Source organism: Modestobacter sp. VKM Ac-2979, assembly GCF_026967995.1.
GTDB lineage: Bacteria > Actinomycetota > Actinomycetes > Mycobacteriales > Geodermatophilaceae > Modestobacter.
This window is the reverse complement of record NZ_JAPVBO010000005.1, coordinates 480769-527740: the sequence shown is the minus strand read 5'-3', so window position 1 is coordinate 527740 and position 46972 is coordinate 480769. Positions and strand designations below refer to the sequence as shown.

Annotated in this window: 39 protein-coding genes and 1 tRNA gene (1 of these 40 cut by a window edge); 27 read left to right on the top strand and 13 right to left on the bottom strand. The window is 69.9% G+C overall.

Annotated elements, in window-relative coordinates; genetic code table 11:
- From O2W15_RS17305 to O2W15_RS17285, 5 genes are all read left to right on the top strand, one after another.
- On the top strand, positions 1 to 703 hold a 703-nt coding region (locus O2W15_RS17305), incomplete at its 5' end, for a hemolysin family protein (RefSeq protein ID WP_269180268.1).
- Between the two features lie 86 nt (positions 704 to 789).
- Positions 790 to 1122, top strand: a complete 333-nt coding sequence (locus O2W15_RS17300; RefSeq protein WP_036333679.1) for a hypothetical protein — start codon at positions 790 to 792, stop codon at positions 1120 to 1122.
- A gap of 103 nt (positions 1123 to 1225) precedes the next feature.
- Positions 1226 to 2107 carry a UbiA family prenyltransferase gene (locus O2W15_RS17295; protein WP_269180267.1) on the top strand — a complete coding sequence of 294 codons (882 nt, stop codon included), beginning with the start codon at positions 1226 to 1228 and terminating at the stop codon, positions 2105 to 2107.
- Positions 2104 to 3183 (top strand): sensor histidine kinase, encoded by a 1080-nt coding sequence (locus O2W15_RS17290; protein ID WP_269161978.1) that lies wholly within the window; start codon positions 2104 to 2106, stop codon positions 3181 to 3183. The genes O2W15_RS17295 and O2W15_RS17290 overlap by 4 nt, the downstream gene beginning before the upstream one ends.
- Positions 3180 to 3839: a response regulator transcription factor gene (locus tag O2W15_RS17285; protein WP_269161979.1), complete on the top strand. Its 660-nt coding sequence runs from the start codon at positions 3180 to 3182 to the stop codon at positions 3837 to 3839. Before O2W15_RS17290 ends, O2W15_RS17285 begins: the two co-directional genes overlap by 4 nt.
- A 60-nt stretch (positions 3840 to 3899) precedes the next feature.
- Here the strand turns inward: O2W15_RS17285 and O2W15_RS17280 are convergent, their stop codons facing one another.
- Complete coding sequence (locus tag O2W15_RS17280) at positions 3900 to 4496, bottom strand: hypothetical protein (RefSeq protein WP_269180266.1); 597 nt, start codon at positions 4494 to 4496, stop codon at positions 3900 to 3902.
- Between the two features lie 76 nt (positions 4497 to 4572).
- Between O2W15_RS17280 and era the strand changes: the two genes are divergently transcribed.
- From era to O2W15_RS17265, 3 genes are read left to right on the top strand one after another with little or no spacing between them, the layout of a single operon-like run.
- Positions 4573 to 5490, top strand: a complete 918-nt coding sequence (era, locus tag O2W15_RS17275; RefSeq protein WP_269161981.1) for a GTPase Era — start codon at positions 4573 to 4575, stop codon at positions 5488 to 5490.
- A gap of 7 nt (positions 5491 to 5497) precedes the next feature.
- Positions 5498 to 6244 (top strand): DNA repair protein RecO, encoded by a 747-nt coding sequence (gene recO, locus O2W15_RS17270; RefSeq protein WP_036333685.1) that lies wholly within the window; start codon positions 5498 to 5500, stop codon positions 6242 to 6244.
- Complete coding sequence (locus O2W15_RS17265) at positions 6241 to 7005, top strand: isoprenyl transferase (RefSeq protein WP_269161982.1); 765 nt, start codon at positions 6241 to 6243, stop codon at positions 7003 to 7005. Before recO ends, O2W15_RS17265 begins: the two co-directional genes overlap by 4 nt.
- Positions 7006 to 7066: 61 nt before the next feature.
- On the opposite strand, the gene O2W15_RS17260 is transcribed toward O2W15_RS17265, so the two are convergent.
- Positions 7067 to 7417: an ArsR/SmtB family transcription factor gene (locus tag O2W15_RS17260; protein ID WP_269180265.1), complete on the bottom strand. Its 351-nt coding sequence runs from the start codon at positions 7415 to 7417 to the stop codon at positions 7067 to 7069.
- A 66-nt stretch (positions 7418 to 7483) separates the two neighbouring features.
- Between O2W15_RS17260 and O2W15_RS17255 the strand changes: the two genes are divergently transcribed.
- The 10 genes from O2W15_RS17255 (at position 7484) to O2W15_RS17210 (ending at position 15915) form a co-directional block, all read left to right on the top strand.
- Entirely contained in the window at positions 7484 to 7756 is a 273-nt protein-coding gene (locus O2W15_RS17255; protein ID WP_269161984.1) for an antibiotic biosynthesis monooxygenase, read from the top strand.
- 70 nt (positions 7757 to 7826) lie between these two features.
- Positions 7827 to 8255, top strand: a complete 429-nt coding sequence (locus O2W15_RS17250; protein WP_269180264.1) for a DUF1622 domain-containing protein — start codon at positions 7827 to 7829, stop codon at positions 8253 to 8255.
- A gap of 16 nt (positions 8256 to 8271) precedes the next feature.
- Complete coding sequence (locus O2W15_RS17245; RefSeq protein ID WP_269180263.1) at positions 8272 to 8535, top strand: hypothetical protein; 264 nt, start codon at positions 8272 to 8274, stop codon at positions 8533 to 8535.
- A 79-nt stretch (positions 8536 to 8614) separates the two neighbouring features.
- The gene (locus O2W15_RS17240; protein WP_269161987.1) at positions 8615 to 10027 is read left to right on the top strand and encodes a glycine--tRNA ligase; all 1413 of its coding nucleotides are present in this window, start codon (positions 8615 to 8617) and stop codon (positions 10025 to 10027) included.
- A 126-nt stretch (positions 10028 to 10153) separates the two neighbouring features.
- Positions 10154 to 11302 (top strand): tRNA dihydrouridine synthase DusB, encoded by a 1149-nt coding sequence (gene dusB, locus O2W15_RS17235; RefSeq protein ID WP_269180262.1) that lies wholly within the window; start codon positions 10154 to 10156, stop codon positions 11300 to 11302.
- A gap of 22 nt (positions 11303 to 11324) precedes the next feature.
- Positions 11325 to 11783, top strand: coding sequence for a hypothetical protein (locus tag O2W15_RS17230; protein WP_269180261.1), 459 nt, complete (start codon positions 11325 to 11327; stop codon positions 11781 to 11783).
- Between the two features lie 70 nt (positions 11784 to 11853).
- A complete protein-coding gene (locus tag O2W15_RS17225; RefSeq protein ID WP_269161990.1) occupies positions 11854 to 12483 on the top strand; it encodes a YdcF family protein in 630 nt (209 codons plus the stop codon).
- 8 nt (positions 12484 to 12491) lie between these two features.
- On the top strand, positions 12492 to 12974 hold the full coding sequence (locus O2W15_RS17220) for a hypothetical protein (RefSeq protein ID WP_269180260.1): 483 nt from the start codon (positions 12492 to 12494) through the stop codon (positions 12972 to 12974).
- Complete coding sequence (dnaG, locus tag O2W15_RS17215; protein ID WP_269180259.1) at positions 12974 to 15358, top strand: DNA primase; 2385 nt, start codon at positions 12974 to 12976, stop codon at positions 15356 to 15358. The genes O2W15_RS17220 and dnaG overlap by 1 nt, the downstream gene beginning before the upstream one ends.
- Positions 15355 to 15915, top strand: coding sequence for a hypothetical protein (locus O2W15_RS17210; protein ID WP_269180258.1), 561 nt, complete (start codon positions 15355 to 15357; stop codon positions 15913 to 15915). The genes dnaG and O2W15_RS17210 overlap by 4 nt, the downstream gene beginning before the upstream one ends.
- A 7-nt stretch (positions 15916 to 15922) precedes the next feature.
- Here the strand turns inward: O2W15_RS17210 and O2W15_RS17205 are convergent, their stop codons facing one another.
- Both O2W15_RS17205 and O2W15_RS17200 read right to left on the bottom strand, forming a co-directional pair.
- Complete coding sequence (locus tag O2W15_RS17205; RefSeq protein WP_036333700.1) at positions 15923 to 16135, bottom strand: hypothetical protein; 213 nt, start codon at positions 16133 to 16135, stop codon at positions 15923 to 15925.
- A gap of 68 nt (positions 16136 to 16203) precedes the next feature.
- Positions 16204 to 17253, bottom strand: a complete 1050-nt coding sequence (locus tag O2W15_RS17200) for a GGDEF domain-containing protein (protein ID WP_269180257.1) — start codon at positions 17251 to 17253, stop codon at positions 16204 to 16206.
- Between the two features lie 181 nt (positions 17254 to 17434).
- Between O2W15_RS17200 and O2W15_RS17195 the strand changes: the two genes are divergently transcribed.
- From O2W15_RS17195 to O2W15_RS17185, 3 genes are all read left to right on the top strand, one after another.
- Positions 17435 to 17507 (top strand) — tRNA-Asn (locus tag O2W15_RS17195).
- A 79-nt stretch (positions 17508 to 17586) separates the two neighbouring features.
- Entirely contained in the window at positions 17587 to 18822 is a 1236-nt protein-coding gene (locus tag O2W15_RS17190; RefSeq protein WP_269180256.1) for a site-specific integrase, read from the top strand.
- A 221-nt stretch (positions 18823 to 19043) separates the two neighbouring features.
- Positions 19044 to 19589 (top strand): hypothetical protein, encoded by a 546-nt coding sequence (locus O2W15_RS17185; RefSeq protein ID WP_269180255.1) that lies wholly within the window; start codon positions 19044 to 19046, stop codon positions 19587 to 19589.
- Between the two features lie 256 nt (positions 19590 to 19845).
- Here the strand turns inward: O2W15_RS17185 and O2W15_RS17180 are convergent, their stop codons facing one another.
- Entirely contained in the window at positions 19846 to 20586 is a 741-nt protein-coding gene (locus O2W15_RS17180; RefSeq protein WP_269180254.1) for a hypothetical protein, read from the bottom strand.
- Between the two features lie 267 nt (positions 20587 to 20853).
- Here O2W15_RS17180 and O2W15_RS17175 point away from each other — a divergent pair, with 267 nt between their 5' ends.
- Positions 20854 to 21774, top strand: a complete 921-nt coding sequence (locus O2W15_RS17175; RefSeq protein ID WP_269180253.1) for a hypothetical protein — start codon at positions 20854 to 20856, stop codon at positions 21772 to 21774.
- 1184 nt (positions 21775 to 22958) lie between these two features.
- Here the strand turns inward: O2W15_RS17175 and O2W15_RS17170 are convergent.
- The 5 genes from O2W15_RS17170 to O2W15_RS17150 all read right to left on the bottom strand — a co-directional run bounded on the left by O2W15_RS17170 (position 22959) and on the right by O2W15_RS17150 (position 30429).
- Positions 22959 to 23153 (bottom strand): helix-turn-helix transcriptional regulator, encoded by a 195-nt coding sequence (locus O2W15_RS17170; protein ID WP_269180252.1) that lies wholly within the window; start codon positions 23151 to 23153, stop codon positions 22959 to 22961.
- A 144-nt stretch (positions 23154 to 23297) separates the two neighbouring features.
- Positions 23298 to 23480, bottom strand: coding sequence for a hypothetical protein (locus O2W15_RS17165; protein WP_269180251.1), 183 nt, complete (start codon positions 23478 to 23480; stop codon positions 23298 to 23300).
- Positions 23481 to 24273: 793 nt separating this feature from the next.
- Positions 24274 to 27600 (bottom strand): type I restriction endonuclease subunit R, encoded by a 3327-nt coding sequence (locus O2W15_RS17160; RefSeq protein ID WP_269180250.1) that lies wholly within the window; start codon positions 27598 to 27600, stop codon positions 24274 to 24276.
- Positions 27601 to 27604: 4 nt separating this feature from the next.
- Positions 27605 to 28876 carry a restriction endonuclease subunit S gene (locus tag O2W15_RS17155; protein ID WP_269180249.1) on the bottom strand — a complete coding sequence of 424 codons (1272 nt, stop codon included), beginning with the start codon at positions 28874 to 28876 and terminating at the stop codon, positions 27605 to 27607.
- Positions 28873 to 30429: a type I restriction-modification system subunit M gene (locus tag O2W15_RS17150; protein ID WP_269180248.1), complete on the bottom strand. Its 1557-nt coding sequence runs from the start codon at positions 30427 to 30429 to the stop codon at positions 28873 to 28875. The genes O2W15_RS17155 and O2W15_RS17150 overlap by 4 nt, the downstream gene beginning before the upstream one ends.
- Before the next feature lie 259 nt (positions 30430 to 30688).
- On the opposite strand from O2W15_RS17150, the gene recC reads away from it, so the two are divergent.
- Genes recC through recD form a run of 3 tightly spaced genes read left to right on the top strand, consistent with a single transcriptional unit; the run spans position 30689 to position 38927 of the window.
- The gene (recC, locus tag O2W15_RS17145; protein ID WP_269180247.1) at positions 30689 to 33910 is read left to right on the top strand and encodes an exodeoxyribonuclease V subunit gamma; all 3222 of its coding nucleotides are present in this window, start codon (positions 30689 to 30691) and stop codon (positions 33908 to 33910) included.
- Positions 33907 to 37152, top strand: coding sequence for a UvrD-helicase domain-containing protein (locus tag O2W15_RS17140; RefSeq protein WP_269180246.1), 3246 nt, complete (start codon positions 33907 to 33909; stop codon positions 37150 to 37152). Before recC ends, O2W15_RS17140 begins: the two co-directional genes overlap by 4 nt.
- Positions 37149 to 38927: an exodeoxyribonuclease V subunit alpha gene (gene recD, locus O2W15_RS17135; protein WP_269180245.1), complete on the top strand. Its 1779-nt coding sequence runs from the start codon at positions 37149 to 37151 to the stop codon at positions 38925 to 38927. Before O2W15_RS17140 ends, recD begins: the two co-directional genes overlap by 4 nt.
- 345 nt (positions 38928 to 39272) lie before the next feature.
- Here the strand turns inward: recD and O2W15_RS17130 are convergent, their stop codons facing one another.
- From O2W15_RS17130 to O2W15_RS17120, 3 genes are all read right to left on the bottom strand, one after another.
- On the bottom strand, positions 39273 to 40388 hold the full coding sequence (locus tag O2W15_RS17130) for a hypothetical protein (protein ID WP_269180244.1): 1116 nt from the start codon (positions 40386 to 40388) through the stop codon (positions 39273 to 39275).
- 358 nt (positions 40389 to 40746) lie between these two features.
- A complete protein-coding gene (locus O2W15_RS17125; protein ID WP_269180243.1) occupies positions 40747 to 42618 on the bottom strand; it encodes a DUF262 domain-containing protein in 1872 nt (623 codons plus the stop codon).
- A gap of 646 nt (positions 42619 to 43264) precedes the next feature.
- Positions 43265 to 44014, bottom strand: a complete 750-nt coding sequence (locus O2W15_RS17120) for a hypothetical protein (protein WP_269180242.1) — start codon at positions 44012 to 44014, stop codon at positions 43265 to 43267.
- A 224-nt stretch (positions 44015 to 44238) separates the two neighbouring features.
- Between O2W15_RS17120 and O2W15_RS17115 the strand changes: the two genes are divergently transcribed.
- A complete protein-coding gene (locus O2W15_RS17115) occupies positions 44239 to 46041 on the top strand; it encodes an ATP-dependent nuclease (RefSeq protein WP_269180241.1) in 1803 nt (600 codons plus the stop codon).
- Positions 46038 to 46972: the 5' portion of an ATP-dependent helicase gene (locus tag O2W15_RS17110; protein ID WP_331253878.1), read on the top strand. Its footprint extends 802 nt past the window's final position; 935 of the gene's 1737 nt are visible here — the first part of the coding sequence; the start codon lies at positions 46038 to 46040; its stop codon lies beyond the right edge, outside the window. Before O2W15_RS17115 ends, O2W15_RS17110 begins: the two co-directional genes overlap by 4 nt.

Here is a 46972-nt window from a genome sequence, read left to right as displayed (position 1 = left end):
GGTCTGGATCGAGCGCGGCAAGACCCTCCGGCAGGCGCTGGCGCTGTGCCTGCGCAGCGGCTTCAGCCGGCTCCCGGTCATCGGCGAGAACGTCGACGACATCATCGGCGTGATCTTCCTCAAGGACCTGGTGCGTCGCACCCAGGGCTCCTCCGAGTCCCGGGCCAGCGAGCCGAAGGTCGAGGACCTGCTGCGCCCGGCCACCTTCGTGCCGGAGTCCAAGCCGGTGGACGAGCTGCTCCGCGAGATGCAGGCCTCCCGGGCCCACATGGCCGTGGTCGTCGACGAGTACGGCGGCTTCGCCGGGCTGGTCACGATCGAGGACATCCTCGAGGAGATCGTCGGCGAGATCGACGACGAGCACGACACCGTCCAGCGCCCGCCGATCGAGGAGCTGGAGGACGGCTCGGTGCGGATCACCGCCCGGCTCCCCGTGGAGGACCTCGCCGACCTGTTCCGCGTCGAGCTCCCCGACGACGACGGGGTCGAGACCGTCGGCGGCCTGCTGGCCCGGGAGATCGGCATGGTCCCGATCGAGGGCTCGGCCGCCGAGGTCGGTGGCCTGCACCTGCTCGCCGAGAGCACCGGCGGGCGGCGCAACCAGATCGACACGATCCTGGTCAACCGGGTGCCCGAGCCGAGCGCGGAGGACGCGGACGACGAGCCCGCCCGGGAACCCGAACCGGCGGCCGTGGAAAGCTGAGGAAGGACCCTCCCGCCCCCCACCGCTCGCAAGCTCGCGTCGGGCCCCTGCGGAAGGGCCAGGGTGATGGACAGGAGATCGATCCGGTGGCTGAGCTGGACCCCGAGGACGCCAAGCTGATCACGCTGGCCCGCTCCGCCCGGAGCCGCACCGGCGCGGCCGAGGGCGCCGCGGTGCGCGACACGGACGGGCGCACGTACCTCGCAGCCACCGTGGCGCTGCCCTCGCTGCAGCTGTCCGCGCTGCAGGCCGCCGTCGCCGCCGCGGTCTCCAGCGGTGTCGATGGGCTCGAGGCCGCAGCCGTCGTCAGCGCTGCCGAGGCCGTCGAGGAGGCCGGGCTGGCCGCCGTCCACGACCTGACGGCCGCGGCGCCGGTCCTGCTCGCCGGGCCCGACGGGGTGCTCCGCACCACCACCTGACCCCCGGCATCCTGGCCGGGCGGATGTGTCGAAGGGTGTAGCCGAGCTACACCTTTCGGGGCGCGGAGATCGGCCCGGTCTGGACCAGGGTGGGGCTGTGTCCGTGACACAGCGATCGGCCCTGCTCCGCGCCGTCCCCCTGCTCTGGGCGGAGACCCGGCCGGTGGTGCAGGCGGTCTTCGCGCTGCGGTACACCGTCGGGGCCGTCGTCGGGGTGGCCGGTGCCGGCGCGCTGCGGCCGGCGGTCGTGATCGGTGCGCTGGCCTGGTCGCTGCTGGTGATGAGCATCTACCTGGTCAACGGGGTCTCCGACCTGCTCGGCGACCGGGCCAACGGCAGCACCCGGCCGCTGGCCTCCGGCCGGGTCGAGGCGCGGGTCGCGGTGCGGACGGCGTGGGCGCTGGCCGGTGCCGGACTGCTGCTGGCGGCCTGCTCGGGGGTGCTCGCACTGCTGGCCTGCGCGGTGGCGATGACCGTGCTCGGCTGGGCGTACAGCGTCGGACCGCGGCCGCTCAAGCACAGCGTGGCCGGCACCACGGTGGCCGCGATCGGAGGCGGCCTGCTCAGCTACGGCGCCGGCGTGGCCGCGGCCGGTGGCGGCCTGTCGGCCCCGTACGCAACGGTCTTCCTGCTCCTGTCGGCGTGGATGGCCGTCGCCGGTGCGTCCAAGGACCTCGGTGACCGGGAGGGGGACCGGGTGGCCGGGCGACGTACCTTGCCCGTCGTGGCCGGACACCGCACCGCCGTCCGGGTGATCGCCGGCGGTTCGCTGCTGCTGGGGCTCACCGCCCTCGCGCTCGCCGGGGTCTGGCCGCAGCTCCTCGCGCCCGCCGCCGCGCTGTGCCTCGGGGGCGAGGTCGTCGCCGTGCTCGCGCTGCTGACGCCGGAGGGCGGCCCACGGCAGCGCCGGCGTCGGCCCTACCGTGCCTTCATGGTCACCCAGTACCTGGCGAATCCGCTCGTCGTCGTCAGCGTGCTGCTGTGACCGCACCGGAGGACGCCGACCGGATCACCGATGCCGACGACGAGCTCGACGCCGCGATCGCCGACACGGTCCTGGCCGATGCCGCCGTCGTCGCACCCCGGCTGTCGGCGGACCCCGCCCGGGCCGCCCAGCTGCACGGTCGCCTCCTCGCCGTGCTGCGGGCGACCCACGCCCGGGTCCGCGGGCTGCCGCCGGCTGCGGCCCCGGCCGCCCAGCCCGACGTCGGCGCGGCCCGGGCCCGCACCGGGCTGCACCCGGCGGAGTCGCTGCGGGTGGCCAGCCTGCTGTTCCAGCGGGCGCTGCCCGCGCTCGTCGCGCACCACCGGGACGACGCCCTCCTCGGTGCCCGCTCTCCTGCCGAGCAGGTCGCGCTGGTCCTGCACCAGGTGATCGACGAGCTGGTCATCCCCGCGTCGGTCTCCTACGTCGACGTGCTGCTCGCCCGGATCAGCGACGCCAACCGGGACGAGCGCCGCCGGGTCGCCCGCGACCTGCACGACCACACCAGCCACGGGATCGGTGCAGCGATGCAGGGCATCGACCTGGCCCTGCACCTGCACGCCACCGGCCAGCCGCTGGACGTCGACCGGCTGCGCACCACCCGGCAGCTGCTGCTGGACACGCTCAACGACGTGCGTGGCCTGGCCACCCGGCTGCGCGACGTGGTCGGGGACCGCTCCCTGGCCCAAGCGCTGCAGGAGTACCTGGACTTCACCGCCCCGGTCGGGCTGGAGGTGACGCTCACCGAGGACGGCGAGGAGGCGGCACCGCTGCCCGGCCACGTCAAGGAGGAGAGCTACCTCATCGTGCGCGAGGCGATCCGCAACTCGTTCCTGCACGGCCGCCGGGCCACCCGGCTGGACGTCGTCGTCCGGGTCGCCGACGGGCAGCTGCAGGCCAGCGTGGCCGACGACGGCACCGGCTTCGACCCCGCGGCGGTCGACGCCACCCGCAGCGTCGGGCTCGCGTCGGTGCGGGAGCGCGCCGAGGGCCTCGGTGGCGACGTGGCCCTGGAGACGGGGCCGGACGGCGTCTGCCTCGTGCTGACCGTGCCGCTGCCCCGGGCGAGCGCATGACCGGCGTCGAGCGCGGGCTCCGGGTGGTCCTGGTCGACGACCACCGGCTGTTCCGCGAGAGCCTGGGCGCGCTGCTGGCCGTGCACGAGGGCATCGAGGTGGTCGCGGAGGGGGCGAACGGGGAGGAGGCGGTGCGGCTGGCCCGCCAGCACCGGCCCGACGTGGTGCTGCTGGACGTCGAGATGCCCGGCCAGTCGGTGCTGACCTCCCTGGTCGAGATCCGCAGCGCCTCGCCGTCCACCCGCATCGTCGTCCTGACCATGCACGAGAACACCCCGCTGGCCCGCCAGCTGCTGCTCCGCGGCGCCTCCGCCTACCTGATCAAGACGATCGGGCACCACGAGCTGGTGGCGGCGATCCGGGCCGCCACCGACCGTGAGCAGGACCTGATCACCCTGTCGGTGTCCCGCGGTGGGCTGGCCGGCCTCACCTCGCAGGGTGGGCCGATGCTGTCCGAACGCGAGGTGGAGGTGCTCGCCCTCGTCGGCAAGGCGCGCTCCAACGCGGCGATCGCCGCCGAGCTGCGGATCAGCGAGGGCACGGTGAAGCGGCACCTGAGCAACATCAACGCCAAGCTCGGTTCGACCTCCCGGCTGGACGCCGTGCGGCGGGCGACCCGGGCGCGGCTGCTCGCCCCCGGCCTCGGGGACGACTGAGGAAGGACCCCGTCCTCCCCACCCTTCGCGAGCTCGCCGGCGGTGCCCTGGACGGGGCCGTCAGGGCAGTCGATGGCCCAGGGCGTCGGCGACCGCGGCGGGATCGCGCACCCAGCCGGTGAACGCCTTCGGGGTCTCGCCGTCGGGGTCCAGGTGCCGGACGCTGATCCGCTGCCGGCCCGGCCACCAGCCACCGCGCCGCTTGGCCCTCGGCCAGTCGGCCGGCGGCGCGCCCGGCACCACCTCACGGACCAGCACCAGCGGGACCACCCCGAAGGACGACGTCTGCCGCAGCCCGGCGATGTCGGTGGAGACGGCGAAGTCGGAGACGGTGAAGCGGCCGGTCGACACCACCAGCACCAGCAGGCCGAGCCCCAGGGCGATCGGCGCCTCCGCGGCGGCCGCGGCGCCGCCCTCCCGCCAGCCCAGGAACCCCAGCCAGGCCGCGACGGCGAGCACGGTCAGCGTGATGACCAGCGGCGAGGCCGGGTCGTACTGCCAGTACCGCAACGGCCGCGGGGTCACCGTGACGTGCCGCTTGGGCCCGCGGCGGGCCAGGTAGCCGTAGCTGGTGACCTGGCTGATGTGCCGCTCACGGTCCCGGGCGGCCTGCACGACCAGGGGCTCGCCGTTGTCGCGTCGGGACCGGGATGGCATGCCCGCCATGATCGCAGGACGGCCACCCGTGCCGGTCGCAGCAGTGCTGTCGGTGCGCAGTGGGAGACTGGACGGCGTGACCTCCTCCGATCAGCCGCCGTACCGCAGCGGCTTCGCCTGCCTGGTCGGCCGGCCCAACGCGGGCAAGACCACGCTGACGAACGCCCTGGTCGGCGAGAAGGTCGGCATCGTCAGCAACCGGCCGCAGACCACCCGGCACGCCATCCGTGGGGTGGTGCACCGGCCGGCCGGCCAGCTGGTGCTCGTCGACACCCCGGGGCTGCACAAGCCCAAGAGCCTGCTCGGCCAGCGGCTCAACGACGTCGTCCGCGACACGTTGTCCGAGGTCGACGTCATCGTCTTCTGCATCCCCGCCGACCAGCCCGTCGGTACCGGCGACGCCTTCATCGCCCGGCAGCTCAAGGAGGTCTCCACCCCGATCGTGCTGGTGGTGACCAAGACCGACGCAGCCAGCAAGAAGGCCATCACCCAGCAGCTCGTGGCGGCCAGCAAGCTGGTCGAGGCGCGCGAGATCGTGCCGGTCAGCGCGGTGGCCGGTGACCAGGTCTCGCTGCTGGAGGACCTGCTGATCGGCATGCTGCCCGAGGGGCCGCCGATGTACCCCGACGAGCAGACCACCGACGAGGACGTCGAGCGGCAGATCACCGAGCTGGTGCGCGAGGCCGCCTTGGAGAAGGTGCGCCAGGAGGTGCCGCACTCCCTCGCCGTCACCGTGGAGGAGATGCACCGCAAGCCCGACCCGCGCGACCCCGACGCGGTGTTCACCGAGATCCACGCGCTGCTGCACGTCGAGCGCCCCAGCCAGAAGCCGATGCTGCTGGGCAAGGGCGGGCAGACGATCAAGGCGATCGGCAGCGAGGCCCGGGTCGGGCTGGAGACGCTGCTCGGCGGCCGGGTGCACCTGGCCCTGCACGTCACCGTGCTGGGGGAGTGGCAGGACGACCCGAAGAAGCTCAACCGGCTGGGCTATTGAGGTCCTCGTGAGCACCACCCCGCAGGCGCTGTACCGGGACGAGGGCATCGTGCTGCGCACCCAGAAGCTGGGTGAGGCCGACCGGATCGTCACCGTGCTCACCCGGCGCACCGGCAAGGTGCGCGCGGTCGCCAAGGGCGTGCGGCGCACCAAGAGCAAGTTCGGTGCGCGGCTGGAGCCGTTCAGCCACGTCGACCTGCAGCTCTACACCGGCCGCAACCTCGACATCGTCAGCCAGGCCGAGTCGATCCGGTCCTACGGCACCGAGATCGTCGGCGACTACCGCGCCTACACCGCCGGCACCGCGGTGCTGGAGACGGCCGACCGGCTGACGGTGGAGGAGAAGGAGCCGTCGCTGCGGATGTTCCTGCTGGTCGTCGGGGCGCTGCGCACGCTGGCCGAGGGGGTCAAGCCGGCCCCGCTCGTGCTGGACGCGTTCCTGCTCCGGGCGATGTCGGTCGCCGGCTGGGAGCCCGCGCTGGGCGACTGCGCCCGCTGCGGCGAGGCCGGCCCGCACCGGCACTTCTCCGTCCCGGCCGGGGGCACGGTCTGCCCGTCCTGCCGGCCCACCGGCTCGGCGATGCCCAGCCCGGTCACCATCGAACTGCTGGAGGCGCTGTTGTCCGGGGACTGGGGGCGGGCCGAGGCCAGCCTGGGCACCAACCGGCGGGAGGGCAGCGGCCTGGTCGCGGCCCTGCTGCAGTGGCACCTGGAGCGCGGCCTGCGCTCGCTGCCGCTGGTGGACCGCACGTGAAGCGCGAGGTGAAGGCCCCCAACCCGCACCCCTCGGGCGCCACCCCGCCGGACATCCCGGCCGACAAGGTGCCGCAGCACGTGGCGATCGTGATGGACGGCAACGGCCGCTGGGCGAAGCAGCGCGGGCTGCCGCGCACCGCCGGGCACGAGGCGGGGGAGTCCTCGCTGTTCGACTGCGTCGAGGGCGCCATCGAGCTGGGCATCGGGGCGATCAGCGCCTACGCGTTCTCCACCGAGAACTGGCGGCGCAGCCCGGACGAGGTCCGCTTCCTGATGGGCTTCAACCGCGACGTGATCCGCCGCCGCCGCGACGAGATGCACGAGCTCGGGGTGCGGGTCCGCTGGGCCGGGCGCCGTCCCAAGCTCTGGCGCAGCGTCATCAAGGAGCTCGAGGTCGCCGAGGAGCTGACGAAGGACAACGACGTCCTCACGTTGACCATGTGCGTCAACTACGGCGGCCGGGCCGAGATCGCCGACGCCGCCGCCGCGATCGCCCGCGAGGTCGCCGCCGGCCGGATCAAGCCGGACAAGGTCACCGAGGAGACGGTCGCCCGGTTCCTCGACGAGCCGGACATGCCCGACGTCGACCTGTTCGTGCGCAGCTCGGGGGAGAACCGCACCAGCAACTTCCTGCTGTGGCAGGCCGCCTACGCCGAACTGGTCTTCCTGGACACGCTGTGGCCGGACTTCGACCGCCGGCACCTGTGGCAGGCCTGCGAGGAGTACGCCAGCCGGCAGCGCCGCTTCGGCAGCGCCTGAAGAAGGACCCCCTCGCCCCCCACTGCTCGCAGGCTCGCAGCGGGTCCCTGCGAGGGGGCCGTCAAGCGGTGTCGGGGGACTCGGTGGCGTGGCCGGCGTGCGCGAGGGCGTCCCGGACGATGTGCGCCACGTGCCCGTCGACCAGGCGGTAGTCGACCTCGCGGTGCCGGCGGACGCCGGTCACCAGGCCGGCGCCGCGCAGCACCCGCAGGTGCTGGGAGACCAGCGGCTGCGGCACCCCCAGCGCGTCGACCAGCTGGTGCACGCAGCGGGAACCGTGCTCGTCCAGCAGGGTCACGATCGACATCCGCAACGGCGAGGCGAGCGCGGCCAGCAGCTCGCTGGCGGCCTGGACGTCGGCGGGGACGCTCCGGGACCCGGGCCGGGAGGACGGGGTCACGGACGTGGACATGGCACCATGGTCCGAGCGCCTGAGAACGGTTGTCAACTCTTGTCGCGTCGAGGAGGGAGGTGCCCGGTGTTCGCCGTGACCCGCCTGCGCGTCGCCGACGACGTCCCCGCCTTCCTGGCCGCCGCCGACGAACTGCTCGCCGCCCTGCGGGCCCGCCCCGGCTTCCTCGATGGCGAGCTGGGCCGGGCCGCCGACGACCCGCAGCTGTTCGCCCTCTGCACCCGCTGGGACGGCGTCGGTGCCTACCGTCGGGGCCTGTCCGCGGCCGAGGTGAAGATCGCCGGCGCCCCGGTGTGGGTGCACGCCCTCGACGAGCCGGGCGTCTACCTCACCGACTGACCTCAGGGCAGCGCGGCCTCGCGCAGGCCCCCGGGGAGTAGCCCGGCTGTGGTCGGGGCAGGACTGCCCGGTGGACGTGCTGGCGGCAGAAGAAGCGACCGGGTTCCCGCACTCCTTCCTCTCGGAGGAGCTGCTGCGGAGCTACGTGAACCTGTTCATCCGGTTGGTCGAGGCCGCCGGGGCGGTCGTGATCTTCGTCGGTGCGGTGATCGCCGCCGTGCAGTTCGTCCGCGCGGCCGTGCGGGGCCGGCACCGCGACGAGTTCGTCCGGGTCCGGCTGGGGCTGGCCCGCTACCTGCTGCTCGGCCTGGAGTTCCAGCTGGCCAGCGACGTCCTGCGCACCGCCATCGCGCCGTCCTTCGCCGAGATCGGCAAACTCGCCGCGATCGCGGCCATCCGGACCGCGCTGAACTACTTCCTGGGCAAGGAGATCGCCGAGGAACGCGAAGAGGTCGAGAAGAACGAGGAGAGGGAACGCGACGGCGGTGACCGGACGTGACCCGGGGCGAGCCGGCATGAGCCCGTTGCTGGAGGACGCCGCACTGCTGGTGGCCGTGCTGGGCCTGGTCTCCGGCCTGATCACGCTGGTGCGGCTGCGCGACGTCCTGCTGGCGTTCGGCGTGCTGCTGGACTTCCTGATCGCCGCCGGCCTGATCCGGCTCGCCGGCGAGCTCACGTTCCGCGGCCTGCTGGGCGTCGCTCTGGTGATCGCCGTCCGGAAGCTGGTGATGCACGCGCTGGGGGCGGACCGGCGGGTGCCGACCGCCGCCGGGAGGTGACGCCCGTGGCCGGGCGGCGGCGCACCGGCGGCTAACGTCTGGGGGTCACTCGCCGACACCCCAGCCGGATGGAGCCCCCGTGCCCAGCGACACCGCCCCCGCCCGTACCGCCGACCCCGCTCGCCTGGAGAAGGTGGTCAACCTCTGCAAGCGTCGGGGGTTCGTCTTCCCGTCCGGTGAGATCTACGGCGGCACCCGCTCGGCCTGGGACTACGGGCCGCTGGGCGTGGAGCTGAAGGAGAACATCAAGAAGCAGTGGTGGCGCACCGTCGTGCAGAGCCGGGACGACGTCGTCGGCCTGGACTCCTCGGTGATCCTGCCCCGCCAGACCTGGGTCGCCTCCGGTCACGTCGGTGTCTTCACCGACCCGCTGACCGAGTGCCAGAACTGCCACAAGCGGTTCCGCGCCGACCACCTCGAGGAGGCGTTCGAGGAGAAGAAGGGGCGGCTGCCGGAGAACGGGCTGGCCGACATCAGCTGCCCGAACTGCGGCGTGACGGGCTCCTGGACCGAGCCGCGCGACTTCAACATGATGCTGAAGACCCACCTCGGCCCGGTCGAGGACGAGTCGGGGCTGCACTACCTGCGCCCGGAGACCGCCCAGGGCATCTTCGTGAACTTCGCCAACGTCATGGGCGCCGCGCGCAAGAAGCCGCCGTTCGGCATCGGCCAGATCGGCAAGTCCTTCCGCAACGAGATCACCCCGGGCAACTTCATCTTCCGCACCCGCGAGTTCGAGCAGATGGAGATGGAGTTCTTCGTCGAGCCCGGCACCGACGAGGAGTGGCACCAGTACTGGATCGACGCCCGCACCGCCTGGTACACCGACCTGGGCATCGCGGCGGACAACCTGCGGCACTACGAGCACCCGAAGGAGAAGCTGAGCCACTACTCGACGCGCACCGTCGACATCGAGTACCGGTTCGGCTTCACCGGTTCGGAGTGGGGCGAGCTCGAGGGCATCGCCAACCGCACCGACTTCGACCTGAAGACCCACTCGGAGCACTCCGGCACCGACCTCTCCTACTTCGACCAGGCCTCCGGTGCGCGCTGGACGCCGTACGTCATCGAGCCGGCGGCCGGGCTGACCCGCTCGCTGATGGCCTTCCTGGTCGAGGCGTACACCGAGGACGAGGCGCCCAACGCCAAGGGCGGCGTCGACACCCGCACGGTGCTCAAGCTCGACCCGCGGCTGGCGCCGGTGAAGGCCGCCGTCCTGCCGCTGTCCCGCAACGCCGACCTCTCGCCCAAGGCCCGTGACCTGGCGGCGACGCTGCGGCGCAACTGGAACGTCGACTTCGACGACGCCGGCGCGATCGGCCGCCGCTACCGCCGGCAGGACGAGATCGGCACACCGTTCTGCCTGACCGTCGACTTCGACACCCTCGAGGACGACGCGGTGACCATCCGGGAGCGGGACTCGATGGCCCAGGAGCGCATCGGCCTGGACGCCGTCCCCGGCTACCTCGCCGCCCGCCTGCCCGGCTGCTGACACCGCGCCCCTCGGGTCGAGACCGGGCCGGTGGCTGTCTCCTCCGCGAGGAGGCAGCCACCGGCCCGATCTGGCGGACCCGGCCGTGAGCCCGGGCACACAGCCGAGCCACCTACCCTGGACGTCGTGACCAGCACCCTCGAGCGCGCGCCGGCGCTGCAGCTGGGGTCGCTGACGGTCGACCCGGCGGTGGTGCTGGCGCCGATGGCCGGGATCACCAACCCGGCCTTCCGCACGCTGTGCCGGGAGTTCGGTGCGGGCCTCTACGTCTGCGAGATGATCACCACGCGGGCGCTGGTCGAGCGCAACGCCAAGACGCTGAAGATGGTGCAGGCCGCCCCGGGGGAGGCCGACGCGTTCAGCGTGCAGCTGTACGGCGTCGACCCGGCCACCGTCGGGCGGGCGGTGGAGATGCTCGTCGACGAGCAGGTCGCCGGCACCCGCCCGGCGCACATCGACCTCAACTTCGGCTGCCCGGTGCCCAAGGTGACCCGCAAGGGCGGCGGTTCGGCGTTGCCGTGGCGCCGCCGGCTGTTCGGCAACATCGTGCGGGCCGCGGTGCAGGCCGCCGGCGACGTCCCGGTGACGGTGAAGACGCGGGTGGGCATCGACGCCGAGCACGTCACCTACCTGGACGCCGGCCGGATCGCGCAGGACGAGGGCGCCGCGGCGATCACCTTGCACGGGCGCACCGCCGACCAGCTCTACAGCGGCACCGCCGACTGGTCGCACATCGCCCGGCTGGTGGAGGAGGTCGCCATCCCGGTGCTGGGCAACGGCGACCTCTGGGAGGCCGACGACGCGCTGCGGATGGTGGCCGAGACGGGCTGCGCCGGCGTCGTGGTGGGCCGGGGCTGCCTGGGTCGCCCGTGGCTGTTCGGCGACCTGGCCGCTGCGTTCGCCGGTTCGCCGCACCGCACGCTGCCCACCTTCCGGCAGGTGGCCGAGGTCATGCACCGGCACGCCACCCTGCTCGCGGCCGACCAGGGCGAGGTGCACGGCTGCAGCGACTTCCGCAAGCACGTCGCCTGGTACCTGAAGGGCTTCTCGGTCCCCTCCGACGTGCGGCGCGCACTGGCCATGGTCTCCGGGCTCGACGAGCTGGCCGGTCTGCTCGACGGGATCCCCGACCAGCCCTACCCCGAGGGCGTGCTCGGTGCCCCGCGGGGGCGCACCACGCCGCCGCGGCCGGTCGCCCTCCCCGAGGGCTGGCTCGCCGACCGGGACGACCCCCGGCCCCCGGCCGGCGCCGAGCTGCTGGTCAGCGGCGGATGAGCCCCACGACAGGAGCACAGCGGTGACCCAGGGTCCCTTCCTCTACGACGACGACCCGGCGCCGCTGCACACGGGTACCCCCAGGAACCACAACAAGCTGCTGGTGGTCATCTTCGGCGGCACGGTGCTGCTGGGGGTGCTCATGGTCGCGCTGATGCCGGTCTTCAAGGGGTCCGGTGAAGACCAGGCTCGCCAGGTGGCCGGGGTGTTCGCCGCCGCGCTGAGCCAGGGCGACCTGGAGACGTCCCACGGCCTCCTGTGCGACGCGGAGCGCGCCCGGGTGGCCCCCGTCGACCTGGCCGCCGAGTACCTGCAGCCGGGCGACCCGCAGGTGGTCGGTTCCCGTGGCAGCGAGGTCGACGGGGAGCCGGTGCAGCTGGTCGACGTCCGCTGGGACGACGACGGCGCGGTCACCACCACGACGCTGACGGTCGTGCCTGAGAGCGGGACGAGGGTCTGCGGGACCAGCACCGCGGGATGAGCCCGGCAGTGGTCGGCACACCGTCCCCAGGGGTGTCACCGGTGTCGGCCGACCGTGGTACCCATGACGGGTGGCAGCGGTGGCGGGGCGACTGGGCGTCCGGGTGCTCGGGGCAGCGGTGACGGCGGCCCTGCTGCTGGCCGCGTCCACGGCCACGGCCATCTGGTGGATCGCCCGGCAGGACGCGCGGCCCACGTCCGACGCGATCGTGGTGCTCGGCTCGGCGCAGTACAACGGCGTCCCGTCCTCGATCTTCGAGGCCCGGCTGGAGCACGCGCGGGAGCTGTACGAGGAGGGGGTGGCCCCGGTGGTCGTGACCGTGGGCGGCAAGGCGACCGGCGACACGACCACCGAGGCCGAGGCGGGCCGCGACTACCTGGCGCAGAACGGCGTGCCGGAAGACGCACTGCTGGCCGTGCCCGAGGGCGTCGACACCCTGGAGAGCGTGCGCGCGGTGGCTGCGGAGTTCGCCGATCGGGACTGGAACAGCGCCGTCCTGGTCAGCGACCCGTGGCACGCGATGCGCGCCGAGCGGATGGCCGAGGACGCCGGGCTGGACGCCGCGAGCTCGCCCACCCGGCAGGGGCCGGCCGTGCAGACCCGGGCCACCCAGTTCCGCTACATCCTGCGGGAGACCGCCGCCTACCTGCTCTACCGCGCGACCGGCGAGAGCGTCGCCGGAGCGCCCGGGATCGGCTGAGGAGCACCGTGCTGGAGCTGGGCAAGAGCGGGTCGCACGGAACCGAGCGGGGCACCGTCCCGGTGCTGGCCGACGGTGCCGTGGTCGCGACGTTGCGCGCGGCCAACTGGAAGGAGGCCGCCACCGCGGAGGTGGGGGACCGGCACTGGGCCTTCCGGCGGCAGGGCAACCGTGAGCTGGTCGGTCGCTGGGCCCAGGAGCCGGCGGAGAGCGTGCGGCTGCGCGCCCGCCAGGTCTCGATCTGGAAGAACACCTGGGCGGCGGAGCTGGAGGGCACCCCGGTCGAGGTGACGGCGGCGTCGTGGTGGAAGCCGCCCCGCTGCTACCGCACCGGCGGCCGGCCGCTGGCCGAGAGCGGCACCACCGGCCGCTGGTCGCCGCGCCCCACGCTGACCGTCGAACCGGGTCTGGCTCTCGACCACGCAGTCTTCCTGCTGTGGTTCGAGTTCGTGCTGGGCCGGCGCACGATGACGGCCGGAGCGGCGAGCTGATGGCCGGGCGGGGGCGCATCCGCGCTGCGGACATCGCGCTGGTCCGTGAGCGCACCAAGATCGACGACATCATCGGCGAGCACCTGCAGCTCAAGCGCGCCGGCGGCGGCAGCCTCAAGGGCCTCTGCCCGTTCCACGACGAGAAGTCGCCGTCCTTCCAGGTCACGCCCTCAAGGGGCCTGTACCACTGCCTGGCCGGGGAGACGGGGGTGCTCACCGAGGACGGCACCGTCCCCATCCGGGAGCTGGCAGGCAAGACCGTCCGCGTGCTGAACGGCGACGGCGGTTGGGTCGAGGCGCCCTTCCGCAGCTACGGCATCCAGCGACTCATGCGCCTCACCCTCAGCCGCAACGGGCGCACCAAGATCGTGCACGCCACCGACGAGCACCGCTGGTTCGTGCCGTCGGGCGCTCTTCGCCAGGAGCGCCGCGAGAAGCTCACCAAGGACCTCAAGCCCGGTGACCGGCTCTCGAACTCGTTCGCGGAGGCGTCGGAGCTGGCTGCTGTTGGCGCGGTCGCCAGTGGCAGTCAGGCCACCGGTTCACCTAGAACATCTGGCGGGCCGGGTCAGCCGAACTGGGTGGTCCAGTCGGTCGAGTGGAGCGACCGGGTGGAGGAGGTGTTCTGCGCGGAGGTGCCAGGCACGCACGCCTTCACGCTCGAGGACAACCTGCTCACCGGGAACTGCTTCGGGTGTGGGGTCGGTGGCGACGTCATCCGGTTCGTGCAGGAGATCGACCACCTCTCCTTCTCCGAGGCGGTGGAGCTGCTCGCCGGCCGCGCCGGGGTGCAGCTGCAGTACGAGGACGACGGCGGCCGGGCCACCGCCGGCCCGGACCGCGCGCACGCCGGCCAGCGAGCCCGGCTGGTCGCGGCCAACGCCGCCGCCGCGGAGTTCTACGCCAGCCAGCTGATGACGCCGGAGGCCGCACCGGCCCGGTCGTTCCTCGCCGACCGCGGCTTCGACCGGCAAGTGGCCCTGGACTTCAACTGCGGCTACGCCCCCGGCGGCTGGGACACCCTGACCCGGCACCTGCGCGGCCTCGGCTACACCCAGAGCGAGTTGGTCACCGGCGGGCTGGCCAAGGAGTCCTCCCGCGGCACGCTGATCGACCGGTTCCACCGCCGGCTGCTCTGGCCGATCCGCGACCTGACCGGCGACGTCATCGGCTTCGGCGCCCGCAAGCTGATGGACGACGACCCCGGCCCCAAGTACCTGAACACCCCGGAGACCCCGCTCTACAAGAAGAGCTCGGTGCTCTACGGCGTGGAGCGGGCCAAGCGGGACATCGCCCGCAACCACCAGGCCGTCGTCGTCGAGGGCTACACCGACGTGATGGCCTGCCATGTCGCCGGGGTGACCACGGCGGTGGCCTCGTGCGGCACCGCCTTCGGGCCCGAGCACATCAACGTGCTGCGCCGGCTGCTGATGGACCAGGACGAGTTCCGCGGGGAGGTGGTCTACACCTTCGACGGCGACGCGGCCGGTCAGGCGGCGGCGATGAAGTCGTTCAAGGAGGACCAGCGCTTCGTCGCGCAGACCTTTGTCGCCGTCGAGCAGGAGGGCCGCGACCCGTGTGAACTGCGCCAGGCGCACGGGGACGCCGCCGTCCGTGACCTGATCGGCCGGCGCACGCCGCTGATCGAGTTCGTGCTGCGGACGCATCTGGCCGAGTACGACCTGGACACCGTGGAGGGCCGGGTCGCTGCCCTGGACAAGACGGCGCCGCTGCTCGCCCAGATCAAGGACCACGCGCTGCGCCCGGCGTACGCCCGCCGGCTGGCCGGCCTGCTCGGCCTGCCCGACGAGACCGAGGTCGTGGCCCGGGTGCGGCAGCTGGCCGGGGAGAACGGCGGCGAGCGCCCGAGGTCCCGCCCGCGCACGCCGCAGCGGACGCCGGACGACGCCGCGATCGAGGTGGAGCGAGAGGCGGTGAAGGCCGCCCTGCAGTGCCCGGAGATCGCCGGGCCGCAGTTCGACGCGGTGGAGCCGAGCTCCTACACGCACCCCGACTACGCCGCGGTCGCCGCGGCGGTGTCGGCCGCCGGGGGAGCGGCCGGGGCGACGACGACCGGGGCGGCGTGGCTGGAGGAGGTGACGGCGCACTGCGACCGGGACACCGCGAAGGCGATGCTGACCGCGCTGGCCGTCGAGCCGCTGCACGCGGTGGGGGAGAACGACCCGACGTACGTGAACGCGCTGATGGCCCGGCTGCACGAGATGGCCACCGTCCGGGAGATCGCCGCGCTCAAGGGCAAGCTGCAGCGGACCAACCCGATCGAGGCTCAGGACGAGTACATGCGGGCGTTCAAGAAGCTGATGGACCTCGAGCAGCTGGCCATCTCGCTGCGCAAGCGCGCGTCCGGCGGGCTGACCCCGTGAGCCTGATCGAGCGGGTGCGCGGGAGGTTCGCCCGCCCGCCGGAGCCGGTGCGCGCGGCGCTGGACGCGGAGGCCGAGGAGCGTGCCCTGGCGTGGGGGGAGCGGGTCGACGGCGGCTGGACCGTGGCCACCTCGCGCGGCCTGCGCGTCGTCCCGGCCGGCTCGGGCGAGGGCGCGACCCTGCTGGCGTGGCACGAGATCGGCACCGCACGGTGGAGTGCGGCCGGTGCGGGCGGCACCTTCGTGGTGACGCCGCTGGTCGAGGTGGAGCCCGGGGTGCAGGCCCGCCAGGCTCCGCAGCGGCACGTGCTGCGCGAGGCCGGGGGGCTGCCCGGCGTGCTGCGCTCCCGGGTCGACCGCACCGTGGTGACCAGCCAGCGGCATCCGCTGCCCACGGGGGGAGGGGTGCTGCTGGTGGCCCGCCGGGTGCCCGGCCAGGCGGCGCGGGAGTGGACCGTGGTCTTCGACGACGACGCCGACCGGGATGATCCGGTGGCCCGCCAGGTCGCCCGCGACCGCCTGGCCGCCGCGGTGGACGCCGACGACCCGAGCCGCTGACCGGCGGTCAGTTGCTGCCGGTCTCGTTCCCCAGCCGGTGCTTCACCGAGTCGACGGCGGCGTCGGCGCGTGCCTGGGCCACGCCGGCGGCGGTCTGCAGGCGCGGGTCGTCCTTGGCGTGGTTGTAGACGCGGCGGATCTGCTCGTAGCGTTCACGGCCGGCCTTGGCACCGAGGACGTAACCGGCACCGAAGCCGGCGAGGAAGGACAGCTTGGCCACGGGGGACCTCCTGGGTTGGGGCGGAAGTGATCACGCTACCGGCCCAGCGGGGTTCCGACCCGTCGAGCTCAGGAGGTCGGGCTCAGCTCGCGCGGCCGGTCGGCGGCGTAGGCGATCCGGTCGCGACCGGCCCGCTTGGCCTGGTACAGCGCCCGGTCGGCGGTGCTGAGCAGGGAGAGGACCGCGTCGACCGGGCTGTGGCCAGGCGGCGGCTCCGAGGTGACCACCCCGATGCTGACGGTGACCGGAGGGACGTCGGGCACCGACAGGTCGCGCACGGCGGCGAGCAGGCGTTCCGCGGCCCGCGCGACCTCCTCCGGGCCGGGGAAGTGGGCGACCCAGCCCAACTCCTCCCCGCCGAGGCGGACGAGCAGGTCGTCGGCGCGGGCGCCCCGGGTCATCGCGCCGGCGACCTCGGTCAGCACCCGGTCGCCGACGGCGTGCCCATGGGTGTCGTTCACCGTCTTGAAGTGGTCGAGGTCCAGCACCATCACGGTCACCGGTTCACCGGCTGCGCCGGCGGCGGCCAGGACGGAGCCGGCGCGGGCCTCGATGCCGCGGCGGTTGGACAGCCCGGTCAGCGGGTCGGTCACCGCCAGGGTGCGGGCCAGGTCGCGGGCGGCCTGCATGCGGCGCACCAGGATCGTGACGACGGTGATCGGGGCCAGCACCATGACGGACATCGTCAGCGCGGAGTAGACCCGTAGCAGCGGTGGGGTGGGCAGCGTCAGGCTGATCGCGACCACGCCCGTCACCGCGACGGCCGTGGTGACGACCACGGCCCAGCTCCGGAGCAGCATCGCGGCGGCCACGGGCACCACCACCAGCGCCGCAGCACACAGCCAGCGGACGGTGAGCTCCTCCTGGCAGAGGCCCTCGACGATCATGACCGTGCTGGCCGCGCCGATGATGACGGCGCCGTCCCGGGGCCCCAGTCGACGGCGGATGGCGACGTAGCCGGCCATGCACCCCCAGATCGAGGCGCCCAGGGCGGCGAGCCGGGCGTCGGCGTGCGCGCCGATCGACCGCTGGAAGCCGCTGACCACGAACAGCGGGATGCTGCCGGTCAGGCAGATGGCGAGGAGCGTGACGGCGCGCCACTCGATGTGGCGGCCCACGCACGCCACTGCTCGCTCACCCAGCTCCCGCATACACAGAGCGTCGGCAGCGGTCACGCCCGGCTTGACCGTCCTCACCCGGGCGGGTGCCGGGGATGCGACCCGCCGGGTGCCACCCCCCGGCCCGAGACCGGCCCGGGGGTGGGGTAATCTCTGAGGGCGCGCGGGCACCACCCGCCGATCCCCCGTAGCTCAATTGGCAGAGCATGCGACTGTTAATCGCAGGGTTATAGGTTCAAGTCCTATCGGGGGAGCTCTGACCAGGGCTTATGGCTCTGGAGCTTCGGATCAGGCATCATCAACTCATCGGAAACCGGTGAGGGGCGGTGCCGCATGGGACGACCACCGCTGCCGGTGGGCACGTTCGGCAAGGTCGGCTTCCTGCTCCTGTCCAGCGGCGAGGTGCAGGCCCGCGCCCGGTTCCGGGACTTCGACGGGCGCACCCGGCTGGTCTCCAAGACCGGTGCTTCGCGTGCCGCCGCTGAGCGGGCGCTGAAGACCGAGCTGGCCGCCCGCCGCGGGCCCGGGGGAGCCGGGGTCATCACCGCCGGCTCCCGGGTGTCCGTACTCGTCGAGGCGTGGCTGGCTGCTGACCACGGCTGGTCGACCGGCACCGAACGCACCTACCGCTCGGTGATCCGCACCTCGGTTCTCCCCGCCTTCGGCCAGCTGACGCTGCAGGAGGTCACCCCCGGTCGGGTGGGCCGGGCGCTCACCGCGATCGCCAAGAGCAGCGGGCCCGGTGCCGCCAAGACCGCCCGCGCCTGCCTGTCCGGCATGTTCTCCCTCGCCATCGACGACGGCGCCATCGGTGCCAACCCCGTGCGCGACGCGACCGTCCGGATCGACACCACCGCCAAGAAGGCACCTCGGGCGCTGACTGCCGAGCAGACCGCCCGGCTGGTCGAGCTGCTCTACTCCAGCCCGCGCGCGGCCGAACTGGATCTCCCCGACATCGTCGACTGGATGCTGGCCACCGGCGCTCGGATCGGGGAAGCGGTGGCGCTGCGGACGGGGGAGACCGCCGGCCGGCCGCTGCTGGACCTGAACGCCGGCACGTGGGAGGTCAACGCCACCGCGGTGCGGGTGCCCAACCAGGGCATGGTCGTGCAGTCGCGGACCAAGACCGCCGCCGGTTGGCGGATCATCGCGGTGCCCGAGTTCGCGGTGGACATGGTGCGCCGCCGGCTTGCGTCACCCCACCGGCCGGACACCGAGCTGGTCTTCCCCGCGCCGTTCGCCGGGACGCTACGCGACCCGAACAGCGTGTCGGGTGACCTGCGCCAGCTGCTGGACTCCTTCGAGTGCGAGGTCTGCGACGGGACCGGCTTCCAGCCGGCGGCGAGCCGGACCGCGGCCGGTCGCCCGGTCCGCTGCGCCGAGGGGCCTTGGTCGTGGGTCACCTCGCACACCTTCCGCAAGACCGTCGCGACGCGGCTGGATGAGGCCGGGTTCACCCCGCGTCAGGTGGCCGACCAGCTCGGCCACGCGAACCCGTCGATGACCCTGGACGTCTACTTCGGCCGCCAAGTAGTCAGCGCCGAGGCGGCCCGCGTGCTCGGCCGTTGATCGGGTCGCCTGCTCCGTCGGGCACGCGACCGAATCGACGCCCACTACTGGCGTGACCGCCACCGTTCGTCGGCTGCGGCAGGACGGGCGGAGACGCCGGGTGTCCCAAAGCGGCTCACTATGGGACAGGGTCGAGGGTGGCTGGTGTGACCTCCTGCCGTAGCTGCGACGGTCCGCCGATGCGGGGGCGGTGCGATGGCATCGCGGCGCAGACTGGGCCGGTGAAGCTTGAGGAGCTGCGGCGGATCGCGGACCTGCTCAGGGAGCGCAACCGCATTGACGGGGAGATTGCGGCGCACATCGGGCGACCGATGACGTCAGGCCACCTCGGGGAGTGGATAGCTGCCGAGATCTTCGATGTGGAGCTCGAGCAGTCAGCCTCCGCGGCCGCTTGGGACGGCCACTTCCGCTTCGGTCCGCTTGAGGGGCGTTCGGTCAACGTGAAGTGGTATCTGCGGCGAGAGGGCATCCTCGACCTGACGTCGCCGCTGATGCCGGACGAGTATTTGGTGATGACCGGCCCGGTTGGTGCGGCGACGAGTTCGCTTGGCGGAACGCGGGCATGGCGCATCGACAGCGTCTACCTTTTCGATGCCGTGGGATTGCGGGATCACCTGCTCGCAGGCGGCAGAAAGGTCGGCACGGCCTCGAGCGTTCGGACCGCACTGTGGGCGCAGGCTGAGATCTATCCGAAGCCGGTCAATCCTCGGTTGGTCCTGGAGCAGGACCAGGTCGAAGCGCTGAGGTTGTTCGCGCCGGCCGAGTGACCACCGCCCGTCCCGTAGCGGCGCACTCGGGCTGGCGCCTCCTGCGCCACGGCGGGGACTGTGTCGGTGACTTGGGGGGGAGGGGGGAGGGGGGCGGGGGGATCCCGATGCCCGACCTGACCACTGCCGAGGTCGATTTCGTCACCCGCAAGGTCGCCTGCCTTTCCGTCGTCACTTCCGAGCTGTCCGAGGACTCCTCGCCGGAGGCCACCGGCTCGGGCAAGCCGCTGCTCCAGCCGGACCCGATTCAACCGACCTACCGCATGATCTTCGGGGTCCCGGGGCTGACTTCACCGGAGGCCACGGTCGGAACGATTTGGGGACTGCCGGCCAGCGAGTGGTCACCGCCGTCCGGCGGGACGCCGACGTCACCGCCGACCGCTCGGTGTTCTTCACCAGCGACCGGGTCGCCGTGCGCGCCACCTGTCGGGTCGGCTTTGGCTTCCGGCACACCGCTGCGCTGGTCCGCATCCGGCTCGCTGTTAGTTGTTTTTGCGTCACCCTCGCTCTTGGCGAAGTGCCACCACAGGAGCGCGTTCGCGGCGAGAACAGATGCAATCAAGTAGAAGCCATGGACAGTGGCTCCGCCCTTCAAGTAGACCCACACGTAGATCGCCGTCCAGAGGGATGCCGCAGAGATGAGCGTGGCGCTCTTGCGAACAACTGATGCAGCCTCGGACCATTCCCTCTGGATGAAGCCAGCAAGAATGCAGACCAGCATGCCCGCAATGAAGAAGAGGAGGGCGATGGCTAGAGCCAGGTAGGCGACATCTGAGACGCCCGAGTTGCCGTAGCCGCCTAACAGTAGGGCAAAGAGGGCGACCATCTCTGCGATGATGGCGAAAGTAAGCGTCAGTATGCGCAAGACCAAGCCCCCGCCCCCTTGCGGAGGGTCACTCCAGGAGCGCCGAGCGTCCACCGCAAGCAAGACCAGAAACACTGGTATGACCTGAGCTGCGGTCGAGAAGAAGTCGGTCGGGACTTGAGATTCGGTCATGCCATGATTCCGATCATGCGGGCTTCGCGGAGGCGGGGGAAAGGAAGTAAGGACCGTGTCGCGCTGAAGACGCTAACCGCAAGGAGCGACAAGACGAGACCTCCTCGCAGGTGATCACCCGCTCCTGCGCCGAGATCGCGGCGCACAGGCCGTTCAGCAGCGTCGTCTTCCCCGCCTGCGTACAAGCGGGTAGCTAGCGGGTACGTTGCTGAACCAGGTGTCATGGAGCGCTCGCTCGTTGTCAGGGGTCTACGACACACTCGACCCATGAGCGGTTGGCCATGGTCGATCAACATCGTCCAGCAGGACAACGTGCCTCTCGTTGTCTCCGAGCGGACGGTCAGGGCGGCCCTGGAGGACGCGCTGATGACCTACACGAAGACCGACCTGCGGATCGTGCTCTCTGAGGAGTTGCGCCTCGTCTCCCGCGACGAGCTCCCGCCGGAAGACTGGTACAAGCGGGATCACGTCAGGGACGTCACTCGGGACTGGTCGCTGGCGCAGCTGATCGATCTGTCGCAGCGCGTTGTTGACCGCCCGGACGTGCAGGTCGGTCAGCTGCCGGACCTCATCGCGGTGTACCGCCGGTCGTCCGGCGGCGTTCAGGGCGGGGTCAAGAACCTCATCTTTGCGGCCAACGGGCCGAAGCCCGAATTGGTGCTGCGCGACGCCGTCAGCAACAACGTGGAGATCACCCGCAATGCCCAGTTCTGCCTGATCTACGACCGGCCCATCGGGGCCGAGGGACTGACCTTCCAGGCATTGATCGACTGGTGGCGGGACCGCGAGTCGATCGCCGCCGGGGTCGACGACCGCGAGGTGGGCCACCGCCTGTGCGCTCGCCTGCAAGCCAGCCTCGACAACCCGGCCGAACAACTTGTCTTCCGCACCTACTTGAAGCGCTACGCCGGTGGCCGGTTCGACATCCCGGCGCTGATCCCGCAGGTGTATCTGCACTACGACCCCTTGACCCGCCGGGCACGCGGCGCAAGCGGCTCGCCTTTGGCCCGCCAGCGGATGGACTTCCTGCTCCGACCGCAGCCGCGTCGTGATCGAGGTCGACGGCCGGCAGCACTATGTGGACGAGCAGACGGGCCAGGCCAGCCCCCGGCTGTACGGCGAGATGGTCGCCGAGGACCGTCGGCTCCCGCTTGCCGGGTACGACGTCTACCGGTTCGGCGGGTATGAACTCGTAGCGCCCGACGCTGAGCGGACGGTCGCCAGCTTCTTCGACCACCTGCACGAGCGGATGGCCTAGAACCACGTCCACCAACGTTCGCCCTGCCGATGCAGCGCGGGCGTCGGGCTACGTGTCCCTAGGCGGCCCACTATGGGACGCCGCCTCGCCCTTGACGAGCAGCACGGTTGGGTGATGGGAGTTGTCGCTGAATGAGGCAACGACCACGATGCGGATGTGACAGTCGAGGGCGATCGAGCGGACCAGGGCCTGAGGCAAGTAGAGCGACGCGGCAAGCGCCCGTGGTGGCTCATCGGCACACGAGCGTCAGGCTCCACCCGCTTCGGGGCATGGTTGTGGCTGCTGTTGGCTGTTCTCGCGATCGTCCAGTTGGTCACCACGGAGGACCACGTGGTGCGTTGGATCGCTGCTGGCCAAGTCGTTCTCGGCCTGAGCCTCAGCGCGTCCTACTTCGGTTCGCTCAGGTACAGCCAGCGCGATGAGGGGCCTCAGCCGAACTAACATTGAGGAGCCACCACGACGTGTCCGTAGGCGGCCCATCAAGGGACAGCGGTCCGCGTTCGACTCCTAGGGCTGGCGTGGAGGCTCCGTGTGCCCACTGACGTACTTCCGTCTGAACCACCAGCGGACCGGCAGAGCTGCTAGACCCCAGCCGAGGAACATGACCAGCGCCCAGACCCAGCCGCCCAGCAGGTAACCGAGAACGCCACCGACAAGCGCCCAGAGCAGTTGTCGCAGCAAGAAGGGACCCAACGGCGCGGTCGCGAAAGCCCTGGCCCCGGCGCGGTCCTGCTCACGCATCCGCTCCGATGACGCCGCATGGGGGTTCTGCGGCCTCTCTGCTGGTTCCTCCATGGCCACACCTTGGGTGGACCGAGCCTGAAGGGGCAACTCCCAGTGAGGTGCGTCGAGCAAGGTCCGCCGAACGGGTGACCGATCGGGGCCACCAGGTCGCTGGAGGACGACGATCCATCAATCGGACCGCATGTCCCATAGGCCGCCTTCGGGGACGGACGTTGCTGGCGTTGCAAAGGTGGTCGAGAGCCCCGGGACGGGAGCGTGTCGGTCGATTCGTCCCAGGTCGTCGATCCGGAGGACATCCGGGTCGAGCTATGGCGGCCCACCTGGCAGTGCCTTCCGCGGGCAGTCACGCTCCGCTGGCGGCTCGATCGGCTCAGCGGCTGCCGTGCAGCGACGCCGCGACCTTGGTCTCCCACCACCGGTCGCACTCCGCCTCGTCGTAGAGCACCCGACGACCAACCTTGATGCCGGAAGGACCGATGCCGACGTGACGCCAGTAGCGGACCGTGGCCGGGCTGGTGCGGAATCGGGCGGCGACTTCCTCGGTGGTCAACAGGCGAATGGTCATGGCATCTCCTCGGACGAAGACGAGTGCAGCTGGTCGCTTGGATGAGGCGCTGCCCGTCGTGCGGTTGCTGCCAGCAGCGTTGGGGTGACATCGGACTGAGTGGTGTCACCCTCGGCTGACTGGCACGTCACCCCGACGTCGTGCTCAGTGCGGGCGGGGCGCTGTCCGGTTGCGGATATAGAGGCGGCGGGTCATCGAAACGCTGATCGTGGTCAGGGCACGGGACAGCTCGTCCAGGTCCCGGTTGTAGATGCGGCCGGCGTCGAGCTGGGTGACGAGCTCATCGAGCAGGCGGGGCCAGTCGTGGCGGGTCGGCGGGATGGGCACCGGGGTCTCCACGCGTCGTTCGACAACCTGGATCGCCGAGCGTCCCGAGGTGGCGGCGCGAGTCTGCTCCCAGGCTCGCTGCCGGCAGGACGCCGAGCACCACTTCGGGAGCCGTCCCGTCGCCTTGACGGTGATTGGGCCTCCGCACCACCCGCACGTCGACGCGGCGCGCCGCCGGGCCTGGGCAGCGGACTCGACCGCTTGAGTCGCATCTGCTGCCGGATCACCGGACTGTGAGGCGCTTGGCTGCCCCGCCTGCAGCAGCGCCACTCGGCGCTGCGCCTCGAACCCCATCGATGCGTTCCGCCGCCTGCTCATGCTGGCCACTGTCAGGACCGATGTCCCAGTCGACGTCACCCCGATACGTCACGACGCAACGACAAGCCTGGGTGCAGGAGGTGTGTCGGACGGGGATTTTGTTCGGGGTGACGCTGTGAGGGGGCTCAGAGCGCCTGGCTTGCGCTCCCGGCGGCTGCGTTGTCTGGAGTCCGTGCCCGCACAGGACGGCAGTCATCGATGGCAGCGTCGTCGTCAGCCTCAGCTGAATGGCCCATCGGCTTCTACGCCGCTTTGGCTGCCGAGTTCACTTCGGACTACTCGCCTTCGCCCGCAGCTCGAAGACCACCCAAATCGAGAAGCCCCTCCGGCGGCCGACGCGAGTGAACCAACTTCGCCCGCACTCCTTGCACTTCCTCCTCGCCGCCACCGCAAAACGGTGTACCGAGTTTCTTAGACGCGCAAGCCGTCTCTCGTGTCTATAAAATCCTCGAGGAGGTCATGGAGAAGCGAGTGCTCAGGTGCGGCTACCCGAGGCGTCGAGTTCGACGGCCACCCGCGCTGCGAACTCCGGATCGACACGGATTCGCTCCACGACGGCATCGGAGATGCGGTCGACATCCAGCGCGACAGTGGCCACGTCAGCCGCCCGGGCTTCACCGGCCGGCAGCGCGCGCAAGGTGTAGACGCTAGAGCCGTCGTCACCGTAGGCGCTCTGCACATGGTCGTACACGGCCTGCACCTTCGTGTCGAACACCTCGGGCGGATACGGATCGACGGGCAGATCTGCGTCCAGTGACCGCCTGATCGTGGTGAGCACGTCAGCAGCGGTGGCGACTTTGCGGCGCCAGTCGAAGACGAGCTTCTCATGCAGATGGGACAACAGCTTCTTCGCGCTGGCCTGCACCACGGCGCGCTCATCGTCGGTGAGCACCGGGTCAGGCTTGGTGAGCAGGTCGAATACGGCGAGCTCCTCCTCCGTGAGATTCTCGCGAGCGGCCCGCTGCTCCTCGTCGGTCAGCGTCCGCGACAGCTCGATCAGCCGGCGCAGGTACTCGTCGATGTTCACGCTGCCGGCGTTGTACTCGGCGATCAGGTTCTCGATGCGCTCCACCAGGTCGTACCGGGTCGGGTTCCGCGTCGCAGCGCTCACCGCGCGGCCCTTGAGCAGCTGCGCCAGCCGGTCGGTCTCGGCTCGCTTACGGTCACCGAACCGCCTCGCCAGCCCGTCGAAGTCGATCTGGGACAGGTCGATGAGCGGGTCGGGATCGGCTCCCTCGGCGGCGGCCCGGATGACGTACTCCTCCGCGCCGACCGAGCGGTCCAGCAGGGCGTCCACCGCGTCGGCCACGGCGGTGATGTCAGCCTCGGGCGACCGGGTGACGTCGGCAATGCGTTCGGCCACGACGCGGATCGCGGCCACGGTGCGCTGCTGCGCGGCCGCGCGCGGATCGGGGAGCAGTGCCTTGAACAGCTTGCGTACCTGCCGGGCCCCCACCATGAACGTCGTGCGGGTCTCCTCGTCGGCGAGCAGCGCTTCGACCACGGCGTCGCGCAGGGCGATGTGCGTGAACCCGGTCGCGTCCCGCATGGCCGGCAGGTCGACGCTCTGCGCGGCGCAGAAGGCAATCACGTCCCCGATCGCGGTGGTGAGCGCCTCGACCAGCGCGTCGACGTCCTGGATCGGTGAGTCGACGCCGGCGGCCGTATTCGCGGCTCCGTAAATCGCGAGCGCCTTCTCCAGGTTCCGGAAGACGCCGATGTAGTCGACGATCAGTCCGTTGTCCTTGTTCGGAAACACGCGGTTGGCGCGGGCGATCGTCTGCATGAGGGTGTGGTTGCGCATCGGCCGGTCGAGATAGATGGTGGACACGCTCGGGGCGTCGAATCCGGTCATCCACATGGCGCAGACAAACACCAACCGCACTGCGTCGTCCGGATCCTTGAATCTCTCGGCCAAATCCTCGCGATTCATCCGCGCTCGGTGTGGTCGGATGTCGAGGCCGAGCGGGTCCAGGTTCCCCAGCTCGTTCTGGCTCTGCGAGACGACCACGGCCATGTCGGTGGTCTGCATGAACTCGATCCGGCTAGCGAGCCACGGCCGCTCCAGCACGGGCAGAGCGTCATGCTGGACCTTCAGCTCGGCCAGGTGCTCGTCCCACGCCCTCTGCACCAGGTCGTACATCCTTACCGCGGCGGCCTTGTCCAGCCCGACATGCATCGCCTTGCCGGCGAAGCCACGGCCGACGAAGTGCGTCACGAGGTCCTTCGCGATCTTCTTCAGCCGCTCCGGGCGGGTCAGCAACGTGTACTGGGTGCCGAACTTGCGCGCGAGCTGTCCTTCGGCGTCCTCGTCGAGCTCGGCGGCTTCCAGCAGCTGTTCGAGTTCCTCGGTGAAGGTCTCGTTGACCAGCTGGAGCTCTGGGATGCGGTTCTCGTAGTACAGCGGGACTGTGGCGCCGTCCTCGATGGCGTCGCGGAAGTTGTAGACGCTCACGTAGTCGCCGAACTGCTCGCGGGTCAGCTCCTCCGCGCCGGCGATCAGCGGGGTTCCGGTGAAGCCCATGAATGACGCGTTCGGCAGGGCCAGGCGCATGTTCAGGGCGAGTTTGTCGTACTGGCTGCGGTGGGCCTCGTCGGTGATCACGATGACGTCGGCGCGGTCCGAGAGCACCGGCATCTGCGTCTCACGCTTGGCTGGCTGGAACTTCTGGATCAGCGTGAAGACGTAGCGGTGGTCGGCGGCCAGCAGCTCGCGTAGGTGGGCGATGGAGGTGGCGTGCACGTTCGCCTCGGGCGCGACCGCGCCGGCGTCGGCGAACTCGCCGTGCAGTTGCACGTCCAGCTCGGTGCGGTCGGTGATCATCACGAAGGTCCACGCCCCCGGGATCTGGCGCAGCACCTTCTGGGTGAACCACAGCATCGACAGCGACTTGCCCGAGCCCTGGGTATGCCAGAACACGCCAAGCCGCTTGTCGCCAGCCGCGCGAACCCGGTACAGGTTGTCGATCGCGGCGTTCACCCCCAGGTACTGGTGATTGCGGGCCACCGTCTTGATCAGTCCACCGGGGCGTTCCATGTAGGCGACGAAGTTCTCGATCAGGTCCAGCAGGACGTGCGGGGCGCAGGTGCCGCGCAGCGCCGTCTCCAGCGCGACCACCCCCCGAGCACCGTCGGCGTCGATCACCTTCCAGTCGCCGAAGAACTCCCAACGCGCGAAGGTCGCCCCGATCTTCGCCTCCCGGCCGTTGGAAAGCAGCACGAAACCGTTTGGAATGAAAAGCGCCGGGATCGTGTCGCGGTAGTCGGTCAGGTTTTCGTCGTAGGCGGCCTTGACCGGGCGGTTCGGCTCCTTGAACTCCAGCAGCACGAGCGGGATGCCGTTGACGAACAGCACCGTGTCGGCGCGCCGGCGATGCAGAGGGCCGGCGAGCCAGACCTGCGAGGCAGCAAGCAGATCGTTCTTCGACGAGTCGCGGAAATCGACGTACTGCACAGTTGTGAACTGCTGGCTGCCGTTCTCGTCGGTCCACTCACCCCGGTAGCCGTCCCGGATGAGCGCGTGGACCTCGCGGTTGGCGCGTACCCAGTCCATGAGCGACCGGTCCCGCGTGAGTGCCCCCAGCGCCTCCTCGCGGATCACGTCGGGCACCAGCGGGTTCAGGTCCGCCAGCGCGTCCCGTACCCGGTGGATTAGGAACACCTGGTGCATCGAGTCGCGGCCCAATGTTCCGGCCGGGCCAAAGGACTCCTCGAAGGCGTTGACGTGCGTCCACCCGAGCTGCTCCAGCAACTCCAAAGCCGGTTCCTCGACAAGTCCTGCTTCCGTGTACGCACCCGTCATCTCGTCACCGCACCCCTACCAGCGGATCCAGATTCAGCCGCGACACGTCGACTTGGCCCGTCACCAACTTCGGCAGCAACGAGTCACGCATGGACTGGAGCCGATCTGCCACCTGGCGCAGAACTTCCACGGACTTGAACAGTGGTGCAGCGGCCGTCTCGAACTGATCGGCGATGTTCCGTGGTGGTTGTGTGAGCAGATAGGAGTCAAAGCACTCGTTGCGCACTCGTTGGCGTCCGCTCGCACCGCTCATGCTGCCGATCGCATGCTTGCGGAACGATTCTGAGCGGGCCAGGCAGTATGTGAACGCCGGACCAACGGATCTTCCGCGAAGCACGATAAACTCCGTTGAGCCAAATCCGGTCTCGCCCGCATCGAGGACCTGCACGAATCCCGTCTTGCCGTTCTCAAGGCAAGGTGTGATCCGAGCAAACAGCGTGTCGCCGTTCTCGAACTTCGAACCCGAACTCGAAGTGCGGCGAGCACTCGGGGCGCACACCATGCTCTGCTCCCTCAAGTCGGCCATTGCGAAGAACGGACGCTCCGCCCCCTTGTCCACGCGCACCCGGGGGTTCACGGTCAGCACCGTGGAGGCGGCGAGCACCTCCCAGCCCTCGGGGATCCGGCCGATGTCAGAGTCGACGAGCGAGACATTCTCGTGACCAGGGAAACGGAAATGAACGAACCACTCGTGGTAAATCGTCCGCGCTATTCCCTCCAGCACCTCAGCCCGTCGCCGGTTGTTCTCGATGAGGGCGTCTAGCGACCAGAGGACCTCTCCAACTCGTTCTTGCACCTTCAACTCGGGCACAGCGACCCGGACCTTATAGATGCGCTCGGGAGCGGTGTGCCGAACAGTTGCGCCCGTTGCTGTCGCCCTGATTTGGCTACGAGATGTATCCGACAGGAGCAGGTAGTAGAGGAAATGCTCGTCGAGTTCAACGTCCGGCTTGATCGTCACGAGCCCGAGCCGCTGGTTGTGCAGTATTACTGGCTCCGTTGGGACGAACGCTGGCGACCCGAGAATCGGGGCGGCCTGCGTGAGGTCCGTCATCACGACCAGCAGGTCGCCAGGTGCTAACTCAAACTCTGGCGGGAAAGTCCCCGTGTAGTAGTCGTCCTTTGCGGGGCGGAGTCGGATTCCTCCGCCAATCGGGAAGTTGCCTGGTTTGAGTACGAGTTTGTCGCCAACGCCCGTAAAGTGCTCGCCCTTGAAGGCGAACCCATGCTTCACGTGGATCAGGTCTCCGAGAAGCCTGTGCGGCCACTCGCTCATGCGTCGAGGATTCCTTGGATCGCGATGTCGACCTTGGCGCGCAGTACGTCGGCTTCGTCGCTGAGCCGGGAGAACCCCTCATAGAGCTCGGCGAGCTTCTCGGTAAGGTCCACGCCGTCGTCATCGACCATCGCGGTGCCGGTGTAGCGGCCGGGGTTGAGGCTCCACCCCTGCTTCTCGATCTCGGCGCGGGTCGCGACTTTGCACAACCCGGGCACGTCGACGTACGCGGCGTCCGGGAAGTTCTCGCTGATCAGCGTCTCGCTACCGTCTAGTGTGTCGGGCTTCTCGCCGCGGTAGAGCCGCACGATGTTGGCGATGAACTCGATATGCTCGGGCAGGAAGTCACGGTGCGCTCGGTCGATCTGCCGGTACAGGTGCCGGGCGTCGATGAACAACACCGTGTCCCCGCGCTCGGTCCCGACCTTGCCGCGGTCGAGGAACCACAGCGTGACTGGCAGGGTGACGGTGTAGAAAAAGTTGGGGCCGATAGCGACCAGCACGTCGACCGCGCCGGATTCGATGAGTTGCCGGCGAATCTCCTTCTCGGAGTGGCCCGCGTCGCCAGCAGAGTTGGCCATGACAAAGCCGGCTCGCCCGGTCGGGGTGAGGGCCGCGAAGAACAGCTGGATCCATAGATAGTTGGCGTTGTCCGCCCTAGGGACGCCGAACGGGAACCGCCTGTCGCCGGCGAGCTTCTCCTTCTTGACCTTGTCGACGTTGAACGGCGGGTTGGCCATCACGTAGTCGTAGGCCCCGACGGCGTGGTGCGGGTCCTCGTAGTAGCTGTTCGCCAGCCGGATGTCACCGGAGAGGCCGTGCAGCGCAAGGTTCATCTTCGCGAGCGGAACGGTCTCCTCCTTCTGTTCCGCGCCGAAAATCGTCAGCTCGCGCACCGGCGACTCGTTGTGGCGCTCCACGAACTTGGCGCTCTGCACGAACATGCCACCGGAACCACAGGCGGGGTCCAGCACTCGCCCGTGGAACGGCTCGAGAGTCTCGACGATCAAGCGGACGATTGAGTAGGGCGTGAAGAACTCACCACCAAGGCGGCCTTCCTGGGCGGCGAAGTTCGACAGGAAGTCTTCGTAGATCAACCCGAAGGCGTCTCCGGAAAGCTGGCGGGGCAGCGGCGCGAACAGCCGCAGCAACTCGACGAGGGTCGCGCGGTCTAGCCGCTGGTAGCCACGCGGGAGGACGTCCTTCAGTTCCGGGTTCGCAGTCTCGATCGCCTTGATCGCCTCGTCGGCCGCCTTCCCCAGGTCCTCGCCCTCCGGCAGGCTCACGAGCCGGGAGAGGCGAGCCTCGTCGGGGACGTAGAGCACGGACATGGCCTTGTAGTCGCCCGGCGTCACCGGATTGCGGGGGGTGGCCCTGGCCTCCAGTTCGGGGCTGACTTCGTCGAAGCGGTGCTCGGCGTAAGCGAGGAAGATCAATCCGAGCACCGGCGGGCGATACTGCACCGGAGTCAGCTTGGAGTTCGCCCGGAAGCCGTCAGCGGCCGCCCACAATGTGCGGCGGACGCTCGCTAGGTCGGCACTCTTCAAGATCATTCCTCCAGCTCTGCTTGTACGCGCACAGAGGGTATCTCCCAGGTTACTGGCTGAAGCTCGCCTGACTCTTTCGTGTGCCGTGGCGCCAGCGCTTAGCCACGGCACCAAGCCACTCGTTCCAGGGCTCCCGGCGGAACTCAGAAGCTGAATCCGGAGTGCCTCGGGGCGCTACCAACGGCCCAGGGCGTCGAGAGAGTTTGGCCCTACCTTTAGCGGGTCCCTCCGGGAGTCTTGTCGATCCGTCAGGTAGACAACGCGGGTGCTCCACATTCACCGTGCCGAGGGGACGGCGCGTCTCGCCGACGGGTTGGCGGCCGTCCTCGCGACGCCGCTGGCCGACCCGTTTGCGTCTGAGGTCGTTGCCGTGCCCGCGAAGGGGGTGGAGCGGTGGCTGGCGCAGCGGCTGTCGACCGTGCTCGGCGCCGGGTCCGCCCGTGACGGCATCTGCTCCGGCGTCGTCTTCCCGTCGTCCGGTCGGCTGGTCGACGAGGCGATGGCCGCCGCGCGAGGCTCCGTCCTGGGCGACGACCGCTGGGAGAACCCGGTCTGGCCGCTGCTCGAGGTAGTCGACGAACACCTCGGGGAGCCGTGGTGCCAGGTGCTCGCGCAGCACCTCGGGCACGGAGCCGACGACCACCGCCGCGGCCGCCGATGGGCCGCAGCGGCCCGCCTCGCCGGGCTCTTCCGCTCCTACGGCGCGCACCGGCCGCAGATGCTGCGCGACTGGGCCAACGGCCGCGACACCGACGGACACGACCCGCTGCCCGCGGACCTGCACTGGCAGGCCGAGCTGTGGCGGCGGCTTCGCGACCGGCTTGGACCCAGCCCGGCCGAGCGGCTCGAGGAAGAGTGCGCCGCGCTGAGGGCAGACCCCGCGCTGTCCGACCTGCCCGAACGGATCAGCGTCTTCGGGCCGACCCGCCTGCACGCCGACGCGCTCGCCGTGCTGAGCGCGCTCGCCGAGCACCGCGACGTGCACCTCTGGCTGCCGCACCCCAGCCCCGTGCTCTGGCAGCGCATCGAGGGCCACACCGCCGGCCGCCGCCGCGACGACGACACGGCGACCCTGCCCGACCACCCGCTCCTGCGCAGCCTGGCCCGTGACGTCCGCGAACTCCAGCTCCGGCTCCCGCCGTACCAGGACGAGCACCACGAGGACGCCGCGCGCCCGGTCACCCTGCTCGGCCGCCTGCAGGCCGACCTTCGTGACGACGCGCTCCCCGGCCCCGCCGCGCTCGACGACACCCTGCAGGTGCACGCCTGCCACGGCCCCGGCAGGCAGGTCGAGGTGCTGCGCGAGCTGCTGCTGCGCCTGTTCGAGGACGACTCCACGCTTGAGCCGCGCGACGTCCTTGTCATGTGTCCCGACGTCGAGACGTTCGCCCCGCTGATCTCGGCCGCGTTCGGCCTCGTTCCCGGGTCGCCGCACCCCGGCGGCGCCCTTCGGGTGCGGCTGGCCGACCGCAGTCTGCGCCGTACCAACCCGCTGTTGGACACGGTGGCGGCGCTGCTTGACCTCGCGCAGAGTCGGGTTACGGCCAGTCAGGTGCTCGACCTGGCGGCCACCCCGGGGGTGCGCCGCTGCTTCGGCTTCACCGACGACGAGCTCGAGCGCATCCGCGACTGGGTCGCCCGCTCTGGGGTGCGGTGGGGTATCGACTCCTCCACCCGCCGTCCGTTCGGACTGGATTCGGTCGCGCAGAGCACTTGGCAGGCCGGGCTCGACCGCGTGCTGCTCGGGGTGACGACGTCGGAGGACGAGCCCGTGTGGCTCGACCGCGCACTGCCCCTCGATGACGTCGACAGCAGCGACATCGACCTCGCCGGGCGGCTCGCCGAGCTCCTCGACCGGCTGGAGGACGTGCTGACGGCGCTCAGCGGCGAGCACCCGGCCGGGCACTGGATTGACACGTTGGCCGGCGCCCTCGACCTGCTCACCGAAAGCGACCCAGCAGACGCCTGGCAGCTCGCCCAGGCCCGGCGGGAGCTGGCCGAGGCCGGCGAGGGAGGCGTCGCCCCGGTCGGGCTCGCCGACGTGCGTGCGCTGATGGCCGATCGCCTCGGCGGGCGGCCGACCCGCGCCAACTTCCGCACCGGCAACCTGACCGTCTGCACGCTGGTGCCGATGCGATCGGTGCCGCACCGGGTCGTCGTGCTGCTCGGACTGGACGACGGCGTCTTCCCGCGCACCGCCGGCATGGACGGTGACGACGTGCTGGCCCGCGACGCGTGCGTGGGGGAGCGGGACGTGCGCAGCGAGGACCGCCAGCTCCTGCTCGACGCACTCATGGCGGCCGGCGAGAAGGTGGTCCTGCTCTACACCGGCGCCGACCCGGTCAGCGGCGCGACCAGGCCTCCCGCCGTCCCGCTCGGGGAGCTACTCGACGTGGTCGACGCAATGGTGCCCGGCGCGCGTGACGACGTGGTCACCCGCCATCCCCTGCAGCCTTACGACGTCCGGTCCTTCACCGGGACGCCGCCTCCCAGCTTCGATCCGGTGAGCCTGGCCGGTGCCCGTCGCTCGGTGCTCACCCGCGAGCCCGAGCCGCAGCGGCGGCCGCTCGGGCCGCTGACCGGGCCGGTCGCGCTAGACGACCTGGTCGCCTTCGTCGAGCACCCCGTCAAGGCCTACCTGCGGCAGCGACTGCGGATCACCCTGCCCGGCGAGGACGACGAGATCGCCGACGCGCTCGTCACCACTCTCGACGGTCTGCAGGAGTGGGCGGTGGGCGAGCGCCTGCTCGCCGCCAGCCTGCGCGGTACCCGGGCGGAGGACGCCCGGTTGGCCGAGTGGCTGCGCGGCACGCTGCCGCCGCGCGGGCTGGGCGAACAGGTGCTGCAGCGGGTCGCCGGCCGCGTGGACGCCCTGGCCGCCGTCGGCCGCACCGCCGTCGCCCCGACGCCCCGGACGGTCGACGTCCGGCTCGACCTGGGCGGCCGGGAACTCGCCGGCACGGTGAACGGCGTGCGGGATGGCGCGGTCGTCACCGTCACCTACTCCAGCCTGTCCGCCAAGCACCGGGCCCGGGGTTGGGTGCTCGCGCTGGCCCTGGCGGCTGCGGAGGGGACCGGGCAGGCGATCACCGTCGGTCGGCGCGGCGACCGGGCGCGGACGTCCACCATCACAGCGCCGGCCGATCCGGTGGCGGCGCTCGCCGACCTCGTCGACCTATACGACCGCGGCATGTGCGAGCCCCTGCCGATGGCCGTCAAGACGTCGTGGGCGTACGCCGGCGAGCGCCTGGACGGCAAGCCGCCCGAGCGGGCGCTCGACGCCGCCCGCAAGGAGTGGAACCGGGAGGCCGGCGGCGAGCGCGAGGACCGGTCTCACCACTACGCGTGGGGCGACAAGCCGGAGTTCGAGCGACTCGTCGCGGCCGTGCCCGGCGACGGGGAGCAGTGGGCCGGGGAGGCCACGCGCTTCGGCGCGCTCGCCTCCCGGTTCTGGACGCCGATCCGCGCGGGCGAGCAGTTCTCGTGAACGCCTTCGACGTCTGCGGCCCGCTGCCGACCGGCACGACGGTGCTCGAGGCCAGCGCCGGTACCGGCAAGACTTTCGCGATCGCCGCGCTCACCACGCGCTACGTCGCCGAGGGAGCGGCCGAGCTGTCGGAGATCATGCTGGTCACCTTCGGCAACGCCGCCTCCCGCGAGCTCCGCGACCGGGTGCGCGAGCGCCTGGTGTCCGCCGAGCGCGGACTGCGCGACCCCGACGCCGCGCGGAGGGCCGAGCGCGACCCCGTCCTGCAGCTGCTCGCCGACGTCCCCGACGACGAGGTCGTGCGCCGACAGCGGCGGCTCGCGCGGGCGCTGGCCGGCTTCGACGAGGCGACGATCGCCACCACACACTCGTTCTGCTCGCAGATGCTGGCCGGCCTCGGCATGGCCGCGGACGCCGACCCCACCGCCGCCTTCGTCGAGGACATCGACGACCTCGTGCGCGAGGTGGTCGACGACCTATACGTGCGCACCTTCGCCGGCTCCGCCGACCCGCCCTTCCTCTCCCACGCCGACCTCCTCGACCTCGGCCGTCGCGCGGTCGGCAGCGACCGGCAGGCAACGCTCTGGCCGCTGAGCGACGAGGGACCGGCCGGCCGGCGCCGGCGCGCCGCGGCCGCGGTCCGCCGCGAGGTCGAGAAACGCAAACGGACCGTCGGGCTGGTCGACTACGACGACTGGCTTTCGCTGCTGCGCGACGCCCTCACGAACGATTTCTCGGGCACGGGTGCCTGCGAGCGGGTGGCTGGTCGATACCGGGTGGTGATGGTCGACGAGTTCCAGGACACCGACCCGGTGCAGTGGGAGATCCTGGAGCGCGCCTTCCACGGCCGGACGACGCTGGTGCTGATCGGCGACCCGAAGCAGGCCATCTACGCCTTCCGCGGTGGCGACGTCACCACCTACCTCGCGGCGGCCGCGGAGGCGACCACCGAGGCGACTCTCGGCACGAACTGGCGCAGCGACGCACCGCTGCTCGAGGCGCTTGACCTGGTTTTCGGCGGGGCCGCGCTCGGGCATGAGCGGATCGTCGTCCGGCCGGTCAACTCGGCCCATCCGACGGCACGGCTGACCGGCGCGGGTGCGCCGCTGCGACTCCGGCGGCTGGAGCGCACCGGCCACGGGCGGACGTGGCAGGGGATGCCGTCGGTCGCCCGGCTGCGCGACGCCGTGGCCGGCGACGTGGCGGCGGACGTCGTTGACCTGCTGTCCGGCGGCGCCGAGTACGAGGGGCGGACCGTGCAGCCCGGCGACCTTGCCGTGCTGGCGCGCACCAACGCCCAGGGACACCTGCTGCGCGAGGCGCTGGGCCGCGCCGGGGTGCCCGCCGTCTTCGCCGGTGGCGGCAGTGTCTTCGCCACCCCGAGCGCCACCTCCTGGCTGCGGCTGCTGGAGGCGCTGGAACAGCCGCACCGCGCCGGCCGGGTGCGCTCGGCGGCGCTGTCGGTCTTCCTCGGGTACGACGAGGAGTCGCTCGACGCCGGCGGCAACGAGCTCGCCGACGAGCTCGGCCCGCAGCTGCGCCGCTGGGCGGACGTGCTGGCCGAACGTGGCGTGGCCGCCTTCCTCGAGGTGCTGACCGCCGAGAAGGGCCTGCCCGCGCGGCTGCTCGCCCGGCCCGACGGGGAACGGCTGCTCACCGACCTGCAGCACATCGGCCAGGTGCTGCACGCGGCGGCGCAGCGCGAGTCCCTCGGCCTGACCGCGCTCGTCGAGTGGCTGCGTCGGCGCATCGCCCAGTCCTCCGTGGAGGGGGCCGACGAGCGCAGCCGGCGCCTGGAGTCCGACGCCGCCGCCGTCCAGCTCATGACCGTCCACGTGAGCAAGGGACTGGAGTTCCCGATCGTGTACGTGCCCTTCGGCTGGGACCGGTGGACGCCGGACAAGCCGCAGGTGCTGCGGCTGCACGACGACCAGGGACGCCGGGTGCTCGACGTCGGCGGCTCGAGCGGACCTGGGTACGCCGCGGCGCGCGCCCGGCACGAGGCCGAGGAGTCCGGCGAGGACCTACGGCTGCTCTACGTGGCACTGACCCGCGCCCGGTGCCAGGTCATTGCCCACTGGGCGCCCAGCAGCAACACCGCCGCCGCCCCGCTGAACCGACTGCTCTTCGGCGCGGCCGGTCTGGGCGCCGAGCCGGCCGCCCGGGTCCAGCCGCCCCCCGACGACGGGGTCGCGGCAGCGCTCGCCACGCTGTCTGCCCGGTCCGGTGGGCGCATCGAGGTCGCGGACGTGGCGCGGCGCGCGGCGCTCCGGTGGGAGCCGCTGCGGACGCCGGTCCCGGAGCTGTCGATCAGCCACTTCACGCGCACGCTCGACGAGGAGTGGCGGCGCACCTCCTACAGCGCGCTCACTCGTGACGCGCACGAACAGCAGCTCGCCAGCGAGCCGGACGTCGCCGGCACGGACGACGAGCGGGACACGGAGGAGCCGCTGCCCGAGACGCCGCCCGCCGACGCGCTCCCGTCCCCGCTTACCGACCTCCCCGGCGGGGCGGCCTTCGGCACGCTGGTGCACGCCGTCCTGGAGGACCTTGACCCCGACGCGCTGGACGAGCGGTGCGCCGAGGCGGTCGCCCGCCACCTGGTGCCCGGGGTGACCGCCCAGGCACTCGCCGACGGCCTGCGGCCGGTGCTCACCACCCCGCTCGGCGACCTCGGCCTCCCGCTGGCCTCGATTGCGGCCACCGACCGGCTGGCCGAGCTTGACTTCGAGCTGCCGCTGGCCGGGGGCGACGACACGGTGCCGCACTCGACGCTCGCCGACGTCGCGCAGCTGCTGCGGCGCCACGACCTCGGTCCGCTGTCCGGCTATCCCGACCTGATGGCCGCACTGGCGCCGCAGGCGTTGCGTGGGTTCCTGACCGGCAGCATCGACGCGGTGCTCCGCCTGCCCGGCCCGGTATTCGCCGTCGTCGACTACAAGACCAACCGGCTCGGCGCCGAGCCGCTGACCACGTGGCACTACCGCGCCGAGGCGATGGCCGAGGAGATGCAGCGCACCCACTACGTGCTCCAGGCGTTGCTCTACTGCGTGGCCCTGCACCGCTACCTGCGCTGGCGGCTGCCCGGCTACGACCCGGACCGGCACATCGGTCCGGTGCTCTACCTCTTCGTCCGCGGCATGGCCGGCGCGGCCGCTCTGGCCGGCGCCGGCGTCTTCACCTGGACGCCGCCGCCCGGGCTGGTCGCCGAGCTGTCCGACCTGCTGGCGGGGCGACCGTGATCCCCCTTCTTGCCGACGGGCTCCTGCGGCAGTTCGCCGAGGCCGGCGTCCTGACTGCGGCCGACGTCCACGTCGCGCTGCGGCTGGCCCGGCTCGGCGATGAGCAGCGGGAGCCGGTGCTGCTGGCCGCGGCGCTCGCCGTGCGCGGGGTACGCGCCGGGTCGGTGTGTGTCGAGCTCGCCACCGTCGCCGACTCCGTGGTGCCCGATGAGGACGCCGAGCCGGTCGAGCTGACCTGGCCGGAGGACTGGTCACCGCTGGCCGACAGCCCGGTGGTCGCCGTCGGGACCGAGGCGCCGTGGCGCCCGCTGCGACTGGTCGACGGGCTGCTGTACCTCGACCGGTACTGGCAGCAGGAGCAGCAGGTCCGCCGCGAGCTCGACGAGCGCGCCGCCCGTCCTGCGCCGCCGGTGGACCTCGCGCCGCTGCCCACGCTTTTCGGTGGACCGGCGCCCGACCTGCAGCGGCTGGCCACCGCGGTCGCCGCCGGCCGGTGGGTCAGCGTCATCACCGGGGGCCCGGGCACCGGCAAGACGCACACCGTCGCCCGGCTGCTGCGGCTGCTGCTCGACCAGCCCGGGCCGCCGCCGCGGATCGCGCTGGCCGCACCCACCGGCAAGGCCGCCGCCCGGCTCCAGGAGTCCGTCCTGGAACAGGCGGCCGCGGTGGGTTTGCCGCTGGACCTCACCGCGCAGACGCTGCACCGGCTGCTCGGGTGGCGGCCCGACAGCCGCAGCCGGTTCCGGCACGACGCCGGCAACCGGCTCCCCTTCGATATCGTCGTGGTCGACGAGTCGTCGATGGTGTCGCTGACGCTGATGGCGCGGCTGCTGGAAGCGCTGCCGCCCACCGCGCGGCTCGTCCTCGTCGGCGATCCCGACCAGCTCACCCCGGTCGACGCGGGCGCTGTGCTCAGCGACCTCGTGCACCGCCCGGCACCGGTCGGCGAAGCGGACGGCGTTCCCGTGGAGGCAGCCGCCGACGGCGCAGAGCTCGACGACGAGGACCGCCAGCAGCTACGCAACGGCGTCGTGCGGCTGCGGGTGTCCCAGCGCTACGGGCCCACCATCGCCGGCGTCGCGGAGGCGGTGCGGACCGGGGACGCCGACCGCGTCCTCGAGTTGCTGGCCCACGGCGGCGACCTCCTGCTGGAGCAGTCCACCACGGCGCTGGAGGAGCAGGTCCAACTGGTGGCCGGCGAAATGCGCGCCGCGGCTGAGACCGGGGACGCCGACCGCTGCCTCGTGCTGCTCGGTCGCCACCGGCTGCTGTGCGCGCACCGGCACGGAGCCTTCGGGGTCTCCGCCTGGAACGACCGCATCGGCCGGCTCACTGGTGCAGCGCCGGGGGAGTGGGCCCCCGGCCTGCCGCTGATCGTCACCGCGAACGACTACGAGAACAAGCTGTGGAACGGCGACACCGGCGTCGTCGTTCGCACGCCCGACGGTCCGCGGGCCGTGTTCCCGCGGGGGGCTGGACCGGTGCTGGTGCCGCTGTCCCGGTTGTCGGCGGTCAGCCCGGCGCACGCGCTGACTGTGCATCGCAGTCAGGGCAGCCAGTTCGAGGCGGTGACCGTGCTGCTGCCGCACGCCACGTCGCCGCTGCTCACCAGGGAGCTGCTCTACACGGCGGTCACCCGGGCCAGTCGCAGCGTGCGGGTCGTCGGGTCAGAGGAGTCGGTGCGCGCGGCCGTCAGCCGGCAGGTGTTGCGGGCCAGCGGCTTGAGGCGCGTCGAGACCCCGGAGCGGCCGCGAGCGACCAGCCGCCATTGCTAATCCCGCGGACCTGCTCCGAACCGCGACGCCGTCGCACTTGACCAGGCGCTTGCGCAGGTCAGGCATCGCCGCGTCTCGTCGTAGCGAGGCCGCAGCCTCACAGGCAATTCGTCACCCGGACCGAGGGCAGCCCCCCACGTCACCGGAGCGATGACCGGCCGGGCCAACGGGACGCACCGTCCGTGAATCCACGACCGCAGGCAGCTTCACGGTAAGGGCTCCCCTCAGAACATCGGGACATGCCGATGTGGTGCGCCACCGACTCGGCGCACCACGCTCCATCAACCTCTTGGCGCGCACGCATGCCTTACTCGGCTTCACCATCGGCTCGCTGCCGTAACGGCGTCAGACTCGGCCGCACCGATCTTGAAGCTCGGAGAGGATCGCCTTTTCCTGCTTGTTGACGGCGCCATCTACGGTGGCCACGCGGTTGGCCGCGTCGAAGAGGTCGCTCAAGTCACCCGGCTCGGCGTGCAGGCGGCGCCACACCTCGTCAGGGTCCACATCGACGACGCGAGCTATCTGTTCATCGACCACCTGGTGCATATCCCGGACCAGTCTCACCAGGTGCCGCATCAACAGGGCTTCGTCGTCTGCGATCTTGCGGTCCGCCATAATGACCAGCCACGTCACCCAGAGCAGCAATTGCGGGTGCCGACTCCGCCCGCTCAGAGTATCGGCAACTTCGATCACCCGGGCCTCGTTACGGAAGACGGCTCGCGCGTGCCGTCCCGCCACCAGCGTCGTGTAGCGGTTCACTGCGACCGATAGTGGAACGCCAACCAGGGGAATGCCAATCTTGATGACGTTGCGCTGTAGGAGGTGCTTGCCGACGACGGGGAAACCCTTCGCGGCGGCGAGGACAGGGCCCGCATAGACGCGCTTGATCACCGGCCGCACCAAGGCCGGCACAACCTTAACCACGCCCTCACGCACTGCCTCGCCGCTCTTGACCGTGAAAGCGACGCGGATGAGCTTCCACAGGTCGTCAGGGTCCGACGTGTCGAGCGGGACTCGATAGAGGACTGCGATGTCGTGGGCCAGGCGAAGCTGAAGTCGGGTCGTGAAGGCGACATCGACCATAACGGTCGTGAGGGCGGCTGGGATTGTGAGGGGGCTGGCACCGCCCAGGCTCCCAATCGTTGCGCTGACGGCAGCGGTATAGGCGCTCGCCGAGAGTCCACCTTCAATCGAGGCGTACCGAGCCGCCATCTTGATTCGCTGGTCGACGATGGCGTCTGCGGGCACCCCGGCATACCGTTCCTGGAAGTACTGCCAGGTGGCCTTTTCAGTGTAGGAGCTCAGGGCATGAGCCAGTAGCTGGGTGAACCATCCCCCCGACTTGATCTGGTCCAGGCTCAGACCCTCGACGAACTCCCGCAGCTCCGCTCGCTCCCTCTCGACGACCTCCCGGTCGGCACGATCGCTATCACTTTCGCCGTCAATCGGAGCGTCCGGCATGGCAGTTCCTCCAGGTTCGAGCGGTTTGCGGAGTGGGCGGGAGGCTATCCCGCTCGATGAAGCAGCACCGAAGTCAGCATCTGCCGCTTTCGGCGCCACCTCGAGTCAGTCCAATACTGCGCCGGTCAGCGCCATCGACGTGCTCACCCTTGATCGGCTCGGCACCTCGTACGGGCGCCGAGGCGATTCCAGGACGGAAGGCTGCCATTCAGGCGGACTGAGACCCCTCTTGGCAGGTCGGCGATCGGTCGGTCCGCAGAAAAAGATTGCACCCCTTGATCTCGAAGGGGCAGCAGCACCCGCGGATGAGCCATGTGGGATGGTCATCGTTACGGCCGTCATCGTGGAACACAGCTGTTCAAGATGAGCTGGAGAGCATTTTCGTAGCCGCTGGCCAGAGCTGAATGGCAGCGGCCGCGAGTACGCGAGCGCGGTCAGCAATCTTTCCTTCGTTCCATGCGTCGCTCTGGGCCACCCCGTAGTTGATAACAAGAGATTTCTGCTTCTCAAACTCAGACTTCTTGACCCCCCAGGCGAGGTTTGAAAGATCACGATTGAATGTGCCCGTCACCAGAGTTAGGTTGCCGATTCGGTCGACCGTGCGACGGCGCTCGGCGCTGACGGCCTGCCACTGCGGGTCCAGTTCGTCCTTGGGAACTATGGCGCCTAGTGAGTCGACGATCGGCCAATGCGCGCCCCACGACTGGGGCATAATGTGCTCGATCTGGAGGTCGTCGTAGGACACTTCGGCAGCGGGCTCGTTCGGATCCTCGCGGCGGAGCCGGTCGTCGATCGCCCCAAGCAACAGGCGAATTCGCATCTGTGCCATGCCGTCGTAGAACCTGCGGTTCAAAAACGCCTCTTGGACGGCCTCATCATTCGGCCAATCCAACACGCCGCCTTGCAATCCCACGACGACGGCGTCCGCAACGTCTGCGTTCCCCTCGCTTGCCAACTTCGCTTCCCGCAGGACGCGAGTGAGGTGCGTGCCGTATCCGCGGGTTTGCCATCCGACATACGCCCGTCGCAGCGCCCAAGACTCGACGGCCTGCACTGCTCGAACGTGGTCCTCGTGAGGCAGGGCGGCGCTGGGCAGGGTCCGTAGCCAAGCCAGGAGCGGAATCGCCGTGGTGATGTCGAGGGCGCGGATTCGTCGGTATGCCGTGACGAGGCGTCGGTCTGCGACAGGAGCCGCATCGTAGATCGCTTGGTAAGCCGTTGCGAAAGTGCTGAGTTGCTCAAGCACCTCCTCGGTCTTGGGGCCGTCGTTGAGATACGTCCGCGCCTCCCGGTAGAGGTGACCGACGTTCGCTTCGCTGCCCGTGGCTGCAGTAAGCCAGACTGAAAGGAGGACATCACGCCGCCCTCGCTGAGCATGACCTCGACCGACCTCCTGCTTCCACCACCGGTCGTCGAACTGCGCCCAATGCTTGTCGTAGAGCTTGTCAACGTCCTCCTCGGCCAGTTCGCCTCGCAGGAACAGAAGATTCTTGACTAGGTCGATGGCAGAGAGCGGAGTTTGGCGACCGTTTAAGACCTCGAAAATGACCTGGGCGTCGTCGTTATCGTCGAGGTCGATTACTACGAGCTTGAAGAGGCTCGACACGGCGTCGGCGAGCGCAACGAGCCGGGCTGGATCGACAGCGCCGCTCGCGCTCATGGCGAACGCTCGGCTCGCCTGAGAGAAGTACTTCCGCGCGTCAAGGTAGAGGTGGTTAAAACCTCCGTCGGAGCATGGCAGCGCATCGCCGAGCGCCACGGGCCAGAGCTCACGATCCTTGCGTCGAGGCCAAAGCTTGTAGACCTCTTCGGGTGATTCAATGACGTCGTCGGGGTTGAAGAGCATGCGTCGCACGGACTTGGTGCGATCCGAATCAGTCTCGACGAGCACGTCGAGTAACCCACGGATCAGTAGCTGGACTGTGGTGAGACGTTGTTGGCCGTCGATGACGGATCGGAGCGCTACACCTCCGGTCGCGAACGGCAGGCTCGCACAGACTATTGCACCGAGGAAGTGCGGCGAGATCGTTTGCTCCATTGCCTTGAGCTTCGACACGTCCTCTCCGCCGGTGCGAACGTCCAGAAGTCGCTCTGTCGTGGTCTCGAGGTCTTCGAAGAGCAGCCGCCACTGGCCGTCCAGCGTCCACTCGTAGTCCCGCTGGAAGGTCGGGATGATGTACCGGCGTTCCGGCTTGAGGATGTCCTGCAGTGGATAGGTCTTGGCGTCCAAGAAGTCCCCCGATTGCGCCGGCGCTGGAGCGGCTGCTCGTCGCCAGGAAGCGTAGGTGATGAGCGAGACGGAGTCGTACGGGAAGGGTGGCTGGCGAAGCGTTCTCCTTACAGCCGTGCCATGCGAGGACCCAGAGGTCGTGGTGCCGACCCGCGAGGTTTCAGGCGGCCATCGGGTAATGCTGGCAGCAGCTGCCGGTGGTGGCCCGGGCCCCGCACGGCGCACCTGCCTTCGTCAGGCCGCCGCTGCCTCCACATGGGGCCGATCACTCCAGCAGCTGGGGCGCCGGTCCGGCGGCGGAGCGGGCGAAGGTCAGCACGACGGCGTTGTAGTTCGGGCTTAAGGCGACCGAGGTGAGGGCCGTGGTGGCAACGGCCGGCTCTATGGGCAGGCGGTGGACGGCAAGCCGGCGCAGAGTCGCCGAGACGGTGGGGCCGGCGGGAAGGCGGCGAGCACGGTGGCGGCGTGGCTGGTGCGCATGACTGTCTCATCGGCAGTCCAGCGGCCGGCCGGAATCGTCTCGAACGCTCCCCGCGCCTTGCGCAGTGGCGCCGTGTCCAGGTTCGCGGAAGCCGATCGGAGCACCACGGTTAGGCAGTCTGGCCTATGGCACCCACGGTTTCGCCGCCTCGGCCAAACGTCCAGTTCACGGGCGCGATCGCGTCTGTCGGGTCTTCGGCAAGGCGCCCGCGTCCGATCGCCACACGTCGAGGATGTCGGCCCGCAGCGCGGGCCGGTGCGCTCGGGGACGCGTCCCGCGGTTGATGGCCGTTGCAAAATCACGCAGCTCAGCCGCACCCATCGGTCGCCATCCCTTCGACAGCGTCCACGCGTAAATCTCCTCCGGGTCCAGCTGGTAGCCCGCGTCGTGCAGTGTCAGCAGCGCCGTTACAGCGATGTCGCGGCCGTAGCCCGTCAAGCCGTTGCTTTGGTTGATCAGCGTGGTAACCGTCTCTAGCCCCCGTTCCACCGCGGGGTCTGAGACCGTGGACGGCGACGGGGGCGTAGCCGTTGGGGACAGCATCTCCGGCAGGTGAGCCGCGCTCCACGCAGCCACGTCTCGCTCGCTCCAGATGAGCACGCACAAGGCACTGGTTCGGCGGTCGGCATCCAGCTTGGCTACTTGATCTCGGTCGGGCCACGCTGCCAGGACAGGGCCGCCTGGCCAGTGGCAGCCCGTGAACGTCTTCCACGTCTCCGTCTGTATGCGCTTCGACAAGTCGACGAGCGGTCTATCAAAGCCGTCGAAGTTTCGCCGGGGCACCAACAGGAGCGGCTGGCCGCCGACGCGCTCGGCCGCTTGCAGGAACCACCTGATGGCTCGGGCGACGGACCGGCTGTCGTCAGCTGGGTGACTCGCCAGCGCGCGGGGGATAGCCCTGACCTCTTCGAGCACTGCGACCTCCTACATCAGCGGGTCATCAGGCTGACAGCGGCCTACGACAGAACCGGCCACCTCCGCGAAGTTGTCACGGGTCCTGCGTAGTCTCCGAACGGTCCCGTTCCGTTAGAGGGAGGCGCAGTCACTTCCGATCCGCCACGACGATCTTAGTAACTTGCTAGCCGTCAAAGCGTGAATACTTTCACAAGTTCGACGCGCGGGGGAGAATTCAGCTACCAATGCACATATCTGAGCTACAAGCCACTGGCTTCCGAAATTTGAAAGGAACCTTTCCGGTCAGTCATCCGCTGGCGGTCTTGGTCGGCGAGAACAACGCTGGAAAGTCGAACGTGATTGATGCTCTTCGGATTTTTCTGGAGCCTGAGGCGGGCCCTAGGGCGCGCCTGTATCTGACGCCTGACGACTTCGCACATGACGAGGTCGGCATACGAACGACGGAAACCCTCGAACTCGCCTTGGTCTTTCGCGGGCTCACCGCGGTGGAACGCGCTCGAATGGTTACCACGCTTGCGCCAAGCTTGGGGCCAGATGTCGCGCGTCTGCGCATGGTGGCGACGCTGGACGAGGCAGGGAAGGTGCGCGCCGACTTCTACGGCGGTGATTCGAACAACTCGGAGGTCGAACGCTGGGCCAAGGAAGCGGTTACCTTCGTCTACCTGCCGCCCCTGAGGGATGCTGCGGCGGACTTGCGGCCCGGTCGAGACAATAGGCTGGTGTCGCTGTTGAGCACTTTGGCGCCGGAGGGTAGCGGCGACCGTGCGGCTATTGAGGCCATCGCCAAGACTGCGAACGATGACCTCGGTAAAGTCGACAGCATCACCGAAGCCAGGTCGCGCATACAGCAACGCCTTCATGACATGGTTGGCGGCGAGGCCTATAGCCAGCTCAGTAGCCTAGCTTTCGCGGACCCTCGCTTCGAGCGAATCGTAGCTAGCATCCGCGCTCTGGCAGGAAGCACTGCTCCGTTGGAGCTTACGGAGAACGGGCTTGGTTACAACAATCTTTTGTACATGTCCGTGCTGCTAGCAGCGTTGGAGAAGCGAAGCGACGCGGCGCTACGGGTTCTGCTGGTCGAAGAGCCAGAAGCTCACTTGCATCCGCAGTTGCAAGACCTATTGGTGCGATACCTGGAAAGCAGTGGCGATACCTCCACCCAGGTCATCGTCACGAGCCACTCTCCCAACTTGGCTAGCTCGGCTTCCGTCGAACGTGTCACTGTGATGATCAAGTCTCCGAAGACGGTTGAGTCAGTCGGGCGGACGCCGGCCGACTTCGGACTGAACGCAAAGCAGCTCGCGCACCTCCGGCGCTTCCTTGACGTAACAAAAGCGTCGTTGCTGTTCGCCAAGGGTGTCATCCTTGTTGAGGGAGTCGCGGAGCAACTGGTGCTGCCGCTTCTTGCCGACCGGGTGGGTCACTCGCTCCCTGAATCCGGAGTTACGGTCCTGAACGTCGGCGGGGTGGCGTTCCAGCCGTTCCTGAAGCTCTTTGGCACAGACGCGCTCCCGTACCGGTGCGCAGTCATTAGTGACGGCGACCCGCCTGAGTCGCCGAGCGACGACGATGAGGAGCCGAGCACTACCCCGGCGGGCGGCTCGGTCGAGACTTCAGACGGCGAGGACTCCGATGCTGCCGGGGAAGAGAAGGCGGAAGAGGAGACCCAGGAGCTGTCTGCTGTGGCTCGAAACCTTCTCGCATGGAAGGGAGACGCTATTACAATCGAGCTCGCGGACAAGACGTTCGAATGGGACCTGGCGCTTGCGGGGAACTGGGAGCCGATGCTTGACGCACTACATCCAATCAAGCCGCGTGTGAGCAAGCGCTTGCGGAAGGAGCTTGCCGACTCCTCGGATGAGAGGCGAGCTGACAAGATCTTGGCAGCTGTGAAGGACTGCAAGGGTCGGTTCGCCCAGGAGTTGGCCGAGGTCATCAGCGACAGGGCTGTGGCCTTCGAGGTGCCTGCGTACATCCGCCGTGCGATCGAGTTCTCCGCCTCGCGGCCATCGAAGGTCAGTGAATGATGCTGACGCGTGAGCTGATCAAAAACATGCTGACGGATCATCAACTCCGAGTAGTTGATACACCCGGTAACGCGTTCGTGAACGCCTGCCCAGGAAGCGGGGAGACTAGGTCGGCGTCGGCCAGAATGGTTTCAATCGCTAGGAGTGGCCGACGGGTCGCCGCCTGTTCTTACTCGAACGTTAGCGCTGACCTAATGCGCAACGCGATCACGCGGGATTTTGGCGTCATCCTCGGTCCGGAACATTACGTTGGAACGCTGCATGGCTTCCTGTTGAAGTATGTGCTGTACCCTTTTGGGCACTTGGTGACCGGGAGCGACAAAGAGATCAGGGTCACCCTTGGCCAGGGGCCTGAACTCATCATCGGCGACGTCCAAACCCGCATGCCACTCGGCAGCTTTTGCTTCCGTCCCGATGGTTCCGTGTTTGCGCGGTCGGTACCTAAACGATTTAGACTAACAAAGGAGCAGGCGACAAGCGAAGGTGGCGATCTCGCGCGCACTCGAAAGCTGCACCTGGCAAGGTCGGGTTTCGTCACCGCAGACGACGCGATGTACTTTAGTCTTCGCTGTCTTCGTGAGTTCCCGGTGGTCGCGGAGTCGGTCGCCGCAAGGTTTGACGAAGTGCTCGTGGATGAAGCGCAGGACACCAGTGCCCTGCAGCTCGATTGCCTCCGTGCGCTGATCGAGACAGGGAAGCTGAAGTCTCTCGTCCTGGTAGGAGATGTCGAGCAGTCCATCTATTCGTTCAACGGAGCGAGCCCGAGTGGATGCACGCAACTTGCCAAGGACCTAGGGCTCGCAGACATACATCTGAGCGAGAACCACCGATCGTCCCAGGTCATCTGCGACGTGACAGCGAGATTCTCCAAGCGTGAAGAAGCGGAGTCCGCTGTTGGGCCCCACGCTGATTGTGACATCACGCCGGAACT

Coding starts and splice junctions, on each gene's coding strand:
- O2W15_RS17190 (WP_269180256.1), top strand. CDS start 17,587: ATGGGACGACCACCGCTGCCGGTGGGCACGTTCGGCAAGGTCGGCTTC.
- dnaG (WP_269180259.1), top strand. CDS start 12,974: ATGGCCGGGCGGGGGCGCATCCGCGCTGCGGACATCGCGCTGGTCCGT.
- O2W15_RS17260 (WP_269180265.1), bottom strand. CDS start 7,417: ATGTCCACGTCCGTGACCCCGTCCTCCCGGCCCGGGTCCCGGAGCGTC.
- O2W15_RS17130 (WP_269180244.1), bottom strand. CDS start 40,388: ATGCCGGACGCTCCGATTGACGGCGAAAGTGATAGCGATCGTGCCGAC.
- O2W15_RS17155 (WP_269180249.1), bottom strand. CDS start 28,876: ATGAGCGAGTGGCCGCACAGGCTTCTCGGAGACCTGATCCACGTGAAG.
- O2W15_RS17245 (WP_269180263.1), top strand. CDS start 8,272: ATGAGCCCGTTGCTGGAGGACGCCGCACTGCTGGTGGCCGTGCTGGGC.
- O2W15_RS17160 (WP_269180250.1), bottom strand. CDS start 27,600: ATGACGGGTGCGTACACGGAAGCAGGACTTGTCGAGGAACCGGCTTTG.
- O2W15_RS17180 (WP_269180254.1), bottom strand. CDS start 20,586: ATGACCGAATCTCAAGTCCCGACCGACTTCTTCTCGACCGCAGCTCAG.
- O2W15_RS17280 (WP_269180266.1), bottom strand. CDS start 4,496: ATGCCATCCCGGTCCCGACGCGACAACGGCGAGCCCCTGGTCGTGCAG.
- O2W15_RS17170 (WP_269180252.1), bottom strand. CDS start 23,153: ATGACCATTCGCCTGTTGACCACCGAGGAAGTCGCCGCCCGATTCCGC.
- O2W15_RS17285 (WP_269161979.1), top strand. CDS start 3,180: ATGACCGGCGTCGAGCGCGGGCTCCGGGTGGTCCTGGTCGACGACCAC.
- O2W15_RS17150 (WP_269180248.1), bottom strand. CDS start 30,429: ATGATCTTGAAGAGTGCCGACCTAGCGAGCGTCCGCCGCACATTGTGG.
- O2W15_RS17175 (WP_269180253.1), top strand. CDS start 20,854: ATGAGCGGTTGGCCATGGTCGATCAACATCGTCCAGCAGGACAACGTG.
- O2W15_RS17115 (WP_269180241.1), top strand. CDS start 44,239: ATGCACATATCTGAGCTACAAGCCACTGGCTTCCGAAATTTGAAAGGA.